The organism is Paenibacillus sp. cl6col, from assembly GCF_900102125.1.
GTDB classification, from domain to species: domain Bacteria; phylum Bacillota; class Bacilli; order Paenibacillales; family Paenibacillaceae; genus Paenibacillus_B; species Paenibacillus_B suaedae.
Genome location: NZ_FNAZ01000003.1, coordinates 522,129 through 579,799, shown reverse-complemented (window position 1 = coordinate 579,799; position 57,671 = coordinate 522,129). Strand labels below are relative to the sequence as shown.

At 49.3% G+C, this 57,671-nt stretch carries 49 protein-coding genes and 1 other RNA gene (2 of these 50 cut by a window edge); 47 read left to right on the top strand and 3 right to left on the bottom strand.

Annotated elements, in window-relative coordinates:
* From dnaK to deoC, 10 genes are all read left to right on the top strand, one after another.
* Positions 1–674: the end of a molecular chaperone DnaK gene (dnaK, locus tag BLS15_RS10665; RefSeq protein WP_021256825.1), read on the top strand. 1,165 nt of this gene lie to the left of the window's left edge; 674 of the gene's 1,839 nt are visible here — the last part of the coding sequence; the start codon falls outside the window, past its left edge; it ends in the stop codon at positions 672–674.
* A gap of 110 nt (positions 675–784) precedes the next feature.
* Positions 785–1,906, top strand: a complete 1,122-nt coding sequence (dnaJ, locus tag BLS15_RS10660) for a molecular chaperone DnaJ (RefSeq protein WP_036592446.1) — start codon at positions 785–787, stop codon at positions 1,904–1,906.
* Between the two features lie 256 nt (positions 1,907–2,162).
* Entirely contained in the window at positions 2,163–2,360 is a 198-nt protein-coding gene (locus BLS15_RS10655) for a YfhD family protein (protein WP_021256823.1), read from the top strand.
* A complete protein-coding gene (locus BLS15_RS10650) occupies positions 2,357–2,554 on the top strand; it encodes a hypothetical protein (RefSeq protein ID WP_021256822.1) in 198 nt (65 codons plus the stop codon). The genes BLS15_RS10655 and BLS15_RS10650 overlap by 4 nt, the downstream gene beginning before the upstream one ends.
* 160 nt (positions 2,555–2,714) lie before the next feature.
* Positions 2,715–3,695 (top strand): 50S ribosomal protein L11 methyltransferase, encoded by a 981-nt coding sequence (gene prmA / locus BLS15_RS10645; protein WP_021256821.1) that lies wholly within the window; start codon positions 2,715–2,717, stop codon positions 3,693–3,695.
* Positions 3,696–3,712: 17 nt separating this feature from the next.
* Positions 3,713–4,396: a site-2 protease family protein gene (locus BLS15_RS10640; protein WP_021256820.1), complete on the top strand. Its 684-nt coding sequence runs from the start codon at positions 3,713–3,715 to the stop codon at positions 4,394–4,396.
* A gap of 119 nt (positions 4,397–4,515) precedes the next feature.
* Positions 4,516–5,295: a 16S rRNA (uracil(1498)-N(3))-methyltransferase gene (locus BLS15_RS10635; protein ID WP_036592545.1), complete on the top strand. Its 780-nt coding sequence runs from the start codon at positions 4,516–4,518 to the stop codon at positions 5,293–5,295.
* Between the two features lie 3 nt (positions 5,296–5,298).
* The gene (mtaB, locus tag BLS15_RS10630; RefSeq protein ID WP_021256818.1) at positions 5,299–6,639 is read left to right on the top strand and encodes a tRNA (N(6)-L-threonylcarbamoyladenosine(37)-C(2))-methylthiotransferase MtaB; all 1,341 of its coding nucleotides are present in this window, start codon (positions 5,299–5,301) and stop codon (positions 6,637–6,639) included.
* Between the two features lie 194 nt (positions 6,640–6,833).
* The gene (locus BLS15_RS10625) at positions 6,834–7,265 is read left to right on the top strand and encodes an NUDIX hydrolase (RefSeq protein WP_028531296.1); all 432 of its coding nucleotides are present in this window, start codon (positions 6,834–6,836) and stop codon (positions 7,263–7,265) included.
* Between the two features lie 33 nt (positions 7,266–7,298).
* Positions 7,299–8,012 (top strand): deoxyribose-phosphate aldolase, encoded by a 714-nt coding sequence (deoC, locus tag BLS15_RS10620; protein WP_090511378.1) that lies wholly within the window; start codon positions 7,299–7,301, stop codon positions 8,010–8,012.
* Here the strand turns inward: deoC and BLS15_RS10615 are convergent.
* On the bottom strand, positions 7,945–8,910 hold the full coding sequence (locus tag BLS15_RS10615; RefSeq protein ID WP_090511373.1) for a Na/Pi cotransporter family protein: 966 nt from the start codon (positions 8,908–8,910) through the stop codon (positions 7,945–7,947). The two genes, deoC and BLS15_RS10615, sit on opposite strands and share 68 nt — an antisense overlap.
* A 105-nt stretch (positions 8,911–9,015) precedes the next feature.
* Between BLS15_RS10615 and BLS15_RS10610 the strand changes: the two genes are divergently transcribed.
* Entirely contained in the window at positions 9,016–10,398 is a 1,383-nt protein-coding gene (locus BLS15_RS10610) for a class I SAM-dependent rRNA methyltransferase (protein WP_021256814.1), read from the top strand.
* Positions 10,399–10,554: 156 nt separating this feature from the next.
* Here the strand turns inward: BLS15_RS10610 and BLS15_RS10605 are convergent, their stop codons facing one another.
* On the bottom strand, positions 10,555–11,532 hold the full coding sequence (locus BLS15_RS10605) for a DUF1835 domain-containing protein (RefSeq protein WP_021256813.1): 978 nt from the start codon (positions 11,530–11,532) through the stop codon (positions 10,555–10,557).
* A gap of 282 nt (positions 11,533–11,814) precedes the next feature.
* Between BLS15_RS10605 and addB the strand changes: the two genes are divergently transcribed.
* The 28 genes from addB (at position 11,815) to rnpB (ending at position 47,836) form a co-directional block, all read left to right on the top strand.
* On the top strand, positions 11,815–15,417 hold the full coding sequence (gene addB / locus BLS15_RS10600) for a helicase-exonuclease AddAB subunit AddB (RefSeq protein ID WP_021256812.1): 3,603 nt from the start codon (positions 11,815–11,817) through the stop codon (positions 15,415–15,417).
* Entirely contained in the window at positions 15,395–19,726 is a 4,332-nt protein-coding gene (locus BLS15_RS10595; protein ID WP_090511369.1) for a UvrD-helicase domain-containing protein, read from the top strand. The genes addB and BLS15_RS10595 overlap by 23 nt, the downstream gene beginning before the upstream one ends.
* A 35-nt stretch (positions 19,727–19,761) precedes the next feature.
* Positions 19,762–20,961, top strand: a complete 1,200-nt coding sequence (locus BLS15_RS10590) for an exonuclease SbcCD subunit D (protein ID WP_090511365.1) — start codon at positions 19,762–19,764, stop codon at positions 20,959–20,961.
* The gene (locus tag BLS15_RS10585) at positions 20,958–24,557 is read left to right on the top strand and encodes an AAA family ATPase (RefSeq protein WP_090511360.1); all 3,600 of its coding nucleotides are present in this window, start codon (positions 20,958–20,960) and stop codon (positions 24,555–24,557) included. Before BLS15_RS10590 ends, BLS15_RS10585 begins: the two co-directional genes overlap by 4 nt.
* Before the next feature lie 395 nt (positions 24,558–24,952).
* Complete coding sequence (locus tag BLS15_RS10580) at positions 24,953–25,294, top strand: histidine triad nucleotide-binding protein (RefSeq protein ID WP_021256808.1); 342 nt, start codon at positions 24,953–24,955, stop codon at positions 25,292–25,294.
* Positions 25,295–25,483: 189 nt separating this feature from the next.
* A complete protein-coding gene (gene rpsU / locus BLS15_RS10575) occupies positions 25,484–25,657 on the top strand; it encodes a 30S ribosomal protein S21 (RefSeq protein WP_005547957.1) in 174 nt (57 codons plus the stop codon).
* A 15-nt stretch (positions 25,658–25,672) separates the two neighbouring features.
* Complete coding sequence (locus tag BLS15_RS10570; RefSeq protein WP_021256807.1) at positions 25,673–26,116, top strand: GatB/YqeY domain-containing protein; 444 nt, start codon at positions 25,673–25,675, stop codon at positions 26,114–26,116.
* Between the two features lie 233 nt (positions 26,117–26,349).
* A complete protein-coding gene (locus BLS15_RS29435) occupies positions 26,350–27,717 on the top strand; it encodes an NfeD family protein (protein WP_028531292.1) in 1,368 nt (455 codons plus the stop codon).
* 77 nt (positions 27,718–27,794) lie between these two features.
* Entirely contained in the window at positions 27,795–28,802 is a 1,008-nt protein-coding gene (gene floA / locus BLS15_RS10560) for a flotillin-like protein FloA (RefSeq protein WP_021256805.1), read from the top strand.
* 10 nt (positions 28,803–28,812) lie between these two features.
* Positions 28,813–29,364, top strand: coding sequence for a hypothetical protein (locus BLS15_RS10555; RefSeq protein WP_028531290.1), 552 nt, complete (start codon positions 28,813–28,815; stop codon positions 29,362–29,364).
* A 256-nt stretch (positions 29,365–29,620) separates the two neighbouring features.
* Positions 29,621–29,914, top strand: a complete 294-nt coding sequence (gene yqfC / locus BLS15_RS10550) for a sporulation protein YqfC (protein WP_021256803.1) — start codon at positions 29,621–29,623, stop codon at positions 29,912–29,914.
* A complete protein-coding gene (yqfD, locus tag BLS15_RS10545) occupies positions 29,911–31,143 on the top strand; it encodes a sporulation protein YqfD (protein WP_254777323.1) in 1,233 nt (410 codons plus the stop codon). Before yqfC ends, yqfD begins: the two co-directional genes overlap by 4 nt.
* Before the next feature lie 20 nt (positions 31,144–31,163).
* Positions 31,164–32,132 (top strand): PhoH family protein, encoded by a 969-nt coding sequence (locus BLS15_RS10540; protein ID WP_021256801.1) that lies wholly within the window; start codon positions 31,164–31,166, stop codon positions 32,130–32,132.
* A gap of 15 nt (positions 32,133–32,147) precedes the next feature.
* A complete protein-coding gene (locus BLS15_RS10535; RefSeq protein ID WP_051613965.1) occupies positions 32,148–34,418 on the top strand; it encodes an HD family phosphohydrolase in 2,271 nt (756 codons plus the stop codon).
* 57 nt (positions 34,419–34,475) lie between these two features.
* Entirely contained in the window at positions 34,476–34,976 is a 501-nt protein-coding gene (gene ybeY, locus BLS15_RS10530; RefSeq protein WP_021256799.1) for an rRNA maturation RNase YbeY, read from the top strand.
* Entirely contained in the window at positions 34,976–35,362 is a 387-nt protein-coding gene (locus tag BLS15_RS10525; RefSeq protein ID WP_021256798.1) for a diacylglycerol kinase family protein, read from the top strand. The genes ybeY and BLS15_RS10525 overlap by 1 nt, the downstream gene beginning before the upstream one ends.
* Positions 35,363–35,467: 105 nt before the next feature.
* Positions 35,468–36,367: a GTPase Era gene (gene era, locus BLS15_RS10520; protein ID WP_021256797.1), complete on the top strand. Its 900-nt coding sequence runs from the start codon at positions 35,468–35,470 to the stop codon at positions 36,365–36,367.
* Between the two features lie 234 nt (positions 36,368–36,601).
* A complete protein-coding gene (locus BLS15_RS10515; protein ID WP_081676194.1) occupies positions 36,602–36,742 on the top strand; it encodes a YqzL family protein in 141 nt (46 codons plus the stop codon).
* A 36-nt stretch (positions 36,743–36,778) separates the two neighbouring features.
* Positions 36,779–37,543 carry a DNA repair protein RecO gene (gene recO, locus BLS15_RS10510; RefSeq protein WP_021256796.1) on the top strand — a complete coding sequence of 255 codons (765 nt, stop codon included), beginning with the start codon at positions 36,779–36,781 and terminating at the stop codon, positions 37,541–37,543.
* A 299-nt stretch (positions 37,544–37,842) separates the two neighbouring features.
* Positions 37,843–38,730 (top strand): glycine--tRNA ligase subunit alpha, encoded by an 888-nt coding sequence (gene glyQ, locus BLS15_RS10505; RefSeq protein ID WP_021256795.1) that lies wholly within the window; start codon positions 37,843–37,845, stop codon positions 38,728–38,730.
* Positions 38,723–40,792 carry a glycine--tRNA ligase subunit beta gene (glyS, locus tag BLS15_RS10500; protein WP_021256794.1) on the top strand — a complete coding sequence of 690 codons (2,070 nt, stop codon included), beginning with the start codon at positions 38,723–38,725 and terminating at the stop codon, positions 40,790–40,792. The genes glyQ and glyS overlap by 8 nt, the downstream gene beginning before the upstream one ends.
* Positions 40,793–41,004: 212 nt before the next feature.
* Positions 41,005–41,520, top strand: coding sequence for a YaiI/YqxD family protein (locus tag BLS15_RS10495; RefSeq protein WP_021256793.1), 516 nt, complete (start codon positions 41,005–41,007; stop codon positions 41,518–41,520).
* A gap of 38 nt (positions 41,521–41,558) precedes the next feature.
* Positions 41,559–43,406, top strand: coding sequence for a DNA primase (gene dnaG, locus BLS15_RS10490; protein ID WP_028531287.1), 1,848 nt, complete (start codon positions 41,559–41,561; stop codon positions 43,404–43,406).
* Between the two features lie 35 nt (positions 43,407–43,441).
* The gene (gene rpoD / locus BLS15_RS10485; protein ID WP_021256791.1) at positions 43,442–44,572 is read left to right on the top strand and encodes an RNA polymerase sigma factor RpoD; all 1,131 of its coding nucleotides are present in this window, start codon (positions 43,442–43,444) and stop codon (positions 44,570–44,572) included.
* 94 nt (positions 44,573–44,666) lie between these two features.
* Positions 44,667–45,578 (top strand): hypothetical protein, encoded by a 912-nt coding sequence (locus BLS15_RS10480; RefSeq protein ID WP_021256790.1) that lies wholly within the window; start codon positions 44,667–44,669, stop codon positions 45,576–45,578.
* Positions 45,526–46,293 carry a tRNA (adenine(22)-N(1))-methyltransferase gene (locus BLS15_RS10475; RefSeq protein WP_051250033.1) on the top strand — a complete coding sequence of 256 codons (768 nt, stop codon included), beginning with the start codon at positions 45,526–45,528 and terminating at the stop codon, positions 46,291–46,293. The genes BLS15_RS10480 and BLS15_RS10475 overlap by 53 nt, the downstream gene beginning before the upstream one ends.
* Positions 46,269–47,384: a Nif3-like dinuclear metal center hexameric protein gene (locus BLS15_RS10470; protein ID WP_021256788.1), complete on the top strand. Its 1,116-nt coding sequence runs from the start codon at positions 46,269–46,271 to the stop codon at positions 47,382–47,384. Before BLS15_RS10475 ends, BLS15_RS10470 begins: the two co-directional genes overlap by 25 nt.
* A 54-nt stretch (positions 47,385–47,438) precedes the next feature.
* An RNA gene (gene rnpB, locus BLS15_RS10465) (RNase P RNA component class A) lies at positions 47,439–47,836 on the top strand.
* 115 nt (positions 47,837–47,951) lie between these two features.
* Here the strand turns inward: rnpB and BLS15_RS10460 are convergent.
* Complete coding sequence (locus BLS15_RS10460; protein ID WP_051613962.1) at positions 47,952–49,907, bottom strand: S8 family peptidase; 1,956 nt, start codon at positions 49,905–49,907, stop codon at positions 47,952–47,954.
* A 257-nt stretch (positions 49,908–50,164) separates the two neighbouring features.
* Between BLS15_RS10460 and BLS15_RS10455 the strand changes: the two genes are divergently transcribed.
* From BLS15_RS10455 to typA, 8 genes are all read left to right on the top strand, one after another.
* Positions 50,165–50,665 (top strand): DUF3907 family protein, encoded by a 501-nt coding sequence (locus tag BLS15_RS10455; RefSeq protein ID WP_028531285.1) that lies wholly within the window; start codon positions 50,165–50,167, stop codon positions 50,663–50,665.
* A 134-nt stretch (positions 50,666–50,799) separates the two neighbouring features.
* Positions 50,800–51,012, top strand: coding sequence for a DUF1540 domain-containing protein (locus BLS15_RS10450; protein WP_172619413.1), 213 nt, complete (start codon positions 50,800–50,802; stop codon positions 51,010–51,012).
* A 29-nt stretch (positions 51,013–51,041) separates the two neighbouring features.
* A complete protein-coding gene (locus BLS15_RS10445) occupies positions 51,042–51,398 on the top strand; it encodes a hypothetical protein (RefSeq protein WP_021256784.1) in 357 nt (118 codons plus the stop codon).
* A 239-nt stretch (positions 51,399–51,637) separates the two neighbouring features.
* The gene (locus BLS15_RS10440) at positions 51,638–52,807 is read left to right on the top strand and encodes a cysteine desulfurase family protein (RefSeq protein WP_090511355.1); all 1,170 of its coding nucleotides are present in this window, start codon (positions 51,638–51,640) and stop codon (positions 52,805–52,807) included.
* 49 nt (positions 52,808–52,856) lie between these two features.
* Positions 52,857–54,170, top strand: coding sequence for a tRNA uracil 4-sulfurtransferase ThiI (gene thiI / locus BLS15_RS10435; RefSeq protein WP_028531283.1), 1,314 nt, complete (start codon positions 52,857–52,859; stop codon positions 54,168–54,170).
* A gap of 95 nt (positions 54,171–54,265) precedes the next feature.
* Positions 54,266–54,925: a TerC family protein gene (locus BLS15_RS10430; protein WP_021256781.1), complete on the top strand. Its 660-nt coding sequence runs from the start codon at positions 54,266–54,268 to the stop codon at positions 54,923–54,925.
* A 255-nt stretch (positions 54,926–55,180) separates the two neighbouring features.
* Positions 55,181–55,669: a LiaF transmembrane domain-containing protein gene (locus BLS15_RS10425; RefSeq protein WP_021256780.1), complete on the top strand. Its 489-nt coding sequence runs from the start codon at positions 55,181–55,183 to the stop codon at positions 55,667–55,669.
* A gap of 173 nt (positions 55,670–55,842) precedes the next feature.
* On the top strand, positions 55,843–57,671 hold the 5' portion of the coding sequence (typA, locus tag BLS15_RS10420; RefSeq protein WP_021256779.1) for a translational GTPase TypA. 19 nt of this gene lie beyond the right edge of the window; the window shows 1,829 of its 1,848 coding nt (coding positions 1–1,829); its start codon is at positions 55,843–55,845; its stop codon lies beyond the right edge, outside the window.

The window sequence follows — 57,671 nt, the reverse complement described above, 5'->3', positions numbered from 1 at the left end:
TTCCTACAAGCAAATCGCAAGTGTTCTCGACTTATGCAGACAACCAAACGAGCGTTGAAATCCATGTGCTTCAAGGTGAGCGCTCCATGGCTGCTGACAACAAGACACTTGGCCGCTTTATGCTGGCGGATATCCCACCAGCTCCACGCGGAGTGCCACAAATCGAAGTTAGCTTCGATATCGATGCGAATGGTATCGTAAAAGTATCTGCACAAGACAAAGGTACTGGTAAGACTCAAAACATCACAATTACTTCCTCCAGCGGCTTGAACGATGAGGAAATCGACCGCATGATGAAGGAAGCAGAAATGCATGCGGAAGAAGACAACAAGCGCAAAGAAATGGTCGAAGTGAAGAACAGCGCTGACCAATTGGTATACACAACGGAGAAAACAATTAAAGACTTGGGCGACAAGGTTGACCAGGCTGAAGTAGATAAAGCAAACGAAGCAAAAGAAAAAGTGAAAAAAGCACTCGAAAGCAACAACGTTGACGAGATCAAAGCAGCAACAGAAGAGTTGACGCAAATCGTACAGCAGTTGTCTGTGAAGCTGTATGAGCAAGCTGCTCAAGCTCAGCAAGCAGCACAAGGCCAAGAGCCAGAGCAAGGCGCAGCGAAGAAAGACAACGTCGTTGATGCTGACTATGAAGTCGTAGACGAAGACAAGAAATAAGCTTTTCGATGGTGAGGTCAAAGCCGGGAGCACTCGGCTTTGACTTTCCTTTTGCAGTGAATTCGTATAGTCTTCTATAGAGGTATGCTACGAAAGCGTATGGGGGTGGAATAGTGGCGAAACGAGATTATTATGAAGTGCTTGGCGTTGCCAAAGGTTCTGGCGACGACGAGATTAAGAAGGCGTATCGCAAGCTCGCACGCCAATATCACCCGGATGTCAACAAGGCCGCGGACGCAGAAGACAAGTTCAAGGAAGTCAAAGAAGCGTACGATGTGCTAAGTGACAATCAAAAACGGGCAATGTATGACCAATACGGTCATGTCGATCCGAACCAAGGTATGGGTGGCGGCGGAGGCGACTTCGGCGGATTTGGCGATATCTTCGATATGTTCTTCGGCGGCGGTGGCCGCAGCAAGGATCCGAACGCGCCTCAGCGTGGCGGAGATTTGCAGTACACGATGACGATCGAATTCAAGGAAGCTGTATTTGGCAAAGAGATGGACATTACCATCCCGCGTACCGAGCAATGCGACACATGCTATGGTTCTGGAGCGAAGCCGGGAACGAAGCCAGATGCATGTACGACTTGCCACGGAACAGGACAGCAAGAAGTCGTGCAGAATACGCCGTTTGGCCGCATGGTCAACCGTCGTGCATGTTCGACATGTCAAGGCCGAGGCAAAATTATTCGTGAAAAGTGTGGAACTTGTCACGGTGCAGGTACTGTGAAGAAGCAGCGCAAAATTCATGTCCGCATTCCTGCGGGTGTCGATGATGGCGCACAGCTGCGCATGAGCGGCGAAGGGGAAAGTGGACTTCGCGGCGGGCCGAGTGGGGATCTGTATATCGTAATCCGTGTGAAACGCCACGAGTTCTTCGAGCGTGACGGGGACGATATCTATTGCGAGATTCCGCTTACGTTTGCGCAAGCAGCGCTTGGCGACGAAATTGAAATTCCGACGCTGACGGAGAAGGTGAAGCTGAAAATACCGGCTGGTACACAGACGGGCACGTTCTTCCGCCTGCGTAACAAAGGGGTTCCTCGCCTGCGCGGTTCCGGTCAAGGCGATCAGCATGTGAAGGTTGTTATCGTGACACCGACGAAGCTGTCTGACGAGCAGAAGGAGCTGCTTCGCCAATTCGCAGAGAAGAGTGGCGAACATCCGAACTACGGCGGGAATGAAGAATCGTTCTTTGATCGGATGAAGCGTGCTTTCCGCGGAGATTAACAATAATTTCATACAACTGCGATTGGCCGATTTGTCTATACCATTTATCATTCATGTATATGTTCATAATTTCGGTCGGAGCATAGAGAAGGATCACAACGAACGTATTGAGATTTTCAATGCGTATGTTGTGATCCTTTTTATTGTTTCTTAGAGAACTATGTACGACTGTATTTACGCTATATGCATAATCCGATGGGAACTGACTCAAGTTATGGAGGAGATATATTGATGACGAACCCGAAGGAGGCGCACCATGAACAATTTCCATGATACGCATAACCGCCCCTCAAGCGCTTACAGCGAGCAGGCAGATGCGGACGTTAATCAACAGGTTGTCCCAGCGGACGGCAAGTTTGAGGATGTGGAATTTTCATATGAAGAGGCGGATCGCGATGACTTGAAGGCATTGGAGCGTGCGAATCAGGCCGATGAGCGTGCGGAACAGTCGTGACACGCATAACAGCTACTTTTGAGCATGCTTCGGCTGCAGATGTATGTGAGCGCAAGCTGGAGGCATTAAGAGGGCAAGACATACGTATTACGGCAGGCGACGACTATTACATGGTCAGCGCGGATGTTGAAGAGGACGTGCTGGATCGGGCCTATGCGCTCATCCGCGACCATTTAGGCGAAGCCTCCAAGTGAGCGCCGACAACTGAATAATGCGTTGAATGAATCAACATAAAGAGGCAAAACTCCACAGCGATAGCGCTCCTTAGTGAACGCTCGTTGTATGGAGTTTTGTTTTTGTGTACAATAAATAGAATGTGTAGCTATTTTAAGATGTATAGGAGGATGTACGATCGTGCATTGGCATGAATTAACGATACATACAACCGAAGAAGCAATTGAAATGATATCGAACTTTTTGCATGAGGCTGGCGCTGGGGGCGTGACGATTGAAGAATCGGGGACGCTTAACAAGCAGCGCGATACTACGTATGGGGAATTGTATCAATCTCCACTGAACGATATCCCTGAGGGACAAGCAGTCGTACAAGGATATTTTGCAGATGGAACGGATTTGAAGGAAGTAGAAGCAGTCATTCGTGAGCGTATTGAAGAACTCAGAAGCTATCAGATCGATCCGGGTGAAGCTCTAATTTCGTGGAAGACCGTTCATGAGGATGACTGGGCAAATGCATGGAAGCAGTATTTCAAGCCAGCGCGTGTTACAGAGCGATTGACAATTAAGCCGACATGGGAGTCCTATACGGCGCAAGAAGGTGAGCAGATTATTGAGCTGGATCCAGGGATGGCATTCGGTACGGGAACACATCCGACGACCTCGCTCTGCTTGCGTACCTTGGAAAGTGTCGTTCAAGGCGGAGAAGATGTCATTGATGTTGGGACAGGCTCAGGTATATTGGCAATTGGAGCCTGCAAGCTTGGCGCCAAGCATGTGCTTGCGATTGATCTGGATCCGGTTGCGGTATTAAGCGCGAAGGAAAATACCAGCTTGAACGGTCTAGCCGATGAAATAACAGTGCGAGAAGGCGACCTGCTTAGTATTATCAAAACGAGCGGTACCGATGAGGAGCAGGAGCTTGGCGTGCAGCTTCCGGTTCAGATCGTAGTAGCCAATATTTTGGCGGAGATCATTCTGCTGTTCGTCTCGGATGTCTACGAAGCATTGCAGCCAGGCGGAGTTTACATCGCATCAGGCATTTACAAAAATAAAGAAGACGTCGTGGAGCAGGATTTGCTCGCGAAAGGCTTCATTGTTGAAGCGAAGCACCGGGAAGAAGACTGGATTGCATTCGTTGCGCGCAAGCCGTTTGAATAGAGGAGAGGGGACAATTTATGGATTTTCTAAATAGCCTGCTGGTAGTCAAGCTGGAGTTGCTGCCCTTTCTCGTACTGTCACTGTTGATTTCGTTCACTGTTCACGAATTTGCACATGCTTACTCCGCATGGAAATTTGGTGATCCGACAGCGAAGATGCTCGGCCGCGTCAGTTTGAACCCGACGAAGCATATTGATTTCCTTGGTATGCTGTTGTTCGTCATCGCTGGCTTCGGATGGGCAAGGCCTGTTCCAGTCAATCGGGACAACTTCAAAAAGCCGCGTGCAATGGGGATTGTTGTATCCGCAGTCGGACCGCTCAGCAACTTGCTATTAGCGTTCATTGGTACATTGGTGCTTCATCTTGGATTTAAATTGGGGTTTGTCGATGTGGGATCTGGGAATCGGATCCACTTGGCATTATTTTATTTCTTGTCTTTCTTGATCTCGAACAATGTCCTGCTGTTCTTGTTCAACTTAATTCCACTGCCGCCGCTTGACGGCTATCGCATAGTGGAAGATTTGGCGCCGGCTCATGTACGTTCCCGGCTGCAGCAGATTGAACAATGGTCGATCTTTATCTTCTTGATTATCGTGTTCATCCCTGTGTTGCGGGATAAGACGCTAGGGCCTTTGTTCAGCTTGATCCAGCCGATCATGAGGGAGATGTCCCGAGCAGCTATGTTCATCGTAGGCAGTTAAGAATGCCCGCGCAGCAAGCTGTCCACGCTGTCTAAGGAGTAACCAGAATACGAGTGAAAAATGTTGACAATGCTGGCGAATGCCGCTTAAAACGTGTATGATGAGGAATGTTGATTACGATGCAGAAATATTTTGTGCCCTCCGCGCAGTTCGGAGATCAAAGCATACAAATTACGGGCAATGATGCCCACCATATTATGAACGTAATGCGCCTCAAGCCTGGAGCTGAGATATTGGTCAGCGATGGGGAGAAGCGTGAGGCGGTCGTCGTGATTGAGCAGTGTGGTGCGGATGGGGTAGAAGCTCGAATTGTCGAGATGCGGGACTTCGACCGTGAGCCGACCGTACAAGTAACCATTGCGCAAAGCTTGCCGAAAGGCGATAAAATGGAGCTTATCATTCAGAAATGCACGGAGATTGGTGCCGTGCATTTCATGCCGTTCATCTCAGAACGGACAGTTGTTCAATATGACAGCAAGAAGGAAGCGAAGCGCTTGGAGCGTTGGGGCAAGATTGCGAAGGAAGCAGCTGAGCAGTCTCATCGGAATGTTGTCCCGACGATCGCAACATCAATGAACTGGAAGGCCTTGACGGCTCAGTTCGCATCCTATGACCTTGTTCTTATCTGCTATGAGGATGAGCGAGGGACGATGCTGCGCGACGTATTAGAAGCGTTCGCACCTACACAGGGCGACATGCAGGGAAGTATGGCGAAGCAAGCTCGAATGATGGTTGTCATCGGGCCTGAGGGTGGATTTGCTGCGCAGGAAATTCATTCCGCTGTGGAAGCTGGAGCACGATGTGTCAGCTTAGGCCGCCGCATATTGCGAGCAGAAACGGCAGGAATGGCTGCATGTGCCTGCATCATGTATCAATTCGGAGAAATGGGGGGAATGTGAACGATGCCATCAGTAGCATTTTACACATTGGGCTGCAAAGTCAATTTTTACGATACAGAAGCGATCTGGCAATTGTTCAAAAATGAAGGCTATGAGCAGGTCGACTTTGAGCAGACGGCAGATGTATACCTGATTAATACGTGTACTGTAACCAATACAGGCGACAAGAAGAGCCGTCAAATCATTCGTCGCGCTGTGCGCCGCAATCCTGACGCAATTATTGCGGTAACAGGATGCTATGCGCAGACATCGCCTGCGGAGATTCTTGACATTCCTGGCGTTGATCTCGTTATCGGCACACAGGATCGTGAGAAGTTGATGGATTACATTCGTGAGCTGCATGAACAGCGCCAGCCTATTAATGCGGTACGCAACATTATGAAGACACGTGCATTCGAGGAGTTGGACGTGCCTGATTTCGCAGAGCGGACGCGTGCGTTCTTGAAGATTCAAGAAGGCTGCAACAACTTCTGTACATTCTGTATTATTCCTTGGTCGCGTGGTCTATCCCGCAGCCGTGAAGCGGAGAGTGTGTTGAATCAGGCTCGCCAGCTCGTAGCGGCAGGCTACAAGGAGATTGTGCTCACAGGGATTCATACCGGTGGATACGGCGACGATATGGAGAACTATGACTTGACCGATCTGCTGTGGGATTTGGACAAGGTAGAGGGGCTTGAGCGTATTCGTATCAGTTCCATTGAAGCCAGCCAAATTGATGATCGCATGATCGAAGTACTGAACAAGTCCTCGAAAATGTGCCGTCATCTGCATATTCCGCTTCAAGCGGGCAATGACGAAGTATTGAAGCGGATGCGCCGCAAATATACGACGCAAGAATTCGCGGAGAAGATTGCTCGTATTCGCGAGGCAATGCCGAATGTGGCGATTACGACAGACGTCATTGTAGGCTTCCCAGGTGAGACGGATGAGCATTTCCGTCAAGGCTATGAATTTATGAAGCAAGTGGGCTTCTCTGAAATGCATGTATTCCCGTATTCGAAGCGTACAGGTACTCCGGCTGCGCGCATGGAGGATCAAGTGGATGAAGAAGTGAAGCATGCTCGCGTTCATGAGCTGATTGATCTGTCTGAACAAATGCAGCTGGAATATGCACAGAAGTTCGTTGGAGAAGTTGTCGATGTGATTCCAGAACGGAACACGAAGGGCGATGAAGGTGCTGGCATGCTGATGGGCTACTCGGACAATTACCTTCAAGTAATCTTCGAAGGAGATGAGTCCTTGATTGGCCAATTATGCCGTGTGAAAATTACAGAAGCGGGCGTGAATGAGAATCAAGGTATTCTTACACGCGTTATTGGCCAGGAGCCAAATGTTGCTTCCTAATCGCCTTGTCTAACCAGGATAGGCTATTGGAAATAGAGAAAAATGCAATAAGCTAGAGAACGAAACAACCGAAACTACTGAATAAAGAATCGAGGAGGATTCTCCGCTCAGCAATGGCTGAATGGATGAAATCCTCTTTCTTTTCGGTTAGGATATATACATAGGAGTAACGAACATAGATGGAGGTGCGCAAGATGAAGGAAGTATCCGCAGGAGGAGTCGTTTACCGCAGAAGAGGGGAAGGAATTGAGATCCAACTGATCCAAGATCGGTATGGCAAGATCTCGCTGGCCAAGGGCAAGATGGAGGCCGGAGAGACGATTGAACAGACGGCGTTGCGTGAAATATGGGAAGAGACCGGGATTCATGGACGAATCGATACCAAACTCGATACCATTTATTATCAATATGTACAACCACAAGCGGGTACAATTGATAAAGAGGTGCATTATTTCCTCGTTGAGGCAGAGGAAGGCAAGCTTCATGCGCAAATTGAGGAAATTCGCAGCGTAGAGTGGTACAGTCCACAAGAAGCGTGGGAGAAGCAGCGTGAGTTCGGATATGATAACAACGACCACATCCTGCAAAAGGCATTTGAAGAATTGTCCATATCCGTAAATCTTTAATTCTCTGCACATTGCAGGAAGGAGAGAGTTTGCATGACGGATCAGCTTCAATTGGCACCATATATCGATCATACCCTGTTAAAGCCGGAGGCGACAGCGCGCGATATTGAGAAGCTGTGTGCGGAGGCGAGCCGATATCACTTCTACAGTGTGTGCGTGAACGGATCTTGGGTACCCGCTTGTCGCGATCTACTGAATGGAACCGGTGTGAATGTGACGGCGGTATGCGGCTTTCCATTGGGAGCTAGTTCCAGTCAAGCCAAGGCATTTGAAGCGGCCCGGGCGGTAGAGGATGGGGCTGCTGAGATCGATATGGTTCTGCAGATTGGAAGCCTGTTAAGCGGAGATGTGAAGGCTGTTGAACAGGACATCGCCCAGGTTGTCCGGATGGTTGAGGGAAGCGTGATCGTCAAGGTCACCTTGGAGACAGGCATTCTCCATACAGAGCATAAGATTGCGGCATGCAAAGCATCGGAAGCGGCAGGTGCCCACTTTGTCAAAACGTCGACCGGCTTCGGCAAGGGCGGGGCAACGCTGGAAGATATTCGTCTGCTGCGGGCACATGTACCTGTGCATATGGGCGTTAAGGCTTCCGGCGGCATTCGGGATACCGCCGCAGCGCTCGCAATGATTCAAGCGGGAGCAACGCGCATCGGCACGAGTTTCGGTATTGCAATTGTTAACGGATCCGGTTCCAAACCGGCAGGTAACACAAAGGCAGGGCCAGGAGGGAACTTGCAATATTAAAAATGGTCTGGGCGTGTGCAATCTGACCGGCGGCGTCGGAGCCAAATACGGCGCTAAGCTGTCCGATCTGGCTGATAAAAGGATAGAATAGGACAGCGCCGCCAATGTTCAGCACGACATGGGTCCAGGCGACGAACTGTCCGCTTCTTGTCCCGCCAAGTGAAGCAATTACGGCTGTGAAGCAGGTGCCAACATTAGATCCAATTGCGATCGCAATGCCAACTTCAACGGGTAATGCCCCGGTAGCTGATAATCCCATGGCCATTGCAATAATAGCTGCACTGCTGTGCACGAGTGCTGTTATGACGACGCCCGCTGCCAGCGCCCAGAGCAGACTGTCGCTTGATCGTTCCAAGAACCAAGTGAATAGTCCGCGCTGCTGCAGCGGCTCACTAATCTGCTTCATCCATTCAATGCCGAGCATAATGAAGGCGAAGCCTGCCGCGGCAAGGGAGCCGAATTGGAGCGGCGGCCACCAAGAGGCGATGCGATGCAGCAGCTTAGGCTGATATTCGTCGGCCAATGCCCCAATGAACCATCCGGCTAAGGACAGGAAGAGGAGGGGCTTGGCGAATTGGCTTATATTTAGACTAATCAACTCGGTTGTCAGACAAGTGCCGATATTGGTGCCAAGAATGATGCCGAGCGTGCGGGAGAAGTTCATAATACCGGCATTGACCAGACCTATCGTAATGACCGTGATGGCCGTGCTGCTCTGCAGTACGGCTGTCATGCCTGTGCTGAACAGCATTCCATGTATAGGGGTGCGGGTAGAACGGTGTAGAAACCGCTGCAGGTAGGGGCCAGCCCAAGCATGCAGGGCAAGCTCCATCGTTTTCATTCCGAATAGAAACAGTGCCAATCCGCTAAGGAGCGGGAACCAAATTTCTTTAAACATGAAGGGCTCCTTTGTCATCCATAATTCGCCGCAATAAGCTATTCCATTCTATGCTTGCGAGTGGACAACCATGACATGCCATTGGAGCTGAGAGGAGAACTGTAATTGAATAGGCCTTATGTGAAATTAATCCGTTCGCGGAAAAAGAGAATTGAACGCTCCCATCCTTGGGTATATCAATCAGAGATTGAAACAGTCGAAGGAAATCCTCAGCCGGGGATGCTTGTCGATGTCCAGAACGCTCAGGGGAAATACATTGCAACAGGCTATTATAATCCTGCCTCGCAAATTACGGTGCGCATCGTATCCTATGAGCCGATTGAAGCAATGGATGAGGCCTTCTTCAAAGAGCGAATCGAACGTTGTGTTGCACATCGTCAGCGCTTCCTGCCTGGAGCCAAGGCTTATCGCCTCGTATACGGCGAAGCAGACTTTCTGCCAGGACTTATCGTGGATCGCTTTGGCGATGTTCTCGTTGTGCAGATTGTGACGCTGGGCATGGATGTCCATCGGGAAGCGTTGGTGGCAGCCCTAGTCGATGTCATGCAGCCGCGCGGCATCTATGAGCGCAGCGATGTGCCAATTCGTGAGCGTGAGGGTCTTGAACTGAAGACAGGCGTGCTGTATGGAGATTGTCCGCGCCATGTCCAAGTAGAGGAGAACGGGCTTATCATAGAAGTTGATATCGTAGAAGGACAGAAGACAGGCTACTTCTTCGACCAGCGTGAGAACCGCGCTTCCATTGCGCCGCTTATGACAGGCTGGGGAGCTCGCAGCGGCATCCACATGGGCGAAGTAGAGGCCGAGGATGGAACCGTGCAGAGCTTGCCACTCAATGCGAAGGGAAAGCCGGTTACATTCCCATGGTGGGATGGTGCGACGGTGTTGGAATGCTTCTCTCACACAGGAAGTTTCACGTTGAATGCTTGTAAATATGGAGCCAAGAAGGTCACTTGTCTCGATATTTCCGAGCATGCGATCGAGAGTGCAAAGCGCAATGTCGAACTAAACGGCTTTACAGACCGTGTCGAGTTTGTCGTTGCGGATGCCTTCGCTTATTTGCGTGAGCAGGTTCATGGCTTGGAGGAGCGCACGCAGCGGGCAAGCGGAGAATCTAGTGCGAAGAAGGTGGATACTTCGAAACCGATGACTGCTGGAGGCGGACGTACGTGGGATGTCGTCGTGTTGGATCCTCCGGCCTTCGCGAAGACGCGAGGTGCTGTCGAAGGCGCGTATCGGGGCTACAAGGACATCAATTTGCATGGTATGAAGCTGGTCAATGAAGGTGGCTATCTTGTGACAGCAAGCTGCTCCTATCATATGCGTCCGGACATGTTCATGCAGTCGATATTGGATGCAGCCCAGGATGCAGGCAAGGTGCTGCGCCTTGTCGAATGGCGTCCTGCCGGCAAGGATCACCCGCAAATTGCGGGAGTGGATGAAGGCCATTATTTGAAGTTCGCCATCTTCGAGGTTCGCTCGAAGTAATCTTCCTAAAGTAGCGATAGGATAAGGAAGAATAAACAAGAAAAGCGCCATTCATTGCAGACAGGTTTGGGATCGTCTGCAATGAATGGCGCTTGCTGTATATATGGGATAAAGTCAGCAGTTAGCATATATTTGAATTTCTTCGGTTTCCTCACTCTATGCTCTTATTCCAGTTGTCGAACGGGTAATAAATGCGCCGCCAAGCCAGCGTCCATATCCACCAGACTGAGCCCAGTTGAGAGTGCCATCCAGTACCTGCTGGCCGCTTTTGGTTAAGAGGAGGTGACCAGCATCGGCTAATGGAGACTTGAAAGGTTCCGGCAAGGAGGATGAGGAGGGAGATAGCCCGAGCAGAGGAGCGTCTCCGCAGGTCATTCGGCGCAGGTACCCCCAGAATTGCATATCCCCAAGTCCATATTGCGGCAGTTGATTGCGAACAATCTCGAAGCACTTCTGAAATGTAACAGCTCCATCTTGAACTGCGCCTAGCGTGGATCGCTCTACAATCCCGATTCCATCCTGTGTTGAGGGGTAACGGGAGAGGTGGAATTGAAGCGCTTCCGTAATAGCGCAAAATGGAGCAGGGATACTGCTTGATTCCTGAGCCCATTGTGCAATTTTCAGTGGGTTTGGACTTGTATACGCAATCCAAGCAGAACGCATCCATTCGATGTGCTCAGCGGATAACCGTATGGCGGCATCTCGATAAGGGGCCAACTGCTCTCCCGTCAGCGCCCCAAATCCGAGATAGCGATCATGTTCAGCAATGGAGGCGATGTCGATCCAATATAGCTTGGCATGCGCATTCTCTTGTGTCAGGCGATCTACTAAGCGGAGCAGCATGGTAATGTCGAACAGATCGTGTTCGAACCATAATGCAATCTCTTGAGCAGGCAAAATATCTGATTTCCACGTGCGTTCCTGTTCATTTCCTCTTTGCAAAAAAACAGTGGAAGGCAGCCCGCACATTCGCTCCAATTGCAGCGCTCGATAAGCCAGATACTGCTCAAGCCTAGCGTATACGGGGCCTTCGGTCAGCAGCTCTGAATATACCCATACCTGCTCATTCCACAGCTGTTCGGCGACTTTGGTTAGCTGTATGGCAGTACAATTTCCATTGACAATATGTATCATGACAATCAGCCTCCTTATTCGAATAGAGGGTAGGTTGAACATGAGCCTCGCCTTCGATTACGAAGTTACATGATGCACTGCAACTCACAAGAAGCAGATGGCGAATATCGGCATCGTTTCCAAACATGTGTTCTATCGCTAGTTTGAAATATGATATAATGAAACCTAATGCTAGAATCGGGTGTAACCGAAATTATATACCAATTATTGGTTTGATCATAGTGTATCATATCGTGGCAAGTAGATGCCATGAATCGCATTTAGGGAAATGGAGGGATCACTTTGCCGTTGCATTTTGTCATCGGTCGTTCCGGCAGTGGCAAGACGGAGCATGTGTTAAGAAGCGTACGAGATGAGCTTCGCAGCCAAGCGGACGGGGCACCGATTATATGGATAGTCCCCGAACAGGCAACCTTTCAGGCAGAGCATGCTCTCATTCGTGAGGATGGAATCGCTGGCATATTGAGAGCGCAAGTACTAAGCTTCCGGCGACTTGCGTATCGCGTCATGCAAGAGGCTGGCGGCACTGCACTAACAGCGATCAATGAAGAGGGCAAGAAGATGCTGCTCTACAAGATTTTGCAGCGCCGCAAGTCAGATTTGCCTTTATTTGCGGGTGCAGCAGAACAATTCGGATTTATCGAGAAGCTTAACGATCTCTTTGATGAGATGAAGCGGTATCGAGTAGAGTCCAGTGAAGTTGAGGAGCATCTTGCTTTTTTGGACGCTCACATGACAGGACAACCGCTGTTATCCGCGAAGCTTCGCGACATTTCCAGCATCCTGCATGAGTTTGAATCGGAATTGGCTGGTCGTTACTTGGATGGGGAAGACGTGCTTGCTCGGTTGTCCGAGGGTGTTGCAGCATCGGAGTACGTGAAGAGCGCTGATATTTGGATTGACGGGTTTCACGGATTTACCCCACAAGAATATGCGGTTCTCGCTTCGCTCATTCTCCATGCGCCGAATGTAAGTGTGACGCTGTGTTTGGATAAGGCGTACGCGCTTGGCGAAGTTCCGCATGAGCTGAATTTGTTCCATCCGACGGCTACTACCATGCTGAAGCTGTTAGAGATGGCCGATACGCTTGGCGTGGACATCGGGAGTATAACGCATCTTGACTCGAACGAAGAACCACTTCCGCGTTATGCAACTTCCCCGAAGCTTGCTCATCTAGAGCGGCATTTTGAACGCAAAGTGCCCTATCGTGAGCCGGAAGTTAATGTGAAGAGCAAGGATAGCCATGCGTCCGATCACGATACGAATCGAGAGGTTACGGTGCAGGCGGCAGTACATCGCCGCGCCGAGGTTGAAGCGGTTGCTGGGGAAATGCTGCGGCGTGTGCGCAATGAGCAGGTACGCTGGCGGGACATGGCGGTAATGGTGCGGAACATTGCACATTATGGTGAGCTGATTGATACGGTATTCACCGAGGCGGGGATTCCCTATTTTACGGATCAGAAGAAATCAGTCCTGCATCATCCATTTGTTGAGATGACGCGAGCGGTGCTTGATATCATAATAGGCAATTGGAAATACGACGCAGTATTTCGGTTTGTCAAAACCGATTTTTTGCTGTCCGAAGATGGTTCGATTACAAGAGAGCACTTTGACAAGTTGGAGAACTATGTGCTTGCATGCGGCATCGAAGGGGGCAGGTGGACAAGCAAGCGTCCATGGCCTGCAATGCCGGAAATGTCGCTTGATCCTGATCATGCAGATGGAGCAGCGGAGGGCACAGCTGAAGAAGCTGAGGCTGTTGAACGGCCAAGACATGCTCCAGAGTGGGTGGAGCAATGCCGCAGCATCATTGCCGATCCGATTGCTGAGCTTGCACGCGCAATGAAGGCGAGCTCGAACGTTCGCGGCATGTGCGAGGCTATGTATGCGTTCTGGATGGCGCTTGGTGTGCCTCATAAGCTGGAGCGCATGAGCCAAGATGCTTTGCTTGACGGAGAGGTTCAACTATCACGGGAACATCGGCAAATATGGGGGGCTCTCTTAGATATACTGGATCAAATGGTAGAGATGGTCGGCGAAGAGAAGATGAGCATTGAATTGTTCGGCGGCATGCTGGATACCGGATTTGAGAGCATCAAGATGGCGCTTGTTCCGCCAGCGCTGGATCAAGTGCTCATTGCTTCGATGGATCGGACAAGACCCGGCCAAATTAAGCACTTATATATGCTTGGCGTGAACGATGGCGTTATACCAGCTCGTCCGATTGAGGATGGCGTGCTTACGGAGCATGAACGGGACACTCTGCAGCAGATAGGCATGGAGCTCGCGCCTGGCGTCCGCCGCAAGCTTCTGGACGAGCGGTTCTTAATTTATCAGTCCTTCGCGACGCCTAGCGACAGTCTGTGGATTAGCTACGCACTCGCTGATGAAGAAGGGAAGACATTGCTGCCGTCCGAGGTGGTTCGGCATGTACGCGGCATGTTCCCACGTGTACAAGAGCGGCTCGTCATGGCTGAGCCGAATGAATTCATGATTGAGGAGGAGCAATCGGAATTCGCTGTCTATCCGGAATCTGCGCTGAAACACCTGATTGTTCAGCTGCGACAGTGGCGCCAAGGAAGACCAATGGCGAATATATGGTGGGATGTATACCGCTGGTTCGCCGCGCAGCCAGCATGGCATGATCGGCTGAAGGTGCTGATGGGCTCGCTATTGTATCGGAATCAAGCAGAGACACTTACTCCGACCACAAGCCGTCACTTGTACGGTACTGCCTTGCGAACCAGTGTGTCTCGCATGGAGCGCTTCGTAGCCTGTCCGTTCTCGCACTTCGCCTCCCATGGCTTGAAGCTGAAGGAACGTCGGGTATATCGATTGGAGGCTCCAGACATCGGGCAGTTGTTCCATGCAGCGCTCAGCCGCTTTGCCATAGATTTGCAGAGCTCGAATCGAACTTGGGCAGCGCTGTCGGCGGATGAATGTCGAGCAGAAGCAGATCGTATCGTGGATATGCTTGCCCCAAAATTGCAAGGGGAGATTCTTCTTAGCTCGAAGCGTTATGAGCATATCTCGCTCAAGCTGAAGCGAATCGTTGGCCGTGCTGCTTCCGTGCTTGGAGAGCATGCTCGCAGAGGTCAGTTTGAGCCAATTGGACTGGAAATGGATTTTGGTCCGGACAAGCCGCTGCCGCCGCTTCGATTTACTCTAAGCAATGGATGTACGATGGAGATCATCGGAAGGATTGACCGGGTGGACAAGGCGGACAGTGACCACGGCGTGCTGCTTCGCGTCATTGACTATAAATCGAGTTCGACAGATTTGAAGCTGCAGGAAGTGTATTACGGTCTGTCGCTGCAAATGCTCACTTATTTGGATGTATTGATTACGTATGCGGAACTGTGGCTCGGCTCGTCGGCATTGCCTGCTGGCACACTCTATTTCCATGTTCACAATCCTTTGTTGCAGGCGGCGAATGGAATGAGTGTGGAGCAAGCTTATGAGCAAATGATGAAGAAATATAAAATGCGTGGACTCGTCCTGGCGGATCGCGAAGTTGTGTCCTTGATGGATGAGCCGCTTGAAAAAGGGTATTCAGACATTCTCCCGGTTGCGGTGAAGGCGGATGGGTCGTTCTACAGCAATGCATCTGTTGCGACTACGGAGCAATGGGATATGCTGCGGGGAACGGCTCGCCATGTGATCCAAGATATCGGAACCCGGATTACAGATGGTGATGTTCGGATAGACCCTTATCGCCTTGGGACGAAGAAGGCATGTGATTTTTGCAGTTATAAGCCAGTCTGTCAATTCGATGAGTTGACCGAAGGCAACGACTATCATGTATTGCCGCGGATGACGAAGGACGAAGTGTGGATGAAGATGGAAGGAGGAGCAGCGGACAATGAATCAGAACGAGAATCATAATGGGGACGAAGCGCTCGGCGGCAAGCGGCAGCAGGAGCTGGAGTTCGATCTGCTGAATTGGACACAGTCTCGTTCGGATGCTGTAGAGGCATCGCCTACAGTAAGGGTGCTGCCAGATAAGCCGGAAGGAAGCACCTGGACAGATGAACAATGGCGTGCTGTCGTTGACGGGGGACAAAATGTGCTTGTCGCAGCTGCTGCTGGATCAGGGAAGACAGCGGTTCTCGTGGAGCGTATTATTCGGACGATTAGTGATGAAGAACAACCCGTCCATGTCGACCAGCTGCTTGTTGCCACCTTTACAAAGGCGGCTGCATCCGAGATGAGAGAGCGTATTCGGCTTGCCTTGGAGCGGGAATTGGAGGCGAAGCCTGATTCTGAGCATCTGCGCCGTCAACTGGCGCTATTGAATCGCGCTTCTATCACGACACTGCATTCCTTCTGTCTGGAGGTTATTCAGCGCCATTTCCAATCGGTGCAGCTCGATCCGGCCTTTCGCATAGCAAATGACACGGAGACAGAGCTGCTGCGGCAGGACGTATTGGAGGAATTGTTTGAACAGCGCTATGCGGACGGTCACTCGGAATTCAAGCGAATGGTTGATTGGTTCAGCGGGGAACGCAGCGATGAAGCCGCATTCCGCTTAGTGCAGCAGTTGTTCGACTTCTCGCGCAGTCATCCATGGCCGGATGAATGGATGAAGGAGATGTCCGCTTCGTTCGAGGTGCAATCGGTGGAAGAACTGGGCAAGTCACCTTGGACGACAAGTGTTATGCAGGATGCACGCCTGACCTTGAATGGAATTGTAGAACTGCTGCGGCAGGCGTATCGATTATTGGACGCTCCTGGAGGCCCTGAGCCCTATCGGGAGGCACTAATTCAGGAATTGTCAGGTGCTGCTGCATTGGCTGAGGCCGCTGAACATGAATCATGGGAGAGGCTTTTCTCCTCATTTGACTTATTGGCGTTCGGCCGTTTGGCTGCTTGCCGGGGAGATAAGTACGATAAATCACTGCAGGAGCAGGTGAAGCGTCTTCGCGACCAAGCAAAAGCGAGGCTGCAGCAGCTGCGGGACGAATTGTTCCGCAGAACACCAGAGCAATTTCTACAGGAACTGAACGTGATAGCCCCAATCATGCATACGCTGGCTGATGTTGTCATTGAATTCGGTGAACGCTTTGAGGAAGCAAAGCGCAAGAAGGGATGGCTGGATTTTTCGGACTTGGAGCATTATTGCCTTCGAATATTGCGCCATCCAGACTCGACATCAACGCATACGATTCCTTCGGAAGCAGCTAGACAGTATGAAGAACAATACGTTGAGATCCTGCTCGATGAATATCAGGACACGAACATGGTTCAAGAAGCGATTGTGAATCTGATTACGCGTTCCGGCGCTGGCAACCGCTTCATGGTAGGGGACGTTAAGCAGAGTATTTACCGCTTCCGCCTTGCCGAACCAGGTCTGTTCTTGAGCAAATATGAATCTTATTCTTCAGATAGCTCCGAGCAGAAGGGGATACGCATTGATTTGGCACGCAATTTCCGCAGCCGACAGGGTGTAGTAGATGCGGTCAATATGCTGTTCCGCCAGATCATGAATGACCGAGTAGCTGAGCTGAAATATGATGAAGCTGCTGAGCTCGTTTGCGGGGCGACTTATCCAACCTTGGAACAAATCAGCGATGAATTGCGTGCTGCTCAGCGCGAGCCGAATATGGAGCAGCTTGCAGAACGCCAAAACTATGCAACCGAGCTTGTGCTCATCGAGAAGGCTAGTACAAGTTCTGATGCTGAGCTGGCCTCCGATGAAAATGAGGATATTGATTCAGATGTGGAAGCTGCGGCTGTCGAAGCGCTTGATCCTGCTGAGATGGAAACAGCACGCCTTGAGGCGCGGGCAATTGCGGCAAGAATCCGCAGGCTGCTCGGGGATGAAGGAACAGAGCCGTTCCTCGTGTACGATAAGCATTTGAAGCGAATGCGTCCAGCGACGTATCGGGATATTGTAATTTTACTTCGGGCGACGCAAGCATGGGCACCACTCATGGTAGAAGAGCTGAGATTGGAAGGCATTCCTGCTTACGCCGAGTTCAATACGGGCTATTTTCAGGCTACGGAGGTAGAAGTTGTACTCTCTTTGCTTCGCGTTATTGATAATCCGCAGCAGGATATTCCATTGGCGGCGGTTCTCCGCTCTCCGATTGTCGGACTTACGGCTGAAGAGCTGGCACAAGTTCGACTGCAGGGAAAGGAGATTTCTTTCTATGATGCTGTGTGTAAAATGATGCAAAATGAAGCGGGAGAACAAAAAGCTGAGGAGGTCTCAAGCGACACTGGCTTGCAGGATAAACTGAATCGCTTTCTGTACAAGCTGGAGCATTGGCGGTCGGCGGCACGTCAAGGAAGTCTATCGCAACTCATATGGCGGCTGTACCGGGAGACGGGTTATTACGAATGGGTAGGCGGCTTGCCAGGAGGTATGCAGCGGCAGGCCAATCTGCGAGCGCTATATGATCGGGCGCGTCAATACGAATCCTCTTCCATTCGTGGTCTGTTCCGGTTCTTACGCTTTATTGACCGCATGCGCGATACAGGAGGAGACTTGGGAACTGCTCGTGCGTTAGGGGAACAAGAAGATGTAGTTCGCATTATGACGATTCATAAGAGTAAAGGGCTGGAGTTTCCAGTTGTTTTTGTTGCAGGACTGTCGAAGCGATTCAATCAGCAAGACTTGAACTCGCCATTCTTGATGCACAAGCGGCTCGGATTTGGGCCGAAGTTCGTAGATGAAGAGCTCCGAGTTTCTTACCCGACACTTCCGAACTTAGCAATTCGCAGACAAATGAAACTGGAACTGCTTGCTGAGGAGATGCGGGTGCTGTACGTCGCCTTGACAAGACCGAAGGAGAAGATGATTCTAATCGGTACTGTCAATGATCCAGAGAAGTCGATTCGGGAGTGGGGAGAAGCACTCGATGTAGAGTCCTTGCTGCTGCCTGATTATATGGTGGCACGGGCACGTTCCTACATGGATTGGATCGGGCCATCTGTTATTCGACATATGTCCGCGTCGGAATGGCGCCGATTCGCGGGGCTTCCGAATCGGAACGGGGAGTGCCTGCATGACGATCGCTCGGAGTGGAGACTGTCAATTATGTCCGCCGCGGTTCTTGCATCTGGTACAGCACTCGGCGGAGTGGAACTGGATGAGGATAAGGCGCAGGTGCTTGAGGCATTGGAGCGGTTGGAAGTGCAGGAGAACATGCCGTCAAGCGATTGGCAAGCTGCGCTGGATGAGCGGCTTCGCTGGCGGGATCCGAATCGGATTGCAACTTTACTACCAGCGAAGACTTCAGTCACGGAAATGAAACGGATGTCGGCGTCGGATGAATGGCCAGCCGACCAATGGATTTCAGAGCCTCGTACCGACGAGCATGAGCCGGTCGATAGAGCGATGGCTGGGAATGAAACAACTATGGACAATGGCCACTCCTTGGAGACATCAGGGGGAAATGGCTCCGCTACATCTTCTCCCAGGAGTGAAGAAGGCTTCACGCTGCATCTGCGCCGTCCTAAATTTATGGAGGCTAGCAAGGTGACGCCAACGGAACGGGGGACGTTATATCATTTATTTATGCAGCATATGCCTTTGCATTCGGATGTGACGATAGATACTGTTCACAATACCCTGCTCTATTTGGTACAGCATCAATATATGACGGACAAGCAGGCGGAAGCGATTGATCAAGCTGCGGTAGCTGGCTTTTTCGAGAGTGAGGTTGGCCGTCAACTGCTGCAGGCAACATGGGTGAAGCGAGAGCTTCCGTTCAGCTATGGTCTGACAGCTGCTGAAGCTTATACGATCGAATTGACGAGACAGCTGCATCTCAGCTCCGGGAATAGCAATCTCGCTCAGGAGCCCCCTGCTCATGAAGATGTGCCGGTAGCTGAGCCAGTTTCTAGCGAACAACCAACGCTGGACAACGATCGGTCGGGGAAATCGTCGATGGAGCGGTTTGTGGCAACTTCGACCTTCGCGGCACGAGACACATCTGGCTTGCTAGATCAGGAGACGGTACTTGTTCAAGGGGTCATAGACTGCCTGTTCGAATGGGAAGGGCAGCTCGTGCTGCTCGATTATAAGACAGATAGGGTGCTTGCACATCGAGGCGGCCTAGAGGCACTAACGGAGCATTATCGTTTCCAGTTGAATTTATACGCACGTGCAATCGAACAGATTTGGCATCGTCCAGTCGACCGTAAGGTGCTGTACTTTTTCGATACTAAGCAAGCGTGTGAACTATAGTCTATTACAATCGCAGGAAGAAAGGAGAGACAACCATGCGTATTTTGCATACAGCGGATTGGCACTTTGGGCGGACGCTGGAAGGCAGGAGCCGTCTAAACGAACAGGCTGCTTTCGTCGAAGAGTTCATACAGCTGGCGGATGAAGAGCAGGCAGACCTGATCCTGATCGCAGGGGATGTATATGATTCGGTTAACCCCCCGGCAGCGGCAGAGCAGCTGTTCTATGAGGCTGCTGCCAGATTGTCGCAGCAGGGCAAGCGCCCGGTCGTAATTATTTCCGGGAATCATGACCACCCAGATCGCTTATCGGCATCAGCGCCACTCGTGCATGAGCTTGGCGTGACGCTAATCGGGCAGCCTAGTCTGGAGCCAGTGACCCTTCATTGTGCGAGAACGGGGGAAGATGCAGTTATTGCAGGGCTGCCTTATCCATCTGAGGCGCGATTAGGAGAGCTGCTTACAGCCTCCAATGAAGAACATGAGCTGCGCAGTGCATACAGCGCGAAGGTAGGGAAGCTACTGCTTCATCAGGCCATGCATTTTCGACCTTCTACCGTTAATTTGATTATGAGTCATTTGTACGTTCTTGGCGGACTGGAGAGTGATTCTGAGCGCCCAATTCAGGTGGGTGGAGCTTATACTGTTGATCCAAGCGTGTTCGCTTGTATGGGAGCTCCTGCTGCACCGCAGTATAGTGCACTTGGCCATTTACATCGGCCACAGGCAGTGAAGGGGCCGGGGGTTATTCGCTACAGTGGATCGCCGCTCGGCTACAGCTTCTCAGAGGCGGGTCAGGCGAAGTCGGTCACTCTGCTGGATTTGGCACCGGGTCAGGAGGCTGTTCCTCAGGAGCGATTCCTATCTTCCGGCAAGCCGCTCATGAAATGGAATGTTCGCGGTGGGTATGAAGAGACGCTTCGCTGGATTGAGGAGGGCAAGGATGCTGGTGCTTGGCTGGATGTCTGCATTCATCTTACAGAAGCACTGACGTTAGAGCAGATTCAGAAGCTGCGTCGAAATCATGAAGGTATCGTCAATATTCGTCCCATTTATCCAGAGATTGAACGAATTGCGGCTGAAGAAGGACGCCGTAGTGAACTACCGGTACATGAACTGTTCCGGCGGTTCTATGAGCGTCAGACTGGAGGAGCTAAGCCTGACGATGCATTAGTGGACTGCTTCTTGGAATTGATCGGAGAAGATGGGCTGGAGAAGGAAGGTGAAGGCGCATGAAGCCAATCGAGTTGAAGCTGGCAGGATTGCAAAGCTATCGAGAAGAGCAGTGCCTCGACTTCCGAACACTGTGCGAGACAGGTTTATTCGGTATATTTGGCCCGACAGGAAGCGGCAAGTCTACGATCTTGGATGCGATGACGCTCGCACTGTATGGGAAGGTAGAGCGAGCTACGAATGGCACGCAGGGCATATTGAATCAGGCGGAAAATCAATTGTCTGTTGCGTTTACATTTGAATTGAACGGTGCTGGGGAGCGTAGGGCGTTCCGCGTAGAGCGCAGGTTCAAGCGGACGGGCGATATTACAGTAAGCAACTCGGTCAGTCGGTTTGTTGAGATTACGCCTGAAGGCGAGGTCGTCTTAGCTGACAAGCTGGCTGAGGTAACTCGCTGTGTTGAACAGCACATTGGATTGAAAATGGATGACTTCACAAGAGCGGTCGTTCTTCCTCAAGGCAAGTTCGCAGAGTTCTTGTCGCTTAAGGGCAGCGATAGACGTCAAATGCTTCAGCGTCTCTTCTCGCTTGAGAAATATGGAGATGAGCTGTCTGCTCGTATATCTCGTCGTGCCAAGGATGCTGAAGCCGAACTGATGGCTTACTCGGCTGAACAGCAGGGATTGGGTGATGCCTCGCAGGAAGCGCTGGCGAGTGCAGAACAGGCATTTACAGAAGCGGCGAAACAGGCAGAACTGGCCAAGGCGTCCAAGCAGGCTGCTGAGCAGGAGTATCACGCTATGGCTGAGCAGCGTGAGCTTCAACAGGAGCATGCACGAATATCGAGAAGAATGTCTGAGCTGCAGAATGAGGCGCCGAAGCGCGCTGAAGAGGAAACGAAGCTGAATCGTGCGAGAGAGGCAGAGCGGATTGCACCTATTGCCTTGGAAGCGGAGCAGTTGATTGTAAAGCGGAACATGGCTGTGGCAGAGCATGCATCTCGTGAAGAACAAGCGGGTATCGCTGCATCGGATGCACAGAAGGCTGTGACTGCTGCCGAGGAGGCGAAGCACGTTCAAGAGCGTGAAGAGCCGGAATTGCTCCGTCGGAGTGAGCAGCTTCAAGAGGCAGTTCGCCTGCAGCAGGAATGCGAGCGTCTACGCAAGGAGGAGGGCGAATGGAAGCTCCGCTTGGAGAGTGCCCATGCACGCTATGACTCTGCAGCGTCTGATATTGAACGATCAGAGCAGCTGCTTAAGAAGGCGGCGGCACGTCAAGAGGAGCTTCGAACGACGCTTGTGGCACATGTCAAGACTGCCGAGGAGCAGGAACACTTCCATCAGGCGATCTCTTACTATGATAAGATCACGTTCATGGAAGGACGCTCCAATGAGTTGAATAATCATCGAATGAAGCATGAAACACAGACAGAGACTGTCAATCGCAAGCTTAATGATAAGCTTGAAGAGCTGTTGTCCGCAGCTGGGACGATTCGACATAAACTGGAAGAGGGGCTTCATTCAAGAACATGCTGGAGACGGCTTCGCGAGCAAGTGACCCATCTCTTTGTACAGGTCGAATCGGCAATGGATGATGAGCGCCAGAAGCAGTGGAAGGAAACAGCGGAGCAAATGGCTGTCCAGTTAGCATTGTCATTGGTAAATAATGAGTCCTGTCCGGTATGCGGATCGAAGGAACATCCAGCCCCCGCCCATGTACATGCGAGTGCTAAGGTCAACTCTACAAATGGAGACGAGCGATGGCGGCAATGGGAGCAACTGAAGAACATATCGAGTCGATTGCTTCTGGATGTGGACGCTGAAGCAGCTCGTAGTCGTGAACAGTTCTCGACCTGGATGCAGCGTCTGCAGGAAGTGTCCGAGCGAGCGTCGCAATTGATACGCGATCAGTTGTCAGCAGTGGCTGAAGAAGACCAACTGAGAGGCGAACATCCTTCGTGGAGAGACTCTATGACCGAGCTTGCTGCCGCGCAATCGTTCGGTTTAGATAACAAGGACATGCTGTTGGAAGATGAATCGCCGCTGCAAGCCGGCGAAGGAGCAGCATCTGAGCAAGCAGGATCACATACGTACAAAGATGTTGAAGAATTGGATTTGGCTGCAGTAGAGAATCAGTTGACAGCTCTACAGCAAGACGTGCAGTCATTCATCCAGAATGCTCGTGCAATGGAAGGCCTTATGGAGCAACTGCTGAAGGATGCTGCAGGCAAGCAATGGGAGCTGCAGCAATTGTCGTCTAGCTACCAATCTTCATTTGTGGCGTTGCGTGACGCCAATCGTGCATGGAAGGAAGCAGAAGAGGCTCTGGCCAAGCAGCATGAGGAATGGAATCTTCGTTACAAAGCGTTCCAATGGGAATTCGCGCAGATGCCGTCTTTGCAGCAGGAATGGACTGCAAGAGAAGCAGTCGTGAGCGATTGCCGGGAACGACTGGAGAAGAGTGCAGTTTATATAGAGGAAATGAAAGAACGAATTCTTCAATACACGAGAGAGCGTCAAGCTGCTGAGGTTGAGCGTGTCAATGCGCAAGCGGAGTGTAATGGTGTTGCCCGTCTACTAGGGGATTACGAGACTCGGTTGAAGCCATGGTTGCAGAAGCAATCCATAGAGGAGCTTGCAGCAGCTACATCAGCTCGTCTAGCAGAGCTTCGTGAACGAGTTAAGCGAACAGCGGACGAGGCTGAAAGGTTACGGGCTGCAAGCGAAGCTGCAGGCCGTCAGGCGGCTCTTGCTGCGCAAGCCTTGACGAGTCTGGCCGAGCAGGTAGAAGTGAGCGGTCAACGACTTCAAGATCTGCTGTCGAAGTCTTCCTTTACAGAAATTTCAGATGTGCATGCCGCTCGGATGACAGAAGAACTCACCTCACAATTAGAGCAAACGCTGCTCGCTTATCACGATTCAGTTCGGGATGTCAGTTCGCAGCTAAATCGATTGCAAGAGCGAATAGGTTCTTCAGTGGTTACGGATGAGCAGTGGAACGCTTGCAGCGAGAAGAAAGTGGCGGCCGAAGCAGCGGCAGAGGAAGCCCTTGCTCGGAAAGCAAAGGCAGAGCGGGACGCGGAGCAGTTACGTAGTAAGCATGCACGCTGGACAGAACTTGAGGAAGCACGCTCGCGCACCGAAGAATATGCGGGCCGATTGCACCAGCTGCAGGCTGTATTCCGTGGTAACGCCTTCGTTGAATTTATTGCGGAAGAACAGCTTATGCAGGTTAGCCGCGCTGCGTCAGACCGATTGAAGGTATTAACGAAGCAGCGCTATGCGCTGGAAGTGGATTCTGGCGGGGGCTTCGTCATCCGCGATGATGGCAATGGAGGTATCCGCAGACCGGTATCTACACTATCGGGAGGAGAGACCTTCTTGACTTCGCTTGCACTGGCTCTTGCACTGTCCTCTCAGATTCAATTACGAGGCAAGTACCCTCTCGAGTTCTTCTTCCTTGATGAAGGATTCGGGACACTCGATCCTGAGCTTCTTGATACGGTTGTTACCGCACTGGAGAAACTGCATTCGGATCGCTTGTCAGTTGGGGTAATCAGCCATGTTCCGGAGCTGCGTGCTCGCTTGGCGAGAAAGCTGGCTGTCATACCGGCAGAACAAGCAGGAGAAGGGTCACGAATCGTAATGGAAACGAATTAGATAGTTGTGAACTAGCTCACAGTAACAGTTTCAACAGGCTGTTATAATACAGACAGCCGACATCAATAATTTTCCTATTTGCACCTCGGTGATCGTATTGTGTCTGCAAACAGTCGTGATCAATAATCAGAGTCGCGATGCTTGCAGCAACAGTACGCTCACAGCGCTGACGCGCTGCCCGCAATTGCGGGGTACGAGGTGCTCTTTTTTTTGTCCTTTTTTTGATAAATTCCAACCTCATAGTACGGTATGTGCGCATACAAACGCTATTGCTTTTTATAGATCACTTGGACAGGCTTCTTTTTTTTGCTATGATAAGGGTACGCCAAATTAAGAGACATACAGCCTGAATTCAGGCTCAGAGCGAATACATATTAAGGGAGGAATGAAAAGAGATGGATTGTATTTTTTGTAAAATTGTCGAAGGCTCCATTCCTTCGAAAAAAGTGTATGAGGATGATACGGTAGTAGCCTTTCACGATATTACTCCCCAAGCTCCAGTACATATTCTCGTGATTCCGAAGAAACATATTGCAACAATGAACGATGCTGAAGGCGAGGATTTCGCCCTGATTGGAGACATTCATCGCGCTGCTCAGCAAATTGCACGTGAGCTAGGCATTGCAGAATCGGGATACCGCTTGATTAACAACTGCGGCAAGGATAGTGGACAAGTGGTATTCCATATCCATTATCATTTGCTTGGCGGCGAACAGCTGGGAGCATTGGTTGGATAAATCGCGTATTATAGCCATATAGTGGTAGATAAACATGCAGGAAAATGCCGCTGTGCAAACATTTCCAACCATGAAATGTCGTTATAATCTGTTCACATGGTTGACACCTAGTTTTACAATCACATATAATGTAATTTGATGAACCGTGTTTTTGTTCTTGGACGGTCTGTTCGGAGGGAGGGATAACTGGTGTCTGAAACGAAAGTTCGCAAAAACGAGACAATCGATGCTGCACTTCGTCGCTTTAAGCGCTCCATCGCGAAGGATGGCGTATTGGCTGAAGTTAAAAAGCGCAAGCACTATGAGAAGCCAAGCGTTAAGCGCAAGAAGAAGTCCGAGGCTGCCCGCAAGAGAAAGTTTTAGGAGGATTACGCACCAATGGATCTTAGCCAAAGATTGAACGAAGATATGAAGCAAGCGATGAAAAGTCAAGACAAGTTCAAACTCTCCACCATCCGAATGGTTCGTTCGGCGATCAAGAATGTTGAGATAGATGAAAGAAGAACTTTGAATGACGATGAAGTGCTTGAAATTCTAGGTCGTGAGATCAAACAGCGGAAAGATGCCCTCCACGAGTTCGAAAAAGCAGGTCGAGGCGATTTGGCAGATGGGGTTCGGGCGGAAATTGATATCTTGACGCCTTATCTTCCTGCTCAGCTTTCCGAAGAAGAGATAAAAGTGATTGTACAAGAGACCATCCAAGAGACCGGTGCTTCTTCGAAAGCCGACATGGGGAAAGTAATGGGTGCCCTCATGCCAAAGGTGAAGGGGCGCGCAGACGGCAAGTTAGTCAATTCTGTCGTGCAACAATGTCTGCAATAAACGATCTCTTTACGTCTATTGACGAAACGATAAAAAACACTCCTTATTCATAAGGAGTGTTTTTTTCTATATATCTAAAGATGAAACGCAAGGCATGATCAGGACGTATTATTATATGTGTTCAAAAGGGCTGTTTTCACAATGTGAGTCATGCCACAATTGTCAGCAAGCTTTTTGAATAGCACGTATCGCATTTGTCTACAACAGAATAAGAAAGGGGGTAGTCATCCACCATGCGGTATTTTCGAGGGAAACCACTAGGATTAGCCACCTTAGTTTTGACAGCGATCATGATCCTGTTCTCCTGCATCCCATTTGTAAGCGCTCAAGTGAAAGCGGAAGGCAGTTCGGCACACAATGTGATTGTCCTTCCACTGAAGGGAACGGTGAATCCAGTTATGGAATCCTTCCTGTTCCGTGCACTTGATGAGGCAGAACAGCTAAGTCCTGAAGCAATTATTATCGAGATGGACACACCGGGTGGAGAATTGGGATCTGCGGGCAATATCAGCCAGAGAATTATCTCCAGTCCTGTACGTACGATTATGTTCGTAGAGGGCAATGCAGCATCGGCAGGCAGTTATCTTGCACTGAGCGCCAATGAGATCGCAATGACTCCAGGCAGTGCAATCGGATCGGCAGCCTTGGTTGATGGAGCTCACAATTATGTAAATGATCCAAAGCTGGTTGCCATGTGGGTTAGCAAAATGAAAGCCGTTGCACAAAAAAATGGCAGAGATCCGCTCGTTGCACAAGCAATGGCTGATTTGCAAGGCGCTTACGAAATTAAGGAGCTGGGACGGACAATACCATCGGGTGAGGTGTTGTCATTGAGCTCGGAGGATGCGCGTAAAGCTGGCTATGCGGAATATGTAGCTTCCAATACGGCAGATCTGTTGAAACAGTTGAAGCTGGATCAAGCAAATCTTGTTCAGATTGAGCCTTCTACCTCAGAACAAATTGCAGCCTTTGTTGTTCATCCAGGGATTGCGACATTGCTCCTGTTCCTTGGAATCGCAGGTGTTGCAATCGAACTGTTCGTACCAGGCTTCGGTGTCCCAGGAATACTGGGGATTGCTGGATTTGGTTTGTATTTCTTCGGTCACTACATTGCAGGACTAGCGGGGGTGGAGACCATCGTTCTATTCATCATTGGGCTAATACTGCTAGCACTGGAGTTGTTCATCCCGAGCTTCGGCATATTGGGCATACTAGGATCGTTAAGCTTGATTACGGGTGTCGTGCGAGCTGCTAATGATACTGCAGATGCGCTGATGTCGCTTGGCATTGCCTTCGCAGCTGCTCTGGTTGTGGTTATCATCGTCGTTCGTGTTTTCAAGCACCGCGGTATTTGGAATAAGTTCATTCTCCGTGATTCCTTGACGACAGATGAAGGTTACGTGTCGAATATAAATCATACAGAGCTGCTCGGGAAGACAGGGCGTGCATTGACAACATTGCGTCCATCGGGAACGGCTCTGATTGGGGATATCAAATATGATGTCGTCACAGATGGCGGTTTTATAAGCCGTGACGAAGAGGTTGAGGTTGTTGAGGTGGAGGGCGTACGGATTGTCGTACGATCGTTGACCAAAGATTGACCCCTTTATGTTATTTTTGACTATAGGTTCTAACCCTTGCTTCACACATATAACAAAATATTGGAGGATGATCGAATATGGATCCATCTTTGGTAACTGCGCTGTTAATAGGGGTTGTTATTGTTATTGCACTAAGTGTATTCTTTAGCTTCTTCCCAGTAATGCTCTGGATCTCGGCTATTGCATCCGGGGTCAAGATCGGGATTATCTCACTCGTTGCAATGCGTCTGCGCCGTGTAACGCCAAGCCGTATCGTTAACCCAATGATTAAGGCAACTAAGGCTGGTCTTGGACTGAATATTAACCAATTAGAGAGTCACTACTTGGCTGGCGGTAATGTCGACCGTGTTGTTAATGCGTTAATCGCTGCACAACGTGCGAATATTCATCTTGAATTCGAACGCGCAGCAGCAATCGACCTCGCGGGACGCGATGTATTGCAGGCGGTGCAAATGAGTGTTAACCCGCGTGTTATTGAAACGCCTATCGTTGCCGCTATGGCGAAGGACGGTATTGAAGTTAAGGTTCGCGCGCGTGTTACCGTACGTGCGAACATTGAACGCCTCGTCGGTGGTGCTGGGGAAGAAACGATTATCGCGCGTGTTGGCGAAGGTATCGTTACAACTGTAGGTTCCAGCGCATCCCATAAAGACGTCCTGGAGAATCCAGATCTTATCTCTCGTACTGTACTCGGCAAAGGTTTGGATGCAGGAACGGCCTTTGAAATCTTGTCTATTGATATTGCAGACGTCGATGTAGGTAAGAACATCGGTGCACATTTGCAAACTGAGCAAGCTGAGGCGGATAAGCGCATTGCGCAAGCAAAAGCAGAAGAACGCCGTGCAATGGCAGTCGCACATGAGCAAGAGATGAAGGCACGCGTCGTTGAAATGCGTGCACTTGTTGTTGAGTCGGAATCTCAAGTGCCCCTTGCTATGGCTGAAGCGCTTCGCGGCGGCAAATTGGGTGTTATGGATTATATGAATTTGAAAAACATTGAAGCCGATACGCAAATGCGCGGTACAATCGGCAAGGTATCCGACAACAATCCCAACAATAATCACGACAACAAATCAGAAAGCTAGGCGATGAGCCATGGTGATCATTGAGAAGATTATTCATTTCGTCACAAGCAATCCGTTAATAGCGATTATTATTTTGGGAGCTCTTTTTTCTTCACTGGGCGGCTCGAAGAAAAAGGACAAAACCAACCGGATGCCTGATTTTAGTGGAGGGGCTGCAAAAAGCAGCGATGACAAGAGGTATGAAGATGCAGGCGAGGAGGAATATGAGGAGGTAGAACGCAAGCCAGAACGTCAGCCTGTGTTTACGACCAGCGCTGAACGTCCAGCGCCAGCAGGGATGGCTTCAAGTCCGGGTAACTCGTATGATTCCATTGACTCGGATGAGGCGCGTCTTACGGAGCTAGAGCAGCGTCTGGCTGCAATTGACCGAATGGCGAGCTCTATCTCGTCCGGATCAGCTTCCAGAGCCTCTAAGCGCCATACTTCATCAGTTGCTTCACCCGAACAGGTGCAGGGTTCTTCAAGCCGTGCAGTTACACCTGATGAAGTGATGCAGGGAGTCATTTGGGCGGAGGTGCTCGGACCACCGCGTGCCAAGCGTCCCTATCAGCATCGCCGCTGAATCTATAAGTATTAATACAAGTCCTTGCTGTTCCGTTCAGGAACAACTGTAGGCGAAGAGAGAAGTTCCACATACAGGGTTAGTACAATACGTGCTAAGCCTGCATAGTGGGGCTTTTTTTTATTTCTGCAGTTCCACAGACAATCATTAACATGGAATATTCCTCGAGGATCTCGCGTGAAGGGTCGCTGCAATCGTTATAATCGCGTCATTCTGCGCATAAATTGTAACGAATAGGAAGGGGGCCCGTCGCAAAATGAGTCGCTTTGGCCGCAAATTAAGCAACTGGACAGCGAATTGGCTGGATCTGCCGCAGGATACATTATCGGATACGCCCCGGTTAGCCATGATTGGAAATCGGCATCTTATCGTTGAGAACCACCGCGGGATTGTGCATTTTTCGAACGAGCTGGTTCGGTTGGCGCTAACCAATGGAGAACTAGAGATATCCGGATCAGAGCTTGTTATTCGGGCGATATGGACGGAAGAGATACGTATTGAAGGAATCATACGCAATATCACATACAATGGAACGGGGGAAATGAAGTGAAGGCACCTACGTTGGCCAATGCTCGCGGCTATGTTCGGGTTCGCATTCGAGGAGGGAATGCGGAGTCTTTTATTAATGCTGTCGTCTCCAAACAAATCCAAGTGTGGGATGTGCAGCGGATTTCGTTCCAAGACTTCCAGTGCTATGTACTGCTGTCTGAATATTTTAACCTGAGGCCCATTTTGAAGCAGACAGGCTGTCGGGTTCATGTGGAGCAGCGGATAGGATGGCCTTTTGCGTTGAGACGAGTTCTCCGCCGCAAGTTCTTCTTGATTGGCTTCGCTATGTTTATGTTTGGATTGTACATGCTCTCCTCGCTGGTATGGTCCATTGATGTGAAGGGCAATGATCGTATATCAACAGAGCAGGTGCTTGCGGCTGCGAAAGAGCAGGGGATATATCCTTTTCAGTGGACATTCCGTCTGCGTGACCCTGATCTAATTGCGAAGGCGATGCACACGAAGCTGAAAGAGGCATCATGGGTGGGAGTCAATTGGGAAGGGACCAGGGTATCAATTCAAGTGATTGAAGCAACGAAGCCCGACTCATTGAAATTGGTTAATCCAAGACATATTGTTGCTTCAGAGGATGCAATCGTAACTGATATTATCGCGGAGAATGGACGAGCTGTCGTTGCCCGCAATGCCCGCGTCAAAAAAGGCGCTGTACTTATTTCCGGGGCCGTTGGAACTGAAACTGAACCGAAGGATGTGGCGGCCAGGGGAGAAGCAAGAGGGCTCGTCTGGCACCAATATGAGATTTCCTCGCCGCTCGTCATGAAGCATAAAGTATACACAGGGGAAGAGAAAGAGAGAAAATATATCGTGACAGGCAACCGGAGGCTTATGGTCTCTGGATTCGGAGATATTCCTTATGCTCATTATGAACAGCTGCAGGAGGACAACACGCTGAAATGGAGGCAGTTGTCGCTGCCTATTGGCTGGACAAATGAGAAAATTAAGGAAGTTCAGTTCGCATCTGAGGAACGAACGGAGACGCAAGCTGCAGAGGCAGGACTGAAGCAAGCTAGGGCGGATGTGCTCGGCAAGAACGGACCTAATGCCCGCATTCATTCGGAAAAAATTTTGCATCAGAAGACGGACAATGGTAAAGTGGTCATGAAGGTGCTTTTTGAAGTGGAGCAATCAATAGCGGAAGAACTTCCGCTTGTTCGCCAGTTTGAACAGAAATCACAACCGGAATCAGAACCACATGAACAAGGACACTGAATACAAGGAGACTGAGGTTTTTGTCGCAACAACAGACTGTTAAAATTTCACTACAAAATGCTGCTGAAGGACTAGCCCTGTTCGGGCCGCAAGATAAGCATCTGCGCTTGATTCAAAGCCGTACAGATGCACTAGTGACATCGCGCGAGGCGGAGGTTGTCATTACGGGGGAAGCGGAAGAAACTGAAAAATTGGAGCAGTTATTCCTCGTTCTGCTCGAGCTGATTCGCAACAATATTATCCTGTCTGAACGGGATATCATGTATGCAGTCGATTTAGCGCAGGAATGGAAGGTTGACGAGCTGCTTGATTTATTCAGGGGCGAAATCGCACATACATACCGCGGCAAACCGATCCGCGTTAAGACAATAGGTCAGCGGCATTATGTATCAACGATTAAGAAGAGAGACATCGTATTCGGTGTAGGGCCTGCAGGTACAGGGAAAACGTATCTTGCCGTTGTACTTGCCGTCGTTGCGTTGAAGGAAGGAGCCGTCAAGCGAATCGTTCTGACTCGGCCTGCAGTAGAAGCCGGAGAGAACCTTGGTTTCTTGCCTGGAGATTTGCAAGAGAAGGTAGATCCGTATTTGCGCCCTCTCTATGATGCGCTGTATGACGTGATGGGCACGGAACAGGTTGCTAAGGCTCTTGAGCGTGGATTGATTGAGATTGCGCCTCTCGCCTATATGCGGGGACGGACGCTGGATGATGCGTTCATCATATTGGATGAGGCACAGAACACGACCCCTGAGCAAATGAAGATGTTCCTGACACGACTTGGCTTCGGATCGAAGATGGTCATTACCGGGGATATTACCCAAATTGATTTGCCTCGCGGTAAGAGATCAGGTCTCGTGGAAGCAGGGCGAATCTTGAACGGGATTGAGGAGATCGGATTCGTGCATTTTGCCGAGCAGGATGTCGTTCGTCATTCCTTAGTGCAGAAAATTATTACAGCTTACCAGAAGGAAAGCGAAAACCAAGGATAGAGAGGACTGTTCTCTATGCTACAGACAAATCGTTCCGGCAACGGAAATAGCAAACGTCAAGTCAATATGACGGGATGGAAGTATAGCGTAGGTGTACGTTTTCTTCTGTTTTTCTTATTAACATTATTATTTTATTTCAGTTTGGCGCCGAGCATTCTGCCGGAGAAGCTGGATATTGAAGTCAATGCGAAGAGTGAGAAGGATATTATCGCACCGATTCAAATCCCAGATAAGAAGGCAACGCTTAAAGCCCAAGAGCAGGCTGCCGAGCGCGTGCAGCCCATTTATGAGATTATCTCGCTCAAAAATGAGCGCTTAATCGATTCTCTGTTCGAGCGTATCGACCAGTTAAATGACGATGAGCTCATATCGTACGCACAGAAGATCAGCTTATATCGCACCGTCATCCCTGATGAGGTCAGTAAGTATCTTAGGGAATTTCTGACGACAAGCCGCAATAAGGATACATATTCGAGTACACTGCTTGACGAAGTAAGTAAACGCATTGACGAGCAGAAATACGATATCCCTGAAGAAACGTATCTGAAAATTGCACGCTTGACTAAAGAAGACGTCGCCCAAATGAAGCCTGTTGCTCGGGAACTAGTGTCTAAGCTGATGGCTGACGCGGTTCCAGATGCCTCTGTGCCGCGAGCTAAGGTGCCGGAATACGTCAATGCAAGCTCGCTGGATAAACGCTCTGCTCGCGAGGTGGTGCAGGAGCTCGTTCGCCTCTGTATTACGCCAAACAAGTTCTACAATGATGACGCAACGAAGGATGCAAAGGTTCAGGCGCGGGAGAATACGCAGCCAATCTTCATTAAGCAGGGCGATATCTTTATTAAAAAAGGGCAGGTTATCTCTCAAGAGACTTATGATTTGCTAAAAGAGAACGATCTTTTGAAATCAGAAGTTAACTACTGGCCGCAATTTGGCTTGTTGCTTCTGTCGGTGATGTTCTCGCTCGTCTTATTTATGTTTATGCGTCAATCAAGCCATACTCATTTCAAGTTCAACAACGTGCAGTTGCTGATGCTTGTGTTGATTTTCATAATCAATATTATTGCGATTCATATAATCGGCTACGCGCAGACGAAGGAAATCCCTTATATTGGGTATGTCGCACCAACTGCGATGGGGGTTATGCTGATTACCCTGCTCATCGATCTGCCGCTAGCGTATATATGTGCAGTCGTTCTGAGTATCCTTGCGGGGATGATCTTGAACACCAACCAAGGCACGTTGTTTGATTTCCATTTTGGATTTTTTGCGCTCGTGACCAGTTACGCAGCGATATTCGCCATTCATCGTGCAAGCCAACGCTCCACGATCTTGAAGGCAGGCATTATGGTATGTATCTTCGGCAGTGTAACGGCTTTGACGCTGTCCATGCTATATGGAGAGCCAATGAATCAGAGTCATACGATGCTGTCGGCTGCATTTGCTTTTGCCAGCGGACTGCTCACATCAGTCCTTGTACTCGGACTGATGCCGTTTTTTGAAGTTACATTTGGCATTTTGTCTGCACTTAAGCTGGTTGAATTGTCCAATCCGAACCATCCATTACTGCGCAAACTTCTGACAGAAACACCGGGAACCTATCACCATAGCGTGATGGTAGGGAACCTGTCTGAACAGGCTGCGGAATCGATTGGTGCGAATGGACTGCTGTGTCGAGTAGGTGCCTACTATCATGATATCGGCAAAACGAAGCGTCCAAGTTACTTTATTGAGAATCAGACGAATATGGACAACCCGCATGATCAAATCGATCCGAAGCTGAGTACGTCCATTATCGTTGCTCATGCCAGAGACGGCGCTGAGATGCTGAAGGATTACAAGCTGCCGAAGCCGATACGGGATATTGCTGAGCAGCATCATGGTACAACCTTCTTGAAGTATTTCTACTTCAAAGCGAAGAAGCAGGCGGAAGAACAGGGTATTGAGCCTGACTTTACTGAGGATGATTTCCGTTATCCTGGGCCTAAAGCTCAATCGAAGGAAGCGGCTATTGTAGGGATAGCGGATTGTGTGGAAGCTGCAGTGCGTTCACTTCGTCATCCGACGGTCGAGCAAATTGAATCGATGATTCATAAAATTGTGAAGGATCGGATGGACGACAATCAGTTCAACGAATGTGATCTGACACTGCGCGAGCTGGATATTGTTGCTCAGTCACTGAAGGAGACTGTAATGGGAATCTTCCACTCCCGTATTGAGTATCCGGATGACTCGAAGTTGAAGAATAAGGACGCGGGTGCTGCAGCGGAAGCTCCGAAGTCGTAGCCTGCGATTGATTCGGTTGAACGTACATCTTAAAACTGCAAGTAAGGAGCAACGAACATGTCGAGTATGAAGCTGGAATGGAATGACGATCAAGACATTTACCCGATAGATCCTTCCCTAATTGAGCTGCTGGAGCGTATCCTACAGGAAGCTGCGGCGATGGAGGGCATTCAAGAGGGAGAGGTCGCGTTAACGTTCGTTGATAATGAGCAAATTCATGAGTTAAATCGTGAATATCGAGGAATTGATCGTCCGACAGATGTATTGTCCTTTGCCTTGAACGAATCTGTTGAAGAGGAATTGGACATTCTATACGAAATTGAGGATGAGCAAGAATTGGATGAGATGAATGATCTGCTTGGCGATATCATCATCTCAACAGAACGCGCCAAGGAGCAGGCTGATGAATATGGTCACTCCTTGGAGCGTGAAATTGGATTCTTGTTTGTTCACGGCTTCCTGCACTTGCTCGGATATGATCATCAGGATGAGCCAAGTGAACAAATTATGATGGACAAGCAGGAAGCAGTGCTGGAGAAGGTAGGTTTGCGCCGCTAATGAAGCGTCCGTGGAGCGATACCTTTCGTGTTGCCTTCGCAGGAATAGCCTATGCAATACGAACGCAGCGCAATATGAGGGTACATACAGCAATGAGTGTGTTGGCACTTCTATTAGGGGCTGTACTGCAAATATCGACTTCGGACTGGCTGTGGCTAGGACTCGCCATTACCATCGTAATCTCAGCTGAATTATTGAATACCGCAGTAGAATCTGTCGTCGATCTCGTGATGCCGAAGCCGCATCCATTGGCGAAGGTAGCCAAAGATACCGCCGCAGGAGCCGTGCTCGTGACGGCGGTATTCGCCGTTATAGTTGGCGTTGCTATCTTTTTCGAACCGGGAATGAAGCTGCTTGGTACGATTCTGCGCGTTATGCACGGATGAAGACATTCATACACGGCGCTATTGTCGTTATTGAACGGCAGAGCGCCGTGTATGCACATACAGAGAAGTTTTGGAGGGGAATTCATGTTTCATAATCAAGATCAAATGAATCGTAATACGTATAAATCGGGCTTCGTCGCGATTGTAGGTCGCCCAAATGTCGGCAAATCTACACTGATGAACCATGTGATCGGCCAGAAAATCGCCATTATGTCAGATAAGCCGCAAACGACACGCAACAAAATTCATGGCGTGTATACAACGGATCACTCGCAAATTGTATTTTTGGACACTCCCGGTATCCACAAGAGAAAGTCGAAACTCGGCGATTATATGAACAATGTGGCATTGAACACCTTGAATGAGGTAGAGGCTGTTCTCTTCCTTGTCGATGTATCTGCTGGGCTTGGCGGCGGAGATAAATATGTGATTGAACAATTGAAAAAAGTCCGTACTCCTGTCATACTCGTCATGAACAAAATCGATCAGGTTCATCCAGAGGCTCTACCGCCGATGATTACAGAGTACAATGAGCTGCACGACTTCGCAGCGATTGTGCCGATCTCGGCGATAAATGGAAGCAACGTCAACCGGCTGCTGGATGTGCTCGGAGGCTATTTGCCAGAAGGACCGCAGTACTATCCAGATGATCAAATTACGGATCATCCGGAGCAATTCGTCGTTGCAGAGTTGATTCGTGAGAAGATATTGCACCTGACGCGAGAAGAAATTCCTCATTCCATTGCGGTAACGATCGAGGATATGCGTGTGCAGGAGAATGGCGTTGTATATATCTCGGCAGTTATTTTCGTGGAACGGGATTCACAAAAAGGAATTGTTATCGGCAAGCAGGGTGCCTTGTTGAAAGAAATTGGAAAGTTGGCGAGACAGGATATCGAAAACTTGCTCGGTTCCAAGACATTCATGGAGCTATGGGTGAAAGTCAAAAAAGATTGGCGAAATCAGGATCGAGTCTTGCGAGATCTTGGTTTTAGACACGAGTAAATCTAGCGAGGAACAGGCTGGTCTAAACCATACACTCCAATTTTTGCAATGGATATTCCCTTCTAAGCAGCACAACCTAAATGATGACGCATAGTCTTACTGGTCTGTATCCGAAGATATTGCCTCGAACGTCCGCTTCAGGTACAGCAACTATAACTGCCACTATTGTTGCTTGCGGGCATCATAGGAGCATGTCATTGATTAAGGTTCTCTTAACGAAAGGGGATTGTTGCAATGCGTGATTTTTCATGGAATGTATTTGCGAAGACAGGGGATGTCGACGCTTACTTGCTATATAAGCAGGCAGGAATGACTGAAGAGCTTGAGGAGCACCCAACAGAGATTGCGCCAATCGTGGAGCAATCTGCAGATTAATAATGATTATGCAGCGTCAATCATGGGAGGACGAGAGTGTTATATCGGGTTGAAGGAATTGTCATCCGCAGCATGGACTATGGGGAAGGCAATAAGATCATCACACTTTGTACGAAATCTCACGGCAAAGTCGGTGTTCTTGTTCGCGGCGCGAAAAAGGTTCGCAGCCGACATGCTGCGGCGACTCAGTTGTTCACTTATGGAGAGTATGTGTTCTTTCGTGGAATGGGGCATATTGGTACTCTTAATTCTTGTGAGATAGTAGAGGCGAATCATCAGCTTCGTGAGCAGCTCCATCTGGCAGCCTATGCGTCCTATGCGGCTGAATTAGTGGATAAGGCACTGCATGATGAAGAAGCTGGGGGGCCAATGTTTGATCAATTCCATGCCTACTTGCAAGCTATTGCCCAAGGCAAGGATGTACAGGTGACAACCCATCTCTTCGAGATGAAATTGTGGCAGCGAACTGGCGTAGCTCCTCAACTGCATGCATGCGTCGCTTGCGGTACAGAGGAGAGGCTTGCTGCTTTTAGTTGGCGGTTAGGTGGTGCGCTGTGTGCAAGCTGCAAGCCGAGGGAACATGCGAATTACGTCGCCAATCTGCAAATGCTTGCATTGCTTCAAAAATTCGAGATGACAGACTTGCATCGTCTGGGCAATATTACATTGAAGCCTGCAACTAAGCTGCAGCTTCGGGCTTGCATGCGTGGTTACATGGATACGCATGTTGGGGTACGTCTGAAATCATTGCAGTTCCTTGAGCAGATGGAGAAATATGATCTGGCGCAGCTTGACGAGTAATATCCATTTCGCTATAATATATCAATAAATTGAGGTATACCTTGTGTTGAAGAAGAAAGTAGTTCGCAGCGTTTGAATGCAGCGATTCAGGGGCAGTGGAAGCCTGAACGAACGAACGAATGAAATGGCACTTTGGAGCAAGGCTCATGTGAAAGTGGATCGGACTATTTCGATCAAGTAGGGTGGAACCGCGGGAATATAACTCTCGTCCCTACGTCTGGCATCAGGCGTAGAGGCGGGAGTTTTTTGCATTCTCCCATACGTCAATGCCGTCAATATGAGGCAAAGGAGTCCTGACTGTGAATTTTCAACAAATGATTTTGACGTTGCAGCAATTTTGGGCCGAGCAGAATTGTATCATCGTACAGCCGTATGATGTAGAGAAGGGTGCGGGGACGATGAACCCGATGACCTTCCTTCGTTCCATCGGGCCAGAACCATGGAACGTAGCTTATGTAGAGCCATCTCGTCGTCCAGCTGACGGCCGTTACGGGGAGAACCCGAACCGATTGTATCAGCATCACCAGTTCCAAGTTATTTTGAAGCCATCTCCGGACAATATTCAAGAATTATATCTGGAGAGCTTGAACCGCTTGGGGATCGATCCGACAATCCACGATATCCGTTTTGTAGAGGATAACTGGGAATCGCCAACATTGGGTGCATGGGGCCTAGGTTGGGAAGTATGGCTTGATGGTATGGAAATTACGCAGTTTACTTATTTCCAACAGGTGGGCGGTATCGACGCACATCCAGTGGCTGTAGAGATTACGTACGGCTTGGAACGCCTTGCGTCCTATATTCAAGACAAAGAAAATGTGTTCGATCTGGAGTGGGTAGAAGGCGTAGCTTATGGCGACGTATTCCACCAGCCTGAATTCGAGCATTCGAAATATACATTCGAAGTAAGCGATACGGAGATGTTGTTTACGTTGTTCAATATGTACGAGAAAGAAGCAAATCGTGCGATGGATGCCCATTTGGTATTCCCAGCATATGATTATGTGCTGAAATGCTCCCATACATTCAACCTGCTTGACGCACGCGGTGCGATTAGCGTAACGGAGCGTACAGGGTACATTACACGCGTGCGCAATCTTGCACGCCATGTGGCTGCGACTTACTTGGAAGAACGTGAGAAGCTTGGCTTCCCACTCTTGAAGAAAGGAGAGGAACAAGATGCCTAGACATTTATTGCTCGAGCTTGGCTTAGAGGAAGTGCCTGCACGTTTCATTCGCAGTGCGATGGAACAACTGAAGGAGCGTACGGAACGCTGGATGACAGAATCGCGGATTGCCTACGGAACGGTATCTGCGTATGCAACACCAAGACGTCTCGCAGTGCTCATTCAGGACGTTGCAGATAAGCAGACAGACGTTCATGAGGAAGTGAAGGGGCCAGCCAAGAAGATTGCTCACGATGCGAGCGGTGAGTGGTCGAAGGCAGCCCTTGGATTTGCACGCAGTCAAGGCGTAGATCCGTCGGAATTCTTCTTCAAAGAGTTGAACGGAGTCGAGTATATCTACGCGAATAAGAGCAGCCTTGGTACGAATACGGCGGATGTTCTTGTTGAGGGATTGACTTCTATTATTCATGCAATGACTTTCCCGAAAAATATGCGTTGGGGTGCGAAGGATATGCGCTTCGTTCGTCCGATTCGCTGGATCGTTGCTCTGCATGGCGAGGATGTTATCCCACTTGAAATTGCAGGCGTAAAAGCGGGCCGCACGACTCGTGGACATCGTTTCCTTGGTGATGAGGCGGTTATTGATGCGCCGCTTCAATACGTGGAGCGCCTTCGTGAACAGTCCGTCATCGTTGATGTGGCAGAACGCGAAGCAAATATTAAGAACCAAATTCAAGAGCTGGCAAAGAGCAAGGATTGGCATATTGCGATTAAGGAAGATTTGCTGGAAGAGGTACTGTTCTTGGTTGAAACCCCTACCGTATTGTTCGGTGGATTCGATGAAGCATTCTTGAACATTCCTCAAGAAGTGTTGATTACTTCGATGCGTGAGCATCAGCGTTACTTCCCTGTATTGAATGCAGAGGGCCAGCTCCTTCCTTACTTCGTAACCGTGCGCAACGGTGACTCCAAGGGATTGGAGATGGTTGCAAAAGGAAACGAGAAGGTGCTGCGCGCACGCCTGTCTGACGCGAAGTTCTTCTATGAAGAAGATCAAAAGCTTAAAATTATCGATTGCGTGCACAAGCTAGATTCAATCGTGTTCCACGAGGAGCTAGGCTCGATCGGGGATAAGGTGCGCCGCATTCATGCAATTGCGGATGCATTGGCGCTGGCGGTTCAGACGGATCGTGAGACAGCGCTGTGGGTAAGCCGTGCTGCGGATATTTGCAAGTTCGACCTTGTTACGCAAATGGTCTATGAATTCCCTGAATTGCAGGGGGTTATGGGTGAGGATTACGCTCGCAAGGCAGGGGAACCAGAAGCGGTAGCCCAAGCGATCAATGAGCATTACAAGCCTAGATTCGCAGGCGATCCAGCACCAGCTTCACTTGTCGGTTCGATTATCAGCATGGCTGACAAGATGGATACGTTGACTGGCTGCTTCGGCATCGGCATAATCCCGACAGGATCGCAGGATCCATATGGTTTGCGGAGACAGGCGACAGGTATTGTGCAAATTCTATTGGAACGCAATCTTCCACTTACTTTGCATACGCTCTTCAACATTACGCTTGATGTATATGAACAAGCAGGATTGTTGAAACGTGAACGTGAGGAAGTTCGTAAAGAATTGTATGAATTCTTCGGCTTGCGGGTGAAGAATGTGTTGTCTGATTCCGTTCGATACGATGTTGTTGATGCGGTAATGGCTGCTGGCTATGACGATGTGAAGCTCACAGTAGCTCGTGGAGAAGCACTTATGCATGCTGTACAGGCAGATGAGTTTAAGCTGACGGTTGAATCGTTCAACCGTGTAGGTAATCTGGCTGCTAAAGCAGACAGCAAGGAGATACGTTCTGAGCTGTTCGAGCATGATGCAGAACGCAATCTTCATGAGAGCTGGCTGCGTGTGCATGAAGCTTATGAAGCAGCTTATAGCAATCCATCAGAGGCACTGAGCGTATTGTCCCAGCTGAAGGATGAAGTCCATTCGTTCTTCGAACAAGTGATGGTTATGGCTGAGGATCAAGCGGTGCGGGTGAACCGCTTGGCTTTGCTTGCGAATATTGCAAATGACATTCAGCGCTTCGCAGATTTCTCCAAGCTTGTCTGGGCGTAATAAGCAACAATGAGATTTATCGTCTATGGACAGTAGGGTAGTTGTTGTAAATGGATGGAACATGAAGAAGGGATTCTTCGGATTCTCTTCGACATGTTCCATCCTTATTTTCATCGATTCGACAAAAACTGAGTTGATGTAGAGGAAATCCGGATTTCGAAGCAGGAATTTTAAACGATACAGCGTATATAATATAAACGGTGAAACGATTAATGAAAGTTCTGACGCTTTACGAAAATGGTGAGAACATGTCTTCTAAACTTCGAATCGTAGTAGACGCCGATGCTTGTCCTGTGAAAAATGAAATTGTTGCCGCAGCCATTGAAATGGGTGCAGGAGTTATTTTTGTAGCTTCTTATGCTGCATTTGCTCCAGACTGGCAGCTTATGAATCTTGATATTCATACTGTTTTTGTGGATCAAGCGTTTCAAGCGGCGGATATTTATATTGCCAACACAGCGCGGTCAGGGGACGTAGTGGTTACAGGCGACTACGGGTTGGCCGCGCTCTGTTTGCCAAGAGGTGCATCCGTACTTACGCCGAGAGGCAGCGAGCTGACTGGCGATAATGTAGATGAGTACCTCACAAGGCGGCATATCTCAAGCAAAGCGAGAAGAGCAGGTTTACGAACGAAAGGTCCGCGAGCGATGAGTGAAGAGGACCGCGAAATTTTCCAACATAAACTGACAAAACTTTTGCTTCGTGAGCAGGAGAAAATGCGCCCATAGCGAATTAGTAATACGTGTTCAGATGAAGGTGATTGACGATGAACGGATATGGACTTATTCCTGACGAAGTTCGCGATGAAGTATTGAAGCGCAACGATATCGTCGATATTGTTGGACAATACGTCCACTTATCGAAGAACGGTAAATATTTGAAGGGGCTCTGCCCTTTTCATTCAGAGAAGACACCATCGTTCACGGTCACGCCGGAGAAGCAAATTTTCCATTGCTACGGCTGCGGGAAGAGCGGGACAGCCATTCAATTTGTGATGGGCCTTGAAGGATATTCCTATCCTGAAGCGATTACCCATCTAGCTGAGTTGGCGGGCATTCCTATAACATGGGGAAGCGGTGACTCGTATGCTGAACGCAATCCGCGGAATGAAGCGAAGGATCGGCTGATTGAAGCACATGAACTGACTGCGAAGATGTATCATTACATATTAATGAATACGACGGAAGGTCAGGAAGCGCTTCGCTATTTGCGTGAACGCGGCATTAATGACAAGCTCATCGAACAGTTTCAGATTGGATACGCACCGCCGAATTGGGATATGATCGTGAAGTTTCTAACGAAACGGCAGTTCGACCTAGCTCTGGTAGAGAAGGGCGGTATCGTATCGGCTAGAACGAATGGTGAAGGGTATGTCGATCGTTTCCGTAACCGGGTCATGTTCCCGATATGGGATCGCCGGGGACGCATTGTTGGATTTGCAGGAAGGGTACTGGACGGAAGTCAGCCCAAATACTTGAACTCACCCGAGACCATGCTATTCAACAAATCGAAGCTGCTGTACAATGTGCATCAAGCAAGACCGCACATTAAGCGCAGCGGAGAAATTGTTCTGTTTGAAGGATTTGCAGACGTTATTCAAGCGTGGGAAGCCCAAGTGATGAATGGCGTTGCAACAATGGGAACTGCGTTAACCTCTGAGCATGTCCAGTTGCTGAAGCAGCTCGGAGATAGTGTTACGTTATGTTATGACGGCGATGATGCTGGACAAGCAGCCGCTATGAAGTCGATTGACCTATTAGAGGGAAGCGGCCTTCATGTTGCTGTCGCCATGCTCCCTGATCGGATGGATCCTGATGAATTTATTAAGGCACACGGAGCTGAACGGTTCAGGCATGCGATCATCGCGTCAGCTGTTACGCCAACCAAATTCAAGCTTATATCTTTACGTCGAAATCATATACTGCTAGAAGATGATGGCAAACGGCGCTTCAAAGATGCGGCGTTGCGTGTTGTGGCGCAGGTTGAATCTCCTGTCGAACGGGAGATGCATTTGAAGGAGCTCGCTTCACTGCTTGAATTATCAGGGGATTCTGCGATTGCTTCTTTGAAGCAAGAATGCGCGAATATCCGTCAAAAACTGCAAAAAAACAACCAAAACGGGGATAATCAAGACAATTGGTGGAATAATGTTAGGAATGATAAACAAGTTATCTCCCCGCCCGTGTTGCGTCCAGCATATGTCTATGCAGAACGCAGTCTGCTGGCGCTAATGTTCCAAGATATTGAAGTGTCCAACTATGTGGAGCGGAATCTTGGTGAGCAATTCAATGTAGATGATCATGCGGCACTTGCCGCTTATCTATATGCTTATTACGCGCAAGGCAAGGAGCCTGATTTCAGTTGTTATTTGGCGACGTTGCAAGATGACCGATTAGAGAAAACGGCTGCATCCATATCGATGGCTGAAGTGCCATTGCGAAATGACACCGCCTTATTAGACGATTACATCGGTCAGATCTTGAAGGTGCCTAGGCATCGTGAAATTGAGCGTAAAAAGGAAGAAATGGTGCAGGCGGAGCGTTCTGGAGACATCTTGCGTGCCGCGCAAATTGCACAAGATATTATAGCCCTAGAGCAACAACTGAAGCGGTAGGAAGCAGAAGTTTCTAGGGAGGAGGGAGTCGGAAAATGGCGAATGATCAACATACTGGACTAGATGCCGAAGCAGCGTTGGAACATGTGAAGGATCAATTGATTGAGCTCGGTAAAAAGCGCGGCTCGCTCAGCTATAAAGATATTACTGAAAAGTTATCGACGTTCGATCAAGACCCTGAGCAGATGGATGAGTTTTATGAACAGCTATCTGATTTGGGCATTGAAGTGGTAAATGAAACGGAAGATGGAATGGGCAATCGCAATAATGGTGATCGGGAGAATGGGGATAACGAAGATTTCCATTTCGATGATGACTTATCGCTGCCGCCGGGAATTAAGATTAATGACCCGGTTCGGATGTACTTAAAAGAGATCGGCCGTGTTCCGCTCTTGTCAGCAGAAGAAGAGATCGAACTTGCGAAGCGAATTGAGCAGGAGGACGAAGAAGCGAAGAAACGCTTGACGGAAGCGAACTTGCGCCTCGTAGTCAGCATTGCGAAGCGTTATGTTGGACGCGGAATGCTGTTCCTCGATTTGATTCAAGAAGGAAATATGGGACTGATTAAGGCTGTTGAGAAATTCGACTATAGCAAAGGATACAAGTTCAGTACGTATGCAACATGGTGGATTCGCCAAGCGATTACAAGAGCGATTGCCGACCAAGCGCGTACAATCCGTATCCCTGTTCATATGGTAGAAACGATTAATAAGCTTGTCCGTGTATCCCGTCAATTGCTTCAAGAACTTGGACGCGAACCAACTCCAGAAGAAATTGCAGCAGAGATGGAACTTAGTGTTGAGAAAGTACGCGAGATCATGAAGATTGCTCAGGAACCGGTATCGCTTGAGACACCAATTGGTGAAGAAGACGATTCTCACTTGGGAGACTTCATTGAGGATCAAGAAGCATTGGCACCTGCTGATGCGGCAGCATATGAGCTGTTGAAGGAGCAGTTGGAGGATGTCCTTGACACATTGACAGAACGTGAAGAAAATGTGCTTCGTTTGCGCTTTGGTCTCGATGACGGCCGTACTCGCACCTTGGAAGAGGTAGGCAAGGTATTCGGTGTCACACGCGAACGGATTCGCCAAATTGAAGCGAAAGCACTTCGTAAATTGCGTCATCCGAGCCGCAGCAAGCGACTTAAAGATTTTCTTGAATAGTGGCTAACGACGAGACCTTCTTGCGCGCAGTATGCGTGGGGAAGGTCTTTTGTCGCCATGTAAGGCATTCCCACACAGGAGCGTGACAAGCCTCATGGATCAGAAGCAGCGCCAATGGATGTCGCAGGAAATTGCACGTTGGAGACATAATCGATTATTGCCGGAACGCTATTGCGAATTCCTTGCTCAATTGTATCAACTGCCAGAATCAACAGAAGCAGCTGAGCCGTCTGCGGTATCTAACAGACGCTTCGCGGAATGGCTGGCCAATCTTCCTGCCGCCAAATGGCTGGCGTTATTTATCATTTCTGGTTTGTTCTGTACTGCTGGATTTCATTTTACCGCTTTTGACATTCCAATGCAAATTGGGGCTGTCGCCTTATTTGCCCTTATTAACTATGGGCTTGCCGTCTTCAATTCAAAGTATGCGGCAAAGAAAAGTAAAGTGCAAATCGCGGTATTTACAAGTCTCGGCAACGCTGTAAGCATGCTTGGCGCGCTTGCCATTCTCATGCTGCATCAATGGCTTTCTTGGTATGGCGTGGCGCTGTGGCTGATTGGAGCAGGGCTCTTATGGATCATAACAGGATTGCTACTGCGGCGCGGCGGAATGCAGGGGTTCGGTTGGCTCCTGCTGGCGATCGCCTATGCGGTAATTCTCTATTCAATGGGGGGAGAACTTACGCTCATTGAGACGCAGTGGTTGTGGCTTCCAGAGAGCTTATTATTCATCTGGCTGGCTTGGGTGATGCACAGAGTTCTTCCTTCAGCTTCAGCAGGGCTGCTGATAGCTTCCCTGATTGCTTGGCATATGCCTGAGGCCGCTTGGCTTGGCAGAATCATCACACTGAAGCTTAATGCTGGTGGCGAGGTTCTGCTATTTATGCTAATGAAGCTTTTTATTACGTTTTACATGGGATATTACTTTAGACAACAGTGGGTGAAATGGATTCGTGAACATCAAACTGTCCAAACGACTACAATGGATTGCGGATTGGGTGCCTGAAGGCAGCAAACTTGCAGATATCGGTTCTGACCATGCGCTGCTGCCATCTTATTTGGCAAAGCAAGGCATTATTTCTTATGGCGTCGCAGGTGAAGTGAATCAAGGTCCGTATGAAGCAGCTAGACGTCAAGTGCTCGGATCTCGCTTGGAGAATATTGTACAGGTCCGGCTTGGTGATGGGCTTGCCGTATTGGAGCCTAATGAGGTGGACTGCATTTCTATCGCTGGAATGGGGGGGAGCCTCATTGTCAGTATATTATCAGCTCAACCTGAGAAGCTTGAGGGGGTCAAGCGACTCATCCTCCAGCCGAATGTGGGTGAGGATACCGTTCGTCGCTGGCTTCGCAAGGAAGGCTGGGCACTGCTTAAGGAGCATATTTTAGAGGAAGACGGCAAAATTTATGAGGTTCTGCTTGCAGAGCGCCAGTTCGAGTCAGCAGAGACACATAACGCTCGTCTGTACGAGTCTCGGCCTTTATTATGTGGGAAGACGCTGTCAGAGGAGTGGCTGCTGCAATTCGGCCCACTGCTGTCGCAAGCTCCTACAGATGTATTCTTTGAGAAATGGAAGCGTGAAGTAGCGAAGCGGGAGCGTGTGCTGCGTACGATGGAACAGGCCGAGAGTGAAGAGGCGAAGCAGCGTCGTGAAGTATTCGTTCAGAACAAAGCGGAACTGGAGGCGATTATTGAATGTTTGCGAAAGGGTCAACAATAATTCAGTGGATGGAGCAGCTTGCGCCTAAGTCATTGGCTGTACCAGATGATCGAATTGGGCTTCAATTAGGTTCGCTAAATAAGGAAGTAGCGAAAGTGCTCATTGCACTCGATGTGAATGAAGAGGTCGTGGAAGAAGCTATCGCTCAGCAAGCGAACCTCATTATCGCGCACCATGCAATCATTTTCCGACCTTTGAAGCATTTACAGACAGATACACCTGCCGGCCGATTATACGAGAAGCTTATCAAGCATGACATCTCGGTATATATCTCACACACGAATTACGATGTGGCAGTAGGGGGCATGAATGATTTGATGGCGGAACGCCTCCAGCTTACGAATGTCCGTGTCCTCGAAACGCTGCAGCAGGAGCAACTGCACAAGCTGGTTGTATTTGTACCGCAGACGCATGCAGATGAAGTCCGTGCTGCAATATTGGATGCCGGGGCTGGGCACATTGGGAACTACAGCCATTGCAGCTTCAATAGTGAAGGCTTCGGCACGTTCAAGCCTGGCGACGACACGAATCCGCATATCGGACAAGCGGGCAAGCTGGAGAATGTACCAGAAGTACGAATTGAGACAATTATTCCGAAGTCGGTTCGCAGCCGCGTGCTGCAAGCGATGTTTAAGGCGCATCCATACGAGGAAGTCGCTTATGATCTCTACCCTGTAGATATTCAAGGAACAGAGTATGGCTTGGGCCGAGTAGGCAAGCTGACGGAATCTGTAACTCTCCGTCAATTGTCAGAGCAGGTGAAGAGCAGCTTCGAGGTATCGAATGTACGCGTGGTCGGCAATCTGGAGCGTTCTGTACGCAAGGTTGCTGTCCTCGGCGGTTCAGGCGCCCGATATATCCATCATGCGATATTCCATGGAGCGGATGTGCTCGTCACGGGAGATGTGGATTACCACACTGCCCACGATGCACTCGCTGCAGGTCTTGCAATAATTGATCCGGGCCATAATGCAGAGAAGATGATGAAGCAGGATGTTGCAGGACGCCTGCAGCAGGTGGCATCTGACAAGGGAGTATCGACGCAATTCGTAGCTTCTTCCACAAATACCGAGCCATTTCAGTTTTTGTAAAAGTTGACGGTTGAGTTTCTTGCGCGAAACTTGTATACTAACGAGTGTTGACGGAAAGTTTGACAGACAATCGCTGGTGACTTGGTCACGAGAGGAAAGTCCGGGCTCCATAGGGCAGGGTGCTGGATAATGTCCAGTCAGCGCGAGCTGAAGGATAGTGCCACAGAAATGGACCGCCGATGGCTGCTTCGGCAGCACAGGCAAGGGTGGAACCGTGGTGTAAGAGACCACGAGGAGCGTTGGTGACTTCGTTCCTGGTAAACCCCATCTGGAGCAAGACCTAATGAGATGCATGCCCGCAAGGGCAACCTTAGCCCGAGGTGCGTCTGGGTTGGTCGCTTGAACCGTGCAGCAATGTACGGTCTAGATAGATGATTGTCACTTTGTAGTGGAAGGGTAGCTCCCGTAATACCACGATCAGTACAGAACCCGGCTTACGGCAAACTTTCCGGAGCTACAACACTTATTGTTCGAAGCCTATAAGATAACCCCCGCACACAAGCTGTGCGGGGGTTTTTGGTTTGGGGGACATCATCTACAATGTCCCATCCCACGGCCATAAGTCGTTTACGGCTGGGAAGCGGGGATTATTGAAGATGGCGTAGATGGACGCTTCACATATTGAGCAATCGTGCGCTTGATTTCGCGTGCAATATTTTGCGGAAGCAGCGACAATGATGTTGATCCTTGCTCTGCAAGGCTTAAGGCCTGTGCGACATCGATTTCACCATAGCCATAATACATATCTTTACCCGGTGTTCCTAAGTCGACTACACTCTGCCGCATAATATCGTACACCTCCGTATTCTTTAACGAAGGATTCACGGAGCGAATAAGTGCAGCCAATGCGGATACATGCGGGCAAGCCATTGAAGTGCCTGACAATGCCGCATATTGATTGTTCGGATAAGTACTTGCAATCGACGTGCCGGGCGCCACAACATCTACGTAGTTGCCGTAGTTGGAGAAGGAAGCGCGCTTCTGATTCGCATCCGTAGCGGATACGGCAAATACTTCAGGATAAGCAGCAGGGTATCCAGGACGCCGGGTATTGTCATTGCCCGTTGCAGCGATCAGCACGACATCGCGATCATAGGCATACTTGACTGCATCATGCAGAAATGCGCCATCGACATAGTTGCCTAAGCTCATGTTGATGACCTTGGCTCCATTGTCTGTCGCCCAAATAATTCCTTCCGCAACAGAGTACGATGTACCTGATCCGTTGTTGTCAAGCGCTTTGACTGGAAGAATAGGATTGTACCATGTAATCCCGGCAATGCCTTCACCATTATTGACAGTGGCGCCAATAATGCCGGCTACATGAGTACCATGTCCGACTTCATCTTTTGGAGGCTGGTTTTTATCAAAGACGTTATAACCCTTCAGCAGCTTGCCTTGCAAATCACGATGATTGGAATCGACACCGGTATCGACAACCGCCACAATGACATCTTTGGCCCCTTTGCTCGTCATCCATCCTCGGTTCGTATGGATATTCGGCAAATTCCATTGATAAGCCTTGTACAACGCATCATTTGGCTCCTCAGCAGCATCCCCTTGTGTCGGTTCATTCAATGTCTTGGGGCGAGCTTGAGAAGAAGGAGTCGATGGAACTAGTGAAGGCTTCTCATTTGTCATATATAGAAAATGAGGCTCACTGTATATCGGATTGAATTGTTTGAAATAAGAAGTTAATTGCTTAACACTCATCTTATGAGAACGAAACACATACGTGTAACCGAGCTTGCGCGGGTGTGCGCACCCAGTATCCCGCATCATACGCTGCAATTGAATGGAGTCGGGGTCAGAACGGAAGCGCACGACGATTTCATTCTCATAATAATGGCTTGTGCCGGCGTTATCTTCTCCGTCTTGAACCTTTACATCCCGCATCGAGTTGGAATCGACAGACTTGACACGGTACTTGGATTCAGGCGGGTAAGGTACAAGCCGAAGATTTTTTTGCTGATGCTTGCGTACGGTCTGGATGACATCTTGATTCACGATTGCGACAATCCCCTGCTGCGATTGGGGAGAGGCAATGCCAATGACCATATGGCTTTTCCCATTCACTAACACTTCAGGAGAGGAATATGACTGCTGCTTCGTTACGTTCATGGTAGCAGTCCGAACGTAACTCTCGAGCTGCTTGTTGGCGTCCCAGCGCTCATCCTTCGGTACATTTCCTTTCTCCCAAGCGGTTGAACCACCCTCGACCCATTTCATGTACACGAAGTGGGGATGGGATTTCATAAATTGCTGAACGGTATCCTGCTTCTGGGCATGAGTCTTGGCTCCCCAATTGGCAAGCGCATCTTCCAGATCACGTCTGGAATCAATGGCGAACATCCGGCTTGTGCGTGTAACGTCCTGATTCAGGATTTGTTTTTTCATGCTCTCTTCGTGTGCGGCTGTCGTCATGCCCCTTGGCTCGGGATGGCGATCTGGAGCCCACAATAGCGGAATCGTAAGTATGGCTGCACAGAGAGCAACTATTCCAACCACATATCGTCGCTGCATACAACTTCCTCCTCTAGCGTTCCTTCCTATTTGTCCTGCCTTTTGATATCAAGCGCCTCTCGGCTGCAGATATCGTATCGTGAACAGACCTGTTTATAGGTTGAGAATTGGTACACGAATTTATTCGGGACGCGGCGGAAAATGATACCCATCATGATCGGATTGTGGTAGGATGAAGGGGAAATGAAAATGATTCCAAATCGGATGCCCGAAGAGTTGAAATTCCAAATGGACGAATGGGGTAAGGGGGAGCTTTCATGCCAGCATCCAATGTGAAGCAGCAATGCGAAGTTTCGAAGGACAAACTTAAGGAAGCGATTGATAAGCTTGAGCAATTTTTAAATGAGTATTCGCTAACTGCTCTTGTTCAAGGGAATGAGGAAGACGAGACTGTTAGTTTCTATAAAGGATTCCTGACGGATATTCGGCATTTGCTCGTATTCACGGAGCAGAGCTATGAACGGCTGGGTGTTGCGTTAAGAAGAGCAACCTTTGATACGGCATTTGGCGAGCGCTGCTTGTACGAAGTGTATCATCATTGTGTGAATGCCTTCTTCTACCCGAAGAATGAGTGTTATTCAGAGGATGGTCGATACGCGTATACGGGTCAAGACGCAATTCGTTTCCGGAAGAAGCCTGTTCGAGCAGCGAGGGATATTGTTCTGTCGGTTGTGAAGCTGTTCGAAGATCTCCGCGATGAGCTTGCCTATTATGAGAGTGACTATTTAACGCAGCGTCGTATGCAAGGCTCGAAATAAGGAATTCCAAATATATCAATTACGAAGACGTTCCGTTTATGCCACGGAGCGTCTTTTTCGTTAGATCATGGCAGGAAGAGAGCAGGATATGACATCACGGACTAGGACATGCTGATAACACGGAGGTGATGGATGTGAGTGAAAAACCTGTAGTTCGCTGCAGCGTATCCAACTGTAAATTTTGGGGGGATTTTCGCTGTCAAGCTTCTGAAATTATGATTGATATTGATGCACATGCTAATGTAAAGGCCAATTCAGAGTTCGCGGACGAATCGTTCCGAGGCGATCATAAGGATACAGCCTCTAAGTCCTCTTCAACATGCTGTCAGACGTTTGTGCCCAAATGATCTTGAACGGAAGCTAGGAGTGAGGTGTGATGTCAGGTCACAAAGCACGCAATTCACGCCGTTTGAAGCGGCACCGGGTTAGAAGTCATACCGCGAGAAATCGAGAACAGCAGCAGGATGTAGAATTTGGGCAAGAAGCGGGAACTCTCTCAGACACGCTTCGCATTGCAACACAGCATTCGAAGATCAATCATTGGTCGGGTATTGGCATGCTGGCCGTTATTTTCTCGATTATCGCCTTCTTTCTATTTCCAATTCCGATGGGGATTGGGGCCGCCGCGTTAGGTGTTCTTGCCTACTTGCAGGGAAGTCGTTCATCTGGAATCTTTGCGACCGTTGTTGGGTTATTAGCCGTCCTTGTCCAATTCATAACGATGTCATCATAAGTGAGCATTCAAGCTTGAACCGGTAAGTTGCCCCGGATCAGGCTTTTTCTATATGGGGAGCAAGGGAGCATTAGCTGCATGAAGGATCGATAAGAACATGGGATTAGGGATGGTGCTTTTATGTTGAAACGTGTAAAATAAGTAACATCTTATTTCGTACATGAGATCAACAACGGTGAGGAGCCGATTGCGCCTCGATCCGATTTTGATCTTTTTTGTTGTCATGAGGAGGGAATGTGGTGAGCGCAACTCAGTTGTATTTCGATCATTGTGCATCGACTCCCCCCCATCCGGATGTTATTCGGACGGTTGCGGAGGTGATGGGGCAGGTGTATGCCAACCCTTCATCGATTCATGGTGCTGGGGGGCAAGCAGAGCAGCTTATTCGACGCTCGCGCGAGGTTGTAGCTCGCGCCCTGGAAGTGGAGCCTGAAGATATACTGTTCACATCAGGGGCGACAGAGAGCAATAACATTGCTATATTCGGAATTGCGAAGGCCTATCAAGCTGCAGGCAAGCCAATCCATATGATCGTATCTGAAGTTGAACATGCATCCGTATATAAATGTGTTCAGCAGTTAGAGCAGGAGGGGATTGAGGTTACCTACCTTCCTGTGGATGAGAACGGCCGAGTCCGTCCTGACGAAGTGGAGGCTGCAATTCGGCCTCATACAGTACTCGTTAGTATCATGCACGTCAACAATGAAATGGGTGCTATACAGCCTATTGGAGAAATTGGAGATATGCTGCGCCGCTACCCAAAAGTAACGTTCCATGTGGATGGGGTGCAGGGCCTAGGCAAGGTTCCCGTTCGTCTTGCTGAATGGGGTATAGACCTATATAGTCTCTCGGGACATAAGATTCAAGGGCCACGTGGGGCTGGCGTGCTCGTTAAGCGGAAGCAAGTCGCATTGAAGCCGCTAATGTATGGAGGTTCTCAAGAGGGGGAGCTTCGTCCTGGTACAGAGAATGTCCCCTGCATTGTAGGGCTTGCTAAGGCGGTCAGACTAGCGGTCGAAGGGCAGTCTGAACGCTATGACAAGCTTGTTCGCCTGCGTCAATTCGTACTTGAACATTTGTCACAGATGAAGCCGCTTGTTGTGAACAGTCCTGCTGCTGTTCCATATGGCGCTCCACATATCATCAATGTATCATACCCTGGAATGAAATCAGAGGTTGTGGTTCATGCCCTCGAACAGCGTGGCATTATTGTCTCAACACAATCCGCGTGTTCATCGAAGCTCCATAAGCCCAGCCGTGTGCTGCTGGCGATGACGCATGACTCTCAAGTTGCTGCAAGCGGAATCCGCATCAGTCTGGATGCGAACTGCTCTGAGGATGAGTTGAAGCGGCTTGTACAGAGTTTCAAGCAAATGACAGAACAATTGCAATCTCTTGTGCAGCGATAATATAGGTATTGGAATCGATAGCAAGCGAAAGGCAGGGAAAGAGAAAATCATGGAATACGATATGATTCTTCTTCGTTATGGGGAAATCACAATTAAAGGCAAGAACCGCAGCAAGTTTGAAAAGGCAGCTTACCAGCATGTCAATGCAATGCTTAGTCCTTTTCCTAATGCTAAAGTCATTAAAGAATACGGTCGACTCTATGTTGAGCTGAATGGTGAGCCATTAGACGAAATGATTCAAGTGCTCAAGCATGTGTTCGGTGTGGTGTCCATTAGTCCAGTTAAACGAACTCCTTCTGAGCTAGAGCCGATTATTGAAACGGCCGTCCAATTAATCCGTGAGATGAATCCTGCGGATGGGACAACCTTTAAAGTTTCTGCGAAGCGTGCTTGGAAGGGATTCCCGCATGGCAGCCAGGAGATGAATTACCTTGTTAGTGCGCCTGTGCTGCGCGAGTTTGAGGGGCTTAAGGTCGATGTGCGCAAGCCTGAAATTGATTTGCGCGTTGAGGTTAGAGAAGAATGGACCTATGTGTATAGCGAAGTTGTACAAGGTGCGGGAGGCTTCCCATTGGCATCCAACGGCCGCGGCGTGCTGCTTCTATCTGGGGGGATTGACAGTCCAGTTGCCGGCTATGAAGCATTGCGCAAAGGGCTGCAACTGGATGCGATTCATTTCCACAGCTATCCGTTCACAAGTGAACGGGCGCAGCGGAAGGTACTCGATCTTGCTCAAGTGCTTGCGAACTATGCAGGACGGATGCGTGTGCATATGGTTCCCTTTACAGATATCCAGACTCGCCTTCATCAGAGTGGACATGATAACTTGCTTATTACGCTGATGCGCCGTGCCATGCTGCGCATTGCCACACAAATTGCAGAGCAGCGCAATGCGCTGGCAATCGTAACGGGAGACAGCTTGGGTCAAGTTGCGAGCCAGACGCTTGGCAGCATGAATGTCATCGGCCGTGCGACAGATCTGCCATTGCTTCGTCCGCTTGTTACGGTGGACAAGGATAAGATCATTCGTGAAGCAGAGTATATCGGAACTTACGACTTGTCCATTCTTCCCTATGAAGATTGCTGTACTCTATTCATTCCGAAATCGCCGGCGACGAATCCGAATTTGAATATCGTTGAGCATGCGGAACGTTCTATCCCCGAGCTGGATGATCTCATTAAAGCTGCTGTGGAAAACACGGAAGCGATCCTGCTGAAGGCGGGTGGCTCGCCTGATGATGCAATCGTGTTGTCGGGTAAAGACAAAGACAAGGTAGCGAATGCGAATGAGCCTGCTCAGGTTGTACAGAAAGCAGATGAGTCTGCTGGGCCGGCAGCGCCAGCAACTGGAGATTGGTTCTAAACAATTGGATTGACTTGTTCTACGCATTGGCTAGCGAATAGCGGAATAGCTCGGCCTCCTCTGTCATAGACCTAACTACAGGGGAGGGACGGGCTGTGGAATCGATATGGTTGTTAGTGGAGATTATGCTGATTAACTTGGTGCTTAGTGGAGACAATGCAGTCGTAATTGCCATGACGAGCAGACGCTTGCCTAAGCAACAACAGCAGCAGGCCATCTGGTGGGGCGCCGCAGGCGCGGTTGTACTTCGCATTGTGCTGACTGTAGCGGCATTATGGTTAATCAACATTCCGCTCCTGAAGGCAGCGGGAGGGGTTATGTTGTTCGTTATCGCGGTTCAACTGATTGCTGAACAGGAGCCTGCAGATACCCGGGATAACGAGGCCCACTCCTTATGGGGGGCTATTCGAATTATTCTATTAGCCGATGTGGTCATGAGTCTCGACAATGTGCTGGCGATTGCAGCGGTAGCCAAAGGAAATCTGGCATTTGTTGCAATCGGCATAGCGCTAAGTATTCCTATTATCGTGTGGGGAAGCGGGTTCATCAGCATATGGCTTCAGAAAATGCCGATGCTTCTGTATGCGGGTGCAGGGATACTTGGCTATACCGCGGGCGAGATGATTGCGTCTGATGAACGATTGGCGGTATGGCTGCCCGCCATGTGGAGCAAGCTTCATTACGGATTCCCGTGGATCGCTCTTGCGCTCGTCGTGCTGCTCGGATTTTGGTTTCGGCGCCAGGTACGTTATTAGCTCTTTTTGATCTTCTGCAATAGATAATCGGAACAGATGCTTTGTACCTGCCGAAGTACGCTGATGGCAGGTTTTTTCTATTATGAATAGAGGGCGGTTATGGAAGTCTCAGGAGGGTTTGGTAAGGGTATTGTGTTTTTTTCAAGGAGCAGGTAGTAATTTTACGAACTTTCATATACACTAGAAAAAGTAAAAAACGACGCGAATTGCGTCACATCGTGTCCGAATCAGAAATCTGGACATGGAGGTTGACCTATGCCTAGAAACCAACAAGTGATTGGCATTGCTATATTGGCTGCAGGCTTATTCATTTTGCTTGGGAAAATGGGAGTGTTTGCTTTCATCGGCGGTACGATGTGGCCGCTCCTCATGTTCCTTATCGGTATTGCCTTGTATGTATTTGCACGAATGGCAATCCTGCCGCCTGTAATGATGGTTCCAGCAGGTATGCTGACGATGTATGGCGTCCTGTTCATGCTAAGCCACTGGATCAATTGGAGACTGTTCGGGTATTTATGGCCACTGCTTCTCATTGGGATTGGCGTGGGCCTGTATGGATACTACGCATACGATCCATACCATCCGAGAGGCGCATGGCAAGGCGCGCTGTTGTTCGGTGGGGTCGGTGTATCCATGCTGATCTTGATGCTCGTATTTGCAATTGGTACGTATATGATTGCCGTTGCACTCATACTTGCCGGAGCAGGGCTTGCATTTGGCGGACTCAGAAATCGATTCCGTTAATGGAAGCACTAGCTGGCGAACATGTAAGCGTAAAGTTCTGAAGTGTCCGCTCTAACATGCTTCAGAATGACCTATCGTAGGAATAGATGCCGCCCTCTATGGCGGCTTTATTCGTGGTTAGCTTGATTTGGATTTTTGGTATGATTCCACACCCAGAAAGGAAAGATTTTACGATGCAAGACAGAAGCTTACTTCGCAATATCGCAATTATCGCACACGTTGACCACGGGAAAACGACTTTGGTTGACAAACTGCTTCAACAATCCGGTACATTCCGTGAGCATGAAGCTATTCAAGAACGCGCAATGGACTCCAATGACTTGGAGCGTGAACGCGGAATTACGATCCTGGCTAAAAATACAGCCATTACGTACAAAGATAATCTGATTAACATTGTAGATACACCAGGCCACGCTGACTTCGGCGGCGAGGTAGAACGCATAATGAAAATGGTTGACGGCGTATTGCTCGTCGTGGATGCATTTGAAGGCTGCATGCCGCAAACGAAGTTCGTACTTCGCAAAGCGCTTGAGAGCCAATTGACGCCAATTGTTGTTGTAAACAAAATTGACCGTCCAAATGCTCGTCCAGAAGAGGTCATCGACGAAGTGCTTGAGCTGTTCATCGAGCTTGATGCGAATGATGAGCAATTGGACTTCCCAGTTGTATATGCATCTGCGCTTAACGGTACATCGAGCATGGAATCCGATCCTGCGAAACAGGAAGAGAACATGCAGGCGTTGTATGAGACGATCATCTCCCACATCCCTGCACCAACTGAAAATCCAGAAGAGCCATTGCAATTCCTCGTTACTTTGCTCGATTACAACGAGTATATGGGACGTATTGCGATTGGTCGTGTGAACCGTGGTACGATCCGTCAAGGTCAATCTGTAGCGGTTATTAACCGTGAAGGGAAGACGAAGCAGGCACGCATCGAGAAGTTGTTCGGTTTCCAAGGGTTGAAGCGTGTTGAGCAAGAAGAAGCTGGAGCGGGCGATATCATTGCCATTGCCGGCATTAAGGATATTAACATTGGTGAGACGATTGCAGATCCGGCGAATCCAGAAGCACTTCCGGTTCTTCATATTGATGAGCCTACTCTGCAAATGACGTTCCTCGTGAACAACAGCCCGTTTGCAGGACGTGAAGGTAAATGGGTTACATCACGTAAGCTGCGCGAGCGCTTGATGAAGGAACTGGAGACAGACGTCAGCCTTCGTGTTGAAGAGACCGACAGCCCGGATGCATTTATCGTGTCGGGTCGTGGTGAATTGCATTTGAGTATTTTGATTGAGAACATGCGCCGTGAAGGATACGAGCTGCAAGTTTCGAAACCAGAAGTTATCATCAAAGTTGTGGATGGTAAGAAGACGGAGCCGATTGAGCGCTTGCTTATCGACATTCCAGAAGAAGCTACAGGTCCGGTAATGGAAAGCTTGGGAACGAGAAAAGCAGAAATGGTCAACATGATTAACCATGGCAATGGCCAAGTGCGTTTGGAGTTCTTGATCCCTGCACGTGGTCTTATCGGATACAGCACGTACTTCTTGACGCTGACACGCGGATACGGCATCATGAACCACGCGTTTGACAGCTATGGCCCATATGCTGGCGGTCAAGTTGGCGGACGTCACCAAGGCGTTCTCGTATCGACAGAAACAGGAAATTCAACACTGTACGGCATTATGTCCGTTGAAGATCGCGGTACGTTGTTCGTAAACCCAGGTACTGAAATTTATGAAGGTATGATCGTTGGTGAGCACAACCGCGACAACGATATCGTCGTAAATATTTGTAAAGAGAAGGCGTTGACGAACGTTCGCTCCGCAACCAAAGACGATACTGTCAAGATGAAAACTCCTGTTCTATTCTCTTTGGAACAAGCTTTAGAGTATTTGAATGATGATGAATATTGCGAGATTACACCGTCTTCTGTACGGTTACGCAAAAAAATACTGAACAAAAGCGAGCGTGAACGCGCAGAAAAGACGCGCAAAGT

Coding starts and splice junctions, on each gene's coding strand:
- BLS15_RS10655 (WP_021256823.1), top strand. CDS start 2,163: ATGAACAATTTCCATGATACGCATAACCGCCCCTCAAGCGCTTACAGC.
- BLS15_RS10640 (WP_021256820.1), top strand. CDS start 3,713: ATGGATTTTCTAAATAGCCTGCTGGTAGTCAAGCTGGAGTTGCTGCCC.
- BLS15_RS10635 (WP_036592545.1), top strand. CDS start 4,516: ATGCAGAAATATTTTGTGCCCTCCGCGCAGTTCGGAGATCAAAGCATA.
- mtaB (WP_021256818.1), top strand. CDS start 5,299: ATGCCATCAGTAGCATTTTACACATTGGGCTGCAAAGTCAATTTTTAC.
- BLS15_RS10625 (WP_028531296.1), top strand. CDS start 6,834: ATGAAGGAAGTATCCGCAGGAGGAGTCGTTTACCGCAGAAGAGGGGAA.
- deoC (WP_090511378.1), top strand. CDS start 7,299: ATGACGGATCAGCTTCAATTGGCACCATATATCGATCATACCCTGTTA.
- BLS15_RS10615 (WP_090511373.1), bottom strand. CDS start 8,910: ATGTTTAAAGAAATTTGGTTCCCGCTCCTTAGCGGATTGGCACTGTTT.
- BLS15_RS10605 (WP_021256813.1), bottom strand. CDS start 11,532: ATGATACATATTGTCAATGGAAATTGTACTGCCATACAGCTAACCAAA.
- BLS15_RS10595 (WP_090511369.1), top strand. CDS start 15,395: ATGAATCAGAACGAGAATCATAATGGGGACGAAGCGCTCGGCGGCAAG.
- BLS15_RS10590 (WP_090511365.1), top strand. CDS start 19,762: ATGCGTATTTTGCATACAGCGGATTGGCACTTTGGGCGGACGCTGGAA.
- BLS15_RS10585 (WP_090511360.1), top strand. CDS start 20,958: ATGAAGCCAATCGAGTTGAAGCTGGCAGGATTGCAAAGCTATCGAGAA.
- BLS15_RS10580 (WP_021256808.1), top strand. CDS start 24,953: ATGGATTGTATTTTTTGTAAAATTGTCGAAGGCTCCATTCCTTCGAAA.
- BLS15_RS10570 (WP_021256807.1), top strand. CDS start 25,673: ATGGATCTTAGCCAAAGATTGAACGAAGATATGAAGCAAGCGATGAAA.
- BLS15_RS29435 (WP_028531292.1), top strand. CDS start 26,350: ATGCGGTATTTTCGAGGGAAACCACTAGGATTAGCCACCTTAGTTTTG.
- floA (WP_021256805.1), top strand. CDS start 27,795: ATGGATCCATCTTTGGTAACTGCGCTGTTAATAGGGGTTGTTATTGTT.
- BLS15_RS10555 (WP_028531290.1), top strand. CDS start 28,813: ATGGTGATCATTGAGAAGATTATTCATTTCGTCACAAGCAATCCGTTA.
- yqfC (WP_021256803.1), top strand. CDS start 29,621: ATGAGTCGCTTTGGCCGCAAATTAAGCAACTGGACAGCGAATTGGCTG.
- BLS15_RS10535 (WP_051613965.1), top strand. CDS start 32,148: ATGCTACAGACAAATCGTTCCGGCAACGGAAATAGCAAACGTCAAGTC.
- ybeY (WP_021256799.1), top strand. CDS start 34,476: ATGTCGAGTATGAAGCTGGAATGGAATGACGATCAAGACATTTACCCG.
- BLS15_RS10525 (WP_021256798.1), top strand. CDS start 34,976: ATGAAGCGTCCGTGGAGCGATACCTTTCGTGTTGCCTTCGCAGGAATA.
- era (WP_021256797.1), top strand. CDS start 35,468: ATGAATCGTAATACGTATAAATCGGGCTTCGTCGCGATTGTAGGTCGC.
- BLS15_RS10515 (WP_081676194.1), top strand. CDS start 36,602: ATGCGTGATTTTTCATGGAATGTATTTGCGAAGACAGGGGATGTCGAC.
- glyS (WP_021256794.1), top strand. CDS start 38,723: ATGCCTAGACATTTATTGCTCGAGCTTGGCTTAGAGGAAGTGCCTGCA.
- BLS15_RS10495 (WP_021256793.1), top strand. CDS start 41,005: ATGAAAGTTCTGACGCTTTACGAAAATGGTGAGAACATGTCTTCTAAA.
- dnaG (WP_028531287.1), top strand. CDS start 41,559: ATGAACGGATATGGACTTATTCCTGACGAAGTTCGCGATGAAGTATTG.
- rpoD (WP_021256791.1), top strand. CDS start 43,442: ATGGCGAATGATCAACATACTGGACTAGATGCCGAAGCAGCGTTGGAA.
- BLS15_RS10480 (WP_021256790.1), top strand. CDS start 44,667: ATGGATCAGAAGCAGCGCCAATGGATGTCGCAGGAAATTGCACGTTGG.
- BLS15_RS10470 (WP_021256788.1), top strand. CDS start 46,269: ATGTTTGCGAAAGGGTCAACAATAATTCAGTGGATGGAGCAGCTTGCG.
- BLS15_RS10460 (WP_051613962.1), bottom strand. CDS start 49,907: ATGCAGCGACGATATGTGGTTGGAATAGTTGCTCTCTGTGCAGCCATA.
- BLS15_RS10455 (WP_028531285.1), top strand. CDS start 50,165: ATGCCAGCATCCAATGTGAAGCAGCAATGCGAAGTTTCGAAGGACAAA.
- BLS15_RS10445 (WP_021256784.1), top strand. CDS start 51,042: ATGTCAGGTCACAAAGCACGCAATTCACGCCGTTTGAAGCGGCACCGG.
- thiI (WP_028531283.1), top strand. CDS start 52,857: ATGGAATACGATATGATTCTTCTTCGTTATGGGGAAATCACAATTAAA.
- BLS15_RS10425 (WP_021256780.1), top strand. CDS start 55,181: ATGCCTAGAAACCAACAAGTGATTGGCATTGCTATATTGGCTGCAGGC.